At 61.9% G+C, this 56978-nt stretch carries 59 protein-coding genes and 2 pseudogenes (1 of these 61 running past the window's edge); 26 read left to right on the top strand and 35 right to left on the bottom strand.

Features of this window, described 5'->3' with window-relative positions; all coding sequences use genetic code 11:
* Positions 1-83 carry the beginning of a branched-chain amino acid ABC transporter substrate-binding protein gene (locus tag P3T22_RS29535; RefSeq protein ID WP_429326875.1) on the bottom strand. 1240 nt of this gene lie to the left of the window's left edge, so only the first 83 of its 1323 coding nucleotides appear in the window; its start codon is at positions 81-83; its stop codon lies off the left edge, out of view.
* 184 nt (positions 84-267) lie between these two features.
* Here P3T22_RS29535 and P3T22_RS29530 point away from each other — a divergent pair, with 184 nt between their 5' ends.
* Positions 268-831, top strand: coding sequence for a hypothetical protein (locus P3T22_RS29530; protein ID WP_063495287.1), 564 nt, complete (start codon positions 268-270; stop codon positions 829-831).
* A 114-nt stretch (positions 832-945) separates the two neighbouring features.
* On the opposite strand, the gene P3T22_RS29525 is transcribed toward P3T22_RS29530, so the two are convergent.
* From P3T22_RS29525 to P3T22_RS29500, 6 genes are all read right to left on the bottom strand, one after another.
* Entirely contained in the window at positions 946-2493 is a 1548-nt protein-coding gene (locus P3T22_RS29525) for a 2-isopropylmalate synthase (RefSeq protein WP_063495286.1), read from the bottom strand.
* A gap of 364 nt (positions 2494-2857) precedes the next feature.
* Positions 2858-3727 (bottom strand): CDP-diacylglycerol--serine O-phosphatidyltransferase, encoded by an 870-nt coding sequence (pssA, locus tag P3T22_RS29520; protein WP_063495285.1) that lies wholly within the window; start codon positions 3725-3727, stop codon positions 2858-2860.
* A gap of 24 nt (positions 3728-3751) precedes the next feature.
* Positions 3752-4390, bottom strand: coding sequence for a phosphatidylserine decarboxylase (locus tag P3T22_RS29515; RefSeq protein WP_054034968.1), 639 nt, complete (start codon positions 4388-4390; stop codon positions 3752-3754).
* Positions 4391-4524: 134 nt separating this feature from the next.
* Positions 4525-5541, bottom strand: coding sequence for a ketol-acid reductoisomerase (gene ilvC, locus P3T22_RS29510; RefSeq protein WP_063495284.1), 1017 nt, complete (start codon positions 5539-5541; stop codon positions 4525-4527).
* Positions 5542-5706: 165 nt separating this feature from the next.
* Entirely contained in the window at positions 5707-6198 is a 492-nt protein-coding gene (gene ilvN / locus P3T22_RS29505) for an acetolactate synthase small subunit (protein ID WP_011487482.1), read from the bottom strand.
* Positions 6199-6309: 111 nt separating this feature from the next.
* On the bottom strand, positions 6310-8073 hold the full coding sequence (locus P3T22_RS29500; RefSeq protein WP_063495283.1) for an acetolactate synthase 3 catalytic subunit: 1764 nt from the start codon (positions 8071-8073) through the stop codon (positions 6310-6312).
* Between the two features lie 352 nt (positions 8074-8425).
* Between P3T22_RS29500 and P3T22_RS29495 the strand changes: the two genes are divergently transcribed.
* The 11 genes and pseudogenes from P3T22_RS29495 to P3T22_RS29445 form a co-directional block, all read left to right on the top strand.
* Positions 8426-8989 carry an RNA polymerase sigma factor gene (locus P3T22_RS29495; RefSeq protein ID WP_063495282.1) on the top strand — a complete coding sequence of 188 codons (564 nt, stop codon included), beginning with the start codon at positions 8426-8428 and terminating at the stop codon, positions 8987-8989.
* Complete coding sequence (locus P3T22_RS29490) at positions 8986-9414, top strand: DUF3619 family protein (RefSeq protein ID WP_429326874.1); 429 nt, start codon at positions 8986-8988, stop codon at positions 9412-9414. The genes P3T22_RS29495 and P3T22_RS29490 overlap by 4 nt, the downstream gene beginning before the upstream one ends.
* A gap of 16 nt (positions 9415-9430) precedes the next feature.
* Positions 9431-10189, top strand: a complete 759-nt coding sequence (locus P3T22_RS29485; protein WP_063495280.1) for a DUF3106 domain-containing protein — start codon at positions 9431-9433, stop codon at positions 10187-10189.
* Between the two features lie 13 nt (positions 10190-10202).
* The gene (locus P3T22_RS29480; protein WP_429326873.1) at positions 10203-10724 is read left to right on the top strand and encodes an RDD family protein; all 522 of its coding nucleotides are present in this window, start codon (positions 10203-10205) and stop codon (positions 10722-10724) included.
* Between the two features lie 234 nt (positions 10725-10958).
* A complete protein-coding gene (locus tag P3T22_RS29475; protein ID WP_429326872.1) occupies positions 10959-11900 on the top strand; it encodes a UDP-2,3-diacylglucosamine diphosphatase in 942 nt (313 codons plus the stop codon).
* A gap of 30 nt (positions 11901-11930) precedes the next feature.
* A complete protein-coding gene (locus tag P3T22_RS29470) occupies positions 11931-12962 on the top strand; it encodes a glycosyltransferase family 4 protein (protein WP_429326871.1) in 1032 nt (343 codons plus the stop codon).
* 20 nt (positions 12963-12982) lie between these two features.
* Positions 12983-13636 carry a diacylglycerol kinase gene (locus P3T22_RS29465; RefSeq protein ID WP_082855149.1) on the top strand — a complete coding sequence of 218 codons (654 nt, stop codon included), beginning with the start codon at positions 12983-12985 and terminating at the stop codon, positions 13634-13636.
* 287 nt (positions 13637-13923) lie between these two features.
* A complete protein-coding gene (locus tag P3T22_RS29460; protein WP_063495276.1) occupies positions 13924-14649 on the top strand; it encodes a TetR/AcrR family transcriptional regulator in 726 nt (241 codons plus the stop codon).
* Positions 14650-14651: 2 nt separating this feature from the next.
* Positions 14652-15236 carry a TIGR00730 family Rossman fold protein gene (locus P3T22_RS29455; RefSeq protein WP_429326870.1) on the top strand — a complete coding sequence of 195 codons (585 nt, stop codon included), beginning with the start codon at positions 14652-14654 and terminating at the stop codon, positions 15234-15236.
* 84 nt (positions 15237-15320) lie between these two features.
* Positions 15321-16067 carry an SDR family oxidoreductase gene (locus P3T22_RS29450; protein ID WP_063495274.1) on the top strand — a complete coding sequence of 249 codons (747 nt, stop codon included), beginning with the start codon at positions 15321-15323 and terminating at the stop codon, positions 16065-16067.
* Positions 16068-16301 (top strand): annotated as a pseudogene (locus P3T22_RS29445) (glycosyl transferase); the annotation flags it as partial. It abuts the gene before it with no gap.
* Between the two features lie 2 nt (positions 16302-16303).
* Here the strand turns inward: P3T22_RS29445 and P3T22_RS29440 are convergent.
* From P3T22_RS29440 to P3T22_RS29370, 15 genes are all read right to left on the bottom strand, one after another.
* Positions 16304-16909 carry a DUF924 family protein gene (locus P3T22_RS29440; protein WP_429326869.1) on the bottom strand — a complete coding sequence of 202 codons (606 nt, stop codon included), beginning with the start codon at positions 16907-16909 and terminating at the stop codon, positions 16304-16306.
* A complete protein-coding gene (locus P3T22_RS29435) occupies positions 16902-17315 on the bottom strand; it encodes a group II truncated hemoglobin (RefSeq protein WP_063495271.1) in 414 nt (137 codons plus the stop codon). Before P3T22_RS29435 ends, P3T22_RS29440 begins: the two co-directional genes overlap by 8 nt.
* Before the next feature lie 29 nt (positions 17316-17344).
* A complete protein-coding gene (locus tag P3T22_RS29430; RefSeq protein ID WP_429326868.1) occupies positions 17345-19927 on the bottom strand; it encodes an ABC transporter permease in 2583 nt (860 codons plus the stop codon).
* Positions 19924-20535 carry a DUF4126 domain-containing protein gene (locus tag P3T22_RS29425; RefSeq protein WP_429326867.1) on the bottom strand — a complete coding sequence of 204 codons (612 nt, stop codon included), beginning with the start codon at positions 20533-20535 and terminating at the stop codon, positions 19924-19926. The genes P3T22_RS29430 and P3T22_RS29425 overlap by 4 nt, the downstream gene beginning before the upstream one ends.
* 260 nt (positions 20536-20795) lie before the next feature.
* Positions 20796-21116: a quaternary ammonium compound efflux SMR transporter SugE gene (gene sugE / locus P3T22_RS29420; RefSeq protein ID WP_063495268.1), complete on the bottom strand. Its 321-nt coding sequence runs from the start codon at positions 21114-21116 to the stop codon at positions 20796-20798.
* Between the two features lie 153 nt (positions 21117-21269).
* The gene (kdpE, locus tag P3T22_RS29415; RefSeq protein ID WP_120298170.1) at positions 21270-21968 is read right to left on the bottom strand and encodes a two-component system response regulator KdpE; all 699 of its coding nucleotides are present in this window, start codon (positions 21966-21968) and stop codon (positions 21270-21272) included.
* A complete protein-coding gene (locus P3T22_RS29410) occupies positions 21961-24795 on the bottom strand; it encodes a DUF4118 domain-containing protein (RefSeq protein ID WP_429326866.1) in 2835 nt (944 codons plus the stop codon). The genes kdpE and P3T22_RS29410 overlap by 8 nt, the downstream gene beginning before the upstream one ends.
* A gap of 186 nt (positions 24796-24981) precedes the next feature.
* The gene (gene kdpC / locus P3T22_RS29405) at positions 24982-25560 is read right to left on the bottom strand and encodes a potassium-transporting ATPase subunit KdpC (RefSeq protein WP_148662223.1); all 579 of its coding nucleotides are present in this window, start codon (positions 25558-25560) and stop codon (positions 24982-24984) included.
* Positions 25561-25611: 51 nt separating this feature from the next.
* The gene (kdpB, locus tag P3T22_RS29400) at positions 25612-27723 is read right to left on the bottom strand and encodes a potassium-transporting ATPase subunit KdpB (protein ID WP_063495264.1); all 2112 of its coding nucleotides are present in this window, start codon (positions 27721-27723) and stop codon (positions 25612-25614) included.
* 44 nt (positions 27724-27767) lie between these two features.
* A complete protein-coding gene (kdpA, locus tag P3T22_RS29395; protein WP_429326865.1) occupies positions 27768-29573 on the bottom strand; it encodes a potassium-transporting ATPase subunit KdpA in 1806 nt (601 codons plus the stop codon).
* Positions 29570-29662 carry a K(+)-transporting ATPase subunit F gene (kdpF, locus tag P3T22_RS29390; RefSeq protein ID WP_063495262.1) on the bottom strand — a complete coding sequence of 31 codons (93 nt, stop codon included), beginning with the start codon at positions 29660-29662 and terminating at the stop codon, positions 29570-29572. Before kdpF ends, kdpA begins: the two co-directional genes overlap by 4 nt.
* A complete protein-coding gene (locus P3T22_RS29385; RefSeq protein ID WP_063495261.1) occupies positions 29659-29772 on the bottom strand; it encodes a hypothetical protein in 114 nt (37 codons plus the stop codon). Before P3T22_RS29385 ends, kdpF begins: the two co-directional genes overlap by 4 nt.
* A gap of 333 nt (positions 29773-30105) precedes the next feature.
* Complete coding sequence (locus tag P3T22_RS29380; RefSeq protein WP_429326864.1) at positions 30106-31080, bottom strand: quinone oxidoreductase family protein; 975 nt, start codon at positions 31078-31080, stop codon at positions 30106-30108.
* A gap of 53 nt (positions 31081-31133) precedes the next feature.
* Positions 31134-31523: a methylglyoxal synthase gene (locus P3T22_RS29375; protein WP_429326863.1), complete on the bottom strand. Its 390-nt coding sequence runs from the start codon at positions 31521-31523 to the stop codon at positions 31134-31136.
* A gap of 76 nt (positions 31524-31599) precedes the next feature.
* On the bottom strand, positions 31600-32382 hold the full coding sequence (locus P3T22_RS29370) for an SDR family oxidoreductase (protein WP_063495259.1): 783 nt from the start codon (positions 32380-32382) through the stop codon (positions 31600-31602).
* A 236-nt stretch (positions 32383-32618) separates the two neighbouring features.
* On the opposite strand from P3T22_RS29370, the gene upp reads away from it, so the two are divergent.
* From upp to P3T22_RS29315, 11 genes are all read left to right on the top strand, one after another.
* Positions 32619-33269, top strand: coding sequence for a uracil phosphoribosyltransferase (gene upp, locus P3T22_RS29365; protein ID WP_063495258.1), 651 nt, complete (start codon positions 32619-32621; stop codon positions 33267-33269).
* Positions 33270-33777: 508 nt separating this feature from the next.
* A complete protein-coding gene (locus tag P3T22_RS29360; RefSeq protein WP_063495257.1) occupies positions 33778-34506 on the top strand; it encodes a YebC/PmpR family DNA-binding transcriptional regulator in 729 nt (242 codons plus the stop codon).
* Positions 34507-34770: 264 nt separating this feature from the next.
* A complete protein-coding gene (gene purD / locus P3T22_RS29355; protein WP_063495256.1) occupies positions 34771-36069 on the top strand; it encodes a phosphoribosylamine--glycine ligase in 1299 nt (432 codons plus the stop codon).
* A gap of 237 nt (positions 36070-36306) precedes the next feature.
* Complete coding sequence (gene hemF, locus P3T22_RS29350) at positions 36307-37230, top strand: oxygen-dependent coproporphyrinogen oxidase (protein WP_063495255.1); 924 nt, start codon at positions 36307-36309, stop codon at positions 37228-37230.
* Between the two features lie 26 nt (positions 37231-37256).
* Positions 37257-38009, top strand: a complete 753-nt coding sequence (locus tag P3T22_RS29345; protein WP_429326862.1) for a nicotinate-nucleotide adenylyltransferase — start codon at positions 37257-37259, stop codon at positions 38007-38009.
* Positions 38010-38013: 4 nt separating this feature from the next.
* Positions 38014-38469: a ribosome silencing factor gene (gene rsfS, locus P3T22_RS29340; RefSeq protein ID WP_063495253.1), complete on the top strand. Its 456-nt coding sequence runs from the start codon at positions 38014-38016 to the stop codon at positions 38467-38469.
* Positions 38470-38538: 69 nt separating this feature from the next.
* On the top strand, positions 38539-39009 hold the full coding sequence (gene rlmH, locus P3T22_RS29335) for a 23S rRNA (pseudouridine(1915)-N(3))-methyltransferase RlmH (protein WP_063495252.1): 471 nt from the start codon (positions 38539-38541) through the stop codon (positions 39007-39009).
* Positions 39010-39087: 78 nt separating this feature from the next.
* On the top strand, positions 39088-39717 hold the full coding sequence (locus P3T22_RS29330; protein ID WP_063495251.1) for a Maf family protein: 630 nt from the start codon (positions 39088-39090) through the stop codon (positions 39715-39717).
* 9 nt (positions 39718-39726) lie between these two features.
* Positions 39727-41196, top strand: coding sequence for a ribonuclease G (gene rng, locus P3T22_RS29325; RefSeq protein ID WP_063495250.1), 1470 nt, complete (start codon positions 39727-39729; stop codon positions 41194-41196).
* A 156-nt stretch (positions 41197-41352) separates the two neighbouring features.
* On the top strand, positions 41353-42159 hold the full coding sequence (locus P3T22_RS29320) for a hypothetical protein (protein WP_429326861.1): 807 nt from the start codon (positions 41353-41355) through the stop codon (positions 42157-42159).
* A 548-nt stretch (positions 42160-42707) separates the two neighbouring features.
* On the top strand, positions 42708-45632 hold the full coding sequence (locus P3T22_RS29315) for an HD domain-containing protein (protein WP_429326860.1): 2925 nt from the start codon (positions 42708-42710) through the stop codon (positions 45630-45632).
* 568 nt (positions 45633-46200) lie between these two features.
* On the opposite strand, the pseudogene P3T22_RS29310 reads toward P3T22_RS29315, so the two are convergent.
* The 5 genes and pseudogenes from P3T22_RS29310 to P3T22_RS29290 all read right to left on the bottom strand — a co-directional run.
* Positions 46201-46401: pseudogene (locus tag P3T22_RS29310) on the bottom strand (DUF4087 domain-containing protein); the annotation flags it as partial.
* 15 nt (positions 46402-46416) lie between these two features.
* Complete coding sequence (locus P3T22_RS29305; RefSeq protein ID WP_429326859.1) at positions 46417-47019, bottom strand: hypothetical protein; 603 nt, start codon at positions 47017-47019, stop codon at positions 46417-46419.
* A 342-nt stretch (positions 47020-47361) separates the two neighbouring features.
* A complete protein-coding gene (locus P3T22_RS29300) occupies positions 47362-48102 on the bottom strand; it encodes a helix-turn-helix domain-containing protein (protein WP_429326858.1) in 741 nt (246 codons plus the stop codon).
* Positions 48095-48292 carry a hypothetical protein gene (locus P3T22_RS29295; protein ID WP_429326857.1) on the bottom strand — a complete coding sequence of 66 codons (198 nt, stop codon included), beginning with the start codon at positions 48290-48292 and terminating at the stop codon, positions 48095-48097. The genes P3T22_RS29300 and P3T22_RS29295 overlap by 8 nt, the downstream gene beginning before the upstream one ends.
* The gene (locus P3T22_RS29290; RefSeq protein ID WP_429326856.1) at positions 48289-49221 is read right to left on the bottom strand and encodes a hypothetical protein; all 933 of its coding nucleotides are present in this window, start codon (positions 49219-49221) and stop codon (positions 48289-48291) included. The genes P3T22_RS29295 and P3T22_RS29290 overlap by 4 nt, the downstream gene beginning before the upstream one ends.
* 209 nt (positions 49222-49430) lie before the next feature.
* Between P3T22_RS29290 and P3T22_RS29285 the strand changes: the two genes are divergently transcribed.
* Both P3T22_RS29285 and P3T22_RS29280 read left to right on the top strand, forming a co-directional pair.
* Positions 49431-49889 (top strand): hypothetical protein, encoded by a 459-nt coding sequence (locus tag P3T22_RS29285; RefSeq protein WP_429326855.1) that lies wholly within the window; start codon positions 49431-49433, stop codon positions 49887-49889.
* Positions 49890-50260: 371 nt separating this feature from the next.
* Positions 50261-50602, top strand: a complete 342-nt coding sequence (locus P3T22_RS29280) for a YggL family protein (protein WP_429326854.1) — start codon at positions 50261-50263, stop codon at positions 50600-50602.
* 52 nt (positions 50603-50654) lie between these two features.
* Here the strand turns inward: P3T22_RS29280 and P3T22_RS29275 are convergent, their stop codons facing one another.
* The 6 genes from P3T22_RS29275 to P3T22_RS29250 all read right to left on the bottom strand — a co-directional run bounded on the left by P3T22_RS29275 (position 50655) and on the right by P3T22_RS29250 (position 55484).
* Positions 50655-51059, bottom strand: coding sequence for an antitoxin MazE-like protein (locus P3T22_RS29275; protein ID WP_429326853.1), 405 nt, complete (start codon positions 51057-51059; stop codon positions 50655-50657).
* Complete coding sequence (locus tag P3T22_RS29270; RefSeq protein ID WP_429326852.1) at positions 51056-51223, bottom strand: BrnA antitoxin family protein; 168 nt, start codon at positions 51221-51223, stop codon at positions 51056-51058. The genes P3T22_RS29275 and P3T22_RS29270 overlap by 4 nt, the downstream gene beginning before the upstream one ends.
* A gap of 89 nt (positions 51224-51312) precedes the next feature.
* A complete protein-coding gene (locus tag P3T22_RS29265) occupies positions 51313-51690 on the bottom strand; it encodes a hypothetical protein (RefSeq protein ID WP_429326851.1) in 378 nt (125 codons plus the stop codon).
* 241 nt (positions 51691-51931) lie between these two features.
* Complete coding sequence (locus P3T22_RS29260) at positions 51932-52147, bottom strand: hypothetical protein (RefSeq protein WP_429326850.1); 216 nt, start codon at positions 52145-52147, stop codon at positions 51932-51934.
* A gap of 188 nt (positions 52148-52335) precedes the next feature.
* A complete protein-coding gene (locus P3T22_RS29255) occupies positions 52336-52683 on the bottom strand; it encodes a hypothetical protein (RefSeq protein ID WP_429326849.1) in 348 nt (115 codons plus the stop codon).
* Positions 52680-55484, bottom strand: coding sequence for a DUF927 domain-containing protein (locus P3T22_RS29250; protein WP_429326848.1), 2805 nt, complete (start codon positions 55482-55484; stop codon positions 52680-52682). Before P3T22_RS29250 ends, P3T22_RS29255 begins: the two co-directional genes overlap by 4 nt.
* A 50-nt stretch (positions 55485-55534) precedes the next feature.
* On the opposite strand from P3T22_RS29250, the gene P3T22_RS29245 reads away from it, so the two are divergent.
* On the top strand, positions 55535-55783 hold the full coding sequence (locus P3T22_RS29245) for a hypothetical protein (protein ID WP_429326847.1): 249 nt from the start codon (positions 55535-55537) through the stop codon (positions 55781-55783).
* A 10-nt stretch (positions 55784-55793) separates the two neighbouring features.
* On the opposite strand, the gene P3T22_RS29240 is transcribed toward P3T22_RS29245, so the two are convergent.
* Positions 55794-56285: a hypothetical protein gene (locus tag P3T22_RS29240; RefSeq protein ID WP_429326846.1), complete on the bottom strand. Its 492-nt coding sequence runs from the start codon at positions 56283-56285 to the stop codon at positions 55794-55796.
* Positions 56282-56978 (bottom strand): phage antirepressor KilAC domain-containing protein (locus P3T22_RS29235; RefSeq protein ID WP_429326845.1); only part of this gene is annotated, 697 nt, incomplete at its 5' end. The genes P3T22_RS29235 and P3T22_RS29240, both read right to left, overlap by 4 nt.

The following is a 56978-nucleotide window of genomic DNA, read 5'->3' as shown; positions in this document are numbered from 1 at the left end:
GCGTGAGCCGCCGCGGTCACCGAAATCGCCGCCAGCGCGACGACTGCCGCTGCTGTCACCCGTTGCCAGTTAGCCATCGTCATTGCCCCGCTTGATTCGTCGAAGCGCGGATCATAGGGCGTTCCAGACGGAATAAGCAAGCCGGCGAATTCGTTACTGTGCCCCCCCAGGGACGCCTCGCACATGGCGCAAATTTTTTGCTGCCGCCCGTGTCAAAATATTGTGTCTCGATGAAAAAACGCTACTCAAACACCATCGGAGGAATTCATGCGCACCCGCCACCCATCCACGGCGGCCTTGATCGAAGCGCCGCCCGCAGCACGCCTGCGCCGCGCCGCGCTCGTCTGCCTGAGCGTGCTCACAGTCACGGTTACGCTCGCCGGTTGCGTGCAGCCATGGCAGCAGTACAGCCAAGGCGCGGACGAATCGACCATCGTCGCCCGCCTCGGCGCGCCGCGTGAAAGCTACGACCTCCCCAACGGCGGCAAGCGGCTGATGTGGCCGACCCAGCCAATGGGTGAAACCACAACTGCGGCCGACATCGACGCATCCGGCAAGATCGTCACCGTGCGCCAGGTGCTTCAGCCCAACGAGTTCTACCGGGCGGAAATCGGCAAGTGGACGAAGAGCGACGTGCTGGTGAACTTCGGCCGTCCAGTGGAAACGTCGTACTTCCCATTGATGAAGCGCGAGGTCTGGACGTATCGCTATCTGGAAGACAACGTCTGGTACATGATGTACAGCTTTTATTTCGACGATCAGGGTATTGTGCGGCTCACGCAGAAAACGCCTGATCCGCTACACGATCCGGATCGCCGCAGCCTGTTCTGAGCGCACACAGTGCGTAAAACGTGCGCCGCATCAACACGAAGCCCCGTGCTTTTCAGGGCACGGGGCTTCGACGCATACGGCTAGCAGGCACGCCAGCGGCGCCCTGCGCCTCCACTACTCCGAACGTTGCGGATTCAGCTTGTCGGCGTTCGAATACAGCTTGTTGAGCGCCGAGATATACGCCTTCGCGGACGCCGCAACGATATCCGGATCGGTGCCCACACCGTTGACGATACGGCCGCTCTTCGACAGCCGCACGGTCACTTCGCCCTGCGCCTGCGTACCGGTTGTGATGGCGTTCACCGAATACAGCAGCAGTTCCGACCCGCTTCCCACTTCCGTTTCGATCGCATTGAGCGTGGCATCCACCGGACCGTTGCCGCGTGCTTCCCCGGTCACTTCCTTGCCTTCGACCGAGAACACGATCTTCGCGTGCGGCTGCTCGCCGGTTTCCGAATGCTGCGACAGCGACAGGAACTTGTAGTGCTCCCTCTCCTGCGCCTCAGCCGATTCTTCGGTGACGATCGCGATGATGTCTTCGTCGAAGATTTCCGACTTGCGGTCGGCCAATTCCTTGAAGCGTGCGAACGCGGTGTTCAGTTCGCCTTCGCTATCGAGCGCGATACCCAGTTCCTGCAGACGCTGCTTGAATGCATTCCGGCCCGACAACTTGCCAAGCACGATCTTGTTCGCGCTCCAGCCCACATCTTCGGCACGCATGATTTCGTACGTGTCGCGCGCTTTCAGCACCCCGTCCTGGTGAATGCCGGATGCGTGTGCAAATGCGTTCGCGCCGACCACCGCCTTGTTCGGCTGCACGACGAAACCGGTGATCTGCGACACCAGTTTCGAAGCCGGCACGATCTGCGTCGTATCGAGACCGATTTCGAGGCCGAAGTAATCCTTGCGGGTCTTCACCGCCATCACGATTTCTTCGAGCGACGTGTTCCCCGCGCGCTCGCCGAGACCGTTGATCGTGCACTCGACCTGACGCGCGCCGCCAATCTGCACACCGGCCAGCGAGTTCGCCACCGCCATGCCGAGATCGTTATGGCAATGCACCGAGAACACTGCCTTATGCGAATTCGGAATCCGCTCACGCAGCGTTTTCACCAGCTGACCGTACAACTCCGGCACACCGTAGCCGACCGTATCCGCGATGTTGATGGTGGTCGCGCCTTCGGCGATCACCGCTTCCAGCACACGGCACAGGAAATCCATGTCCGAGCGGCTGCCGTCTTCCGGCGAAAACTCGACGTCGTCCGTGAATTTGCGGGCGAAACGCACTGCCAGCTTCGCCTGTTCGAACACCTGATCCGGCGTCATGCGCAGCTTCTTTTCCATATGCAGCGGCGACGTTGCGATGAACGTGTGGATGCGGAAATGATCGGCCGGCTTGAGTGCGTCGGCAGCGCGTTGAATGTCTTTGTCGTTTGCACGGGCCAGCGAGCAGATCGTGCTGTCCTTGATCAGGCCCGCGATGGTGTGGATCGAATCGAAGTCGCCATTCGAGCTGGCCGCGAAGCCCGCCTCGATCACGTCCACCTTCATCCGTTCGAGTTGCTTCGCGATACGGATTTTTTCTTCCTTCGTCATCGATGCACCAGGCGATTGCTCGCCGTCTCGCAACGTGGTGTCGAATATGATCAGTTTGTCGGCCATGTCGGGTCTCCTGGGGAGTCGTTCAATTGCGGGGATTGGATATTGGAATTCGGGCGTTTGCGCCACCGCTGGCGACGCTAAACCATAGACGAGGCAGACGGAGGGCGGAAACCGTAAGCGATCAGCGCGGTAGACGCGCCAGCACTAGCGCGTCTAGCGGCGCACCGGCTTGTTGAGGCTCGTGCTGCAGCTCAAATGGGAACGTGAACGCATTCATCGAACGACTATAGCGGCATTCCCGCCATCGTGCAATTGGCGTCAGACCTGCCTCCTGCCCGCCGCCGGACGGGCCTGCAAGCGAAAAACGGCAGCCCGGGAAGGCTGCCGTTTTCTCACGTCACTTGCACGCAACGGAGGTGCGCCGTTACCTGTCCCGCGCCACGGACCGAGCCGGGTTCGCCCTGCCCCGCACCGCCTGATAGGCCCAGAACACATAGCCCGACAAACCGTACAGCACGAACAGGCCGAACAGCATCAGCGGCGGATCGGACGACACCAGCACGAACGCCACCACCACCAGCAGAATCACGCCGAACGGCACGCGGTGCCGTACGTCGAGCGCCTTGCCGCTGTAGAACGGCGCGTTCGACACCATCGTCACACCGGCATAGATGGTCAGCACGAAGGCGACCCACGGCAGCCATACCAGCTTGAGCGGCACGCGGTTATCGGTGGCGAGCCACACGAAACCGGCGATCAGCGCCGCGGCCGCCGGACTCGGCATGCCCTGGAAGAAGCGCTTGTCGACCACGCCGATGTTCGTGTTGAAGCGCGCGAGGCGCAATGCCGCACCCGAACAGTAGACAAACGCAGCGAGCCAGCCCCAGCGGCCGAGATCCTTCAGAATCCACTCGTACATCACGAGCGCCGGCGCCACCCCGAACGACACCATGTCCGACAGGCTGTCGAACTGTTCGCCGAACGCACTTTGCGTATGGGTCATCCGGGCGACCCGGCCGTCCATGCCATCCAGCACCATCGCTACGAAGATCGCGATCGCCGCGACTTCGAAGCGCACGTTCATCGCCTGCACCACGGCAAAGAAGCCGCAAAAAAGCGCTGCGGTGGTGAACGCGTTCGGCAGCAGATAAATGCCGCGCTTTCTCAGGAACTGCTGGCGCTGCGCGCGCCGGCTCTCGACAGCCACCGTCTCCGCCACGATCGGCTTGTTGCGGCGGAACGGACGCGGGAGCTGCCCGCTGTTGCGGGGTCGACGCGATTTGAATGCGGCCATTCGGAAAACCTCCTTGGTGCCGCTTTATAGTTCAGCGAGGATCGTGGACGACGCGGAGACCTTCTCGCCGATCGACACACGCGGACGGCTGCCAACCGGCAGATACACGTCGACGCGCGAGCCAAACCGGATAAACCCATAACGTTGACCACGCGTGAGCGGCTCGCCTGACCGTACGTAGCAAAGAATACGCCGCGCAATCAGACCGGCGATCTGCACCGAGGTCACCGTCTGGCCGCCGGCCATTTCGATCACCACCGCGTTGCGCTCGTTTTCGAGCGACGCCTTATCCACGGCGGCATTCAGATACGCGCCCGGGAAATATTCGACCTTGGAGATCGCGCCATCCACCGGCGAGCGTTGCGAGTGGACGTTGAAGACGTTCATGAACACGCTGATCTTCAGCGCTTCACGATTGGCATACGGGTCATGCGCTGTTTCGACTGCGACGATGCGGCCGTCGGCTGGGCACAGTACGGCGTTCGCCTGAGTCGGAATCGGGCGCGCCGGATCGCGGAAGAACTGGACGACGAAGATCAGGATCAGCCAGAACAGCCATGCAAAACCGAATCCCGCGAAGGCATGAACCAGTAATGCAACGACGGCCGCGATGGCGATGAACGGCCAGCCTTCTCGCGCGATGATCGGATGAGGGTAATTCATGGATGGCTTCTGTATTTTTGTAAAACCGTAGGATAGCAAAAGCCGCCCAGGGTTCAGCACCCTTGGACGGCTTTTTGCATTACCGGCTGCCGCGACGATGCGCCGCGCCGGTCAGAGGCGGTAAAGCTGGCCTCTTAGTTCTTCGACTGGTCGACCAGCTTGTTCGCAGCGATCCACGGCATCATCGAACGCAGCTTGGCACCCACCGTTTCGATCTGGTGCTCGGCCGTCAGACGGCGGCGCGATTGCAGCGTCGGTGCGCCAGCCTTGTTTTCGATGATGAAGCTCTTGGCGTACTCGCCGGTCTGAATGTCGGTCAGCACGGCCTTCATCGCCTTCTTCGTTTCAGCCGTCACGATACGCGGACCCGTCACGTACTCGCCGTATTCGGCGTTGTTCGAGATCGAGTAGTTCATGTTCGCGATGCCGCCCTCGTAGATCAGGTCGACGATCAGCTTCAGTTCGTGCAGGCACTCGAAGTACGCCATTTCCGGCGCGTAGCCCGCCTCCACCAGCGTTTCGAAGCCGGCCTTGATCAGGTCGACCGTACCGCCGCACAGCACGGCTTGTTCGCCGAACAGGTCGGTTTCCGTTTCTTCGCGGAAGTTCGTTTCGATGATACCGGCACGGCCGCCGCCGTTCGCAGCTGCGTACGACAGCGCGATGTCACGCGCTGCACCCGACTTGTCTTGCGCAACGGCGATCAGGTGGGGCACGCCGCCACCTTGCGAGTACGTACCGCGAACCGTGTGGCCCGGCGCCTTCGGCGCGATCATGATCACGTCGAGGTCGGCACGCGGGATCACTTGACCGTAGTGCACGTTGAAGCCGTGCGCGAAGGCCAGTGCTGCGCCTTGCTTGATGTTGGCGTGCACTTCCTTTGCGTAGACTTCAGCGATCTGCTCGTCCGGCAGCAGCATCATGACGACGTCCGCGCCCTTGACGGCTTCCGCCACTTCCTTGACCTGCAGACCGGCGTTCTCAGCCTTGCTCCACGATGCGCCGCCCTTGCGCAGACCGACCGTGACCTTTACGCCGCTTTCGCTCAGGTTCAGTGCGTGCGCATGGCCCTGCGAGCCATAGCCGATGATGGTGACTTGCTTGCCCTTGATGAGGGAGAGGTCGGCGTCCTTGTCGTAGAAAACTTTCATGTCGGTTCCTTGGCTAAATTCGGTGAAATCAGTGAAATACAAATACTGCGAATGGTGTGTTTTTTGTGTTGCTGGCCGGACAGGTGCAGATTCAGACACTAGCACGGCCCGGCTTCGATCGAGACGGTTGATAGCGCAACTTCGAATCGCAACTCAGCTCGCGCGTCAAACCTTCAGAATGCGCTCGCCGCGGCCAATACCCGAACTGCCCGTACGGACGGTTTCGAGAATCGCAGTCGCGTCGATTCCTTCGATGAAGGCATCGAGCTTGTCGCTCGCGCCCGTCAGTTCGATCGTGTAGGTCTTTTCGGTGACGTCGATGATCCGTCCGCGGAAAATATCCGACATCCGTTTCATCTCCTCACGCTCCTTGCCAACCGCCCTCACCTTGATCAACATCAGCTCGCGCTCGATGTGGGCGCCCTCGGTAAGGTCGACCACTTTCACCACCTCGATCAGGCGGTTCAGATGCTTCGTGATCTGTTCGATCACGTCGTCCGAGCCAATGGAAACGATGGTCATGCGCGACAGCGAACGGTCTTCGGTCGGAGCCACCGTCAAGGTTTCAATGTTGTAGCCGCGTGCCGAGAAGAGACCGACCACGCGTGACAACGCGCCCGGTTCGTTTTCCAGCAGGACTGAAATGATGTGTCTCATGTTTCGCTTCTTCCAGATGTTTTGTCGATGTATGCGAGCGGGGTCGCGCCGCTTCGTCCGCCTTCGCCCTTTGTGGAGGCGCGCATGACGAAGCCAACGCTAAAACCGTCGTTATAGATCTTCCGAACCCATGAGCATCTCAGTGATGCCCTTGCCGGCCTGAACCATCGGCCAGACGTTTTCGGTCGGATCGGTCTGGAAATCGAGAAACACCGTGCGATCTTTCAGGCGCAGCGCTTCCTTCAGCGCCGGCTCCACATCGGCCGTGCGTTCGATACGCATGCCGACGTGACCGTACGCTTCGGCGAGCTTCACGAAGTCCGGCAGCGCATCCATGTACGAATGCGAATAGCGCTTGCTGTATTCGATCTGCTGCCACTGGCGCACCATGCCCAGATAGCGGTTGTTCAGCGAAATGATCTTGATGGGCGTCTCGTACTGCTTGCAGGTCGAGAGTTCCTGGATACACATCTGGATCGAGCCTTCGCCCGTGATACAGAGCACGTCGTCGTCCGGGTGCGCCATCTTCACGCCCATCGCCGCCGGCAGGCCGAAGCCCATCGTACCGAGGCCACCGGAGTTGATCCAGCGGCGCGGCTTGTTGAAGCGATAGAACTGCGCCGCCCACATCTGGTGCTGGCCGACGTCGGAACATACGAAGGCATTGCCGTCGGTCAATTCCCACGCCTTTTCCACCACGTACTGCGGCTTGATGATGTCGCTCTTGCGGTCGAACTTCAGGCAGTCTTTGGCGCGCCAGGCTTCGATGTCCTTCCACCAGTCGGCGAGCGCCGCGGTGTCCGGGCCATGCTCGGCCGTTTGCAACTGCTCGATCAGCTCCTTCAGCACTTCCTTCACGTCGCCGACGATCGGAATGTCGACCTTGACGCGCTTGGAGATGGAGGAAGGATCGATGTCGATATGGATGATCTTGCGCGGGCGCGACGCGAAGTGCGCCGGGTCGCCGATCACACGGTCGTCGAAGCGCGCGCCGATCGCGATCAGCACGTCGCAGTGCTGCATCGCCATGTTGGCTTCGTACGTGCCGTGCATGCCGAGCATGCCGAGGAATTTCTTGTCGCTCGCGCGGTAGCCGCCCAGACCCATCAACGTATTGGTGACGGGATAGCCGAGCAGATCGGCGAACTGATTCAGCTCACGCGACGCATCCGCGAGGATGATGCCGCCGCCGGTATAGATGTACGGGCGCTTGGCCGACAGCAGCAAGGCCACGGCCTTGCGAATCTGGCCGGAGTGACCTTTCGTGACCGGATTATACGAACGCAGCGAAACCGTCTTCAGCGGTTCGTACTGGCACGGCATCTTCGACACGTCTTTCGGAATATCGATCAGCACCGGGCCGGGACGGCCGGTACGGGCGATATAGAAAGCTTTCTTGACGGTAGCGGCGAGATCGCGCACGTCCTTCACGAGGAAGTTGTGCTTCACGCACGGACGCGTGATGCCGACCGTATCGCACTCCTGGAACGCATCCTGACCGATCGCAGCAGTCGGCACCTGGCCGCTGATGATCACCATCGGGATTGAATCCATGTAGGCCGTGGCGATACCGGTCACCGCATTGGTAACGCCGGGGCCGGAGGTCACGAGGCACACCCCCACTTTGCCGGTGGAACGCGCATAGGCGTCGGCGGCGTGGACTGCGGCTTGTTCGTGGCGCACGAGGATGTGCTGGAATTTGTCCTGCTTGTACAGCTCGTCGTAAATGTAGAGTACCGAGCCGCCGGGATAGCCCCACACAAACTCGACGTCTTCGTCGGCCAAAGCGCGCATGAGCACGGTGGCGCCGATAGAGTCAGCTTCAGGATGGGGGGTCGTATCCGACGTGGAGAATTCCGCGCTGGGCATATTCATTTATTCACCTTTCGAATTTTCGGCAAAAAATTGATCGGGTGCTCTCTGCCGGGCTTGTGGCTCGGGTTCAAGCGGCGCGTCCAGTTGACAGGCGAGCTTCTTGGGCCACACCTCAATTGAGACAAGTCACTTATGTTGCGAACCAGCGACGATATCTGCAGAAACCCGCGAGGTCAAGCAAATATTGCCGTGGCGCCCTGTCCCTCAATCTCATTATTGACCGAAAGCGTGATATTGAGACGAAGGGCGAATTACGTTTCGCCCCAGCGGAGCGAAAGTTTGTTAGCATCCGCGAGTTTTACGACATTTTTCGACCGATTACGCGCACGCACGCTGCGCCGACCCCCAACGGATGGCATCAGACAAGGAACTCGCCGATTTTTTGGCGGGCGTCGAAAGGCGCGCATTCAAGCAGACGGTCTACGCCGTGCGGGACGACGACGCCTCGCTCGATATCGTGCAGGACGCGATGATCAAGCTCGCCGAAAAATACGGCGACCGTCCGCCCGCCGAACTTCCGCTTCTGTTTCAACGTATTCTCCAGAATGCGATGCACGACTATTTTCGTCGTGCCAAAGTGCGTAATACTTGGGTTAGTCTGTTTTCTTCGCTCGGCAACGCCGACGACGACGAATTCGACCCACTCGAAACATTCGAGGCGCAACAAGGTTCAGCGGGCTCAGAAAGCAACGAACAGAAACTCGAACGCGAACAGGTCTTACAGTTAATCGACGACGAGATCCAAAAGTTACCGGCACGTCAACGGGAGGCGTTTCTCATGCGTTATTGGGAAGATATGGATGTCGCCGAGACTGCCGCCGCGATGGGCTGCTCCGAAGGCAGTGTGAAAACACACTGCTCGCGGGCCACCCACACGCTGGCGCAAGCGCTCAAGGCCAAAGGAATCACGCTATGAGCTCCCTAGAAACCAGAGAACTCGAGTTCGCCCGCCAGGTGCGGCGCGCGCTCGACGAAAACGCCGCCAATATTCCGTCCGCCACCGTCGACCGGCTCGCGGTGGCGCGCCGCGCCGCACTTGCTCGCAAGAAGCCCGAAACCGTGAGCGCGCCGGTGTTCGTGCCCGCCTTCGCCGGTGCCGGCATGCCGGGCGGCATGCCGCAAGCCGACATGGCGCAGCGCCGCCGTTCGCCGCTGCGCCGCTTTGCGCTCGCCTGGCCGCTCGTCGCGCTGGTCGTCAGCCTCGTGGGCATCGCCTACTGGGAAGACCAGCAACGCATCGCCGAACTCGCCGATATCGATGCAGCCATGCTAAGCGACGACCTGCCGCTCAATGCCTATCTCGACCACGGTTTCAACGCGTACCTATCACGCGCCCACTGAGCGGGAGAGTCTTCGGGTGAGTTACAAGCGCGGCTTGGCCGTTGTTTTCGGATGCGCGATCGCGGCTCTGGTGTCGTTCGCTGCGACGTATCCGCGCTTTTATCCGAGCCCGTCGACCGTCAGCGCGCCTGCCGCAGGCGGCAATGCGACCGCCAGGGCGCCCGCACCTACCTTCGCCGGCGATCTGCCGAGCCTGTCCGACAACAATAGCCCGATGGCATGGTCGCGCCTGAGCGCGGCCGAGCACGTTGCGCTCGCACCGTTCGCCAGCGAATGGGATTCCTTTAGCGACGAACGCAAACGCAAATGGATCAAAATCGCGTCGCGTTACCCGAAGTTGCCGCCTGACGCGCAAAAACGCCTGCATGACCGAATGACTGAATGGGTGCGTATGACCCCCGATCAGCGGCGCGTTGCACGCGAAAACTACCAGGTGTCGAAGGAGTTGCCGCGCGAAACCCGCCAGAATGCATGGAAGGCTTATCAGCAATTGCCGGAAGAGCAGAAGGAGCGGCTCGCCGCGAGCGAGCATAAGCGGCGGCCGAGCGTGGTGAGTGCGCCGCCGTCCGGCAAGACCGAGATCAAGGGCCTGGACCGCCTGGTCAGAGCCCGGGAGCACGGCGCGAGCGCAGCCGCAGCGGCGAGCGCCGCGGCTGCCGCGCCATTGCCAAGCCCGGCCGTTACGCCGGCGATTCCGGCGGCGGGCAGCTTCGTGCCCGCCACGCCGCTGCCGGTTTCGCCGTCCGAGGCACCGTCGCTCTTCAACGGCTCCTGATCGGCACCCGACCGTGTCCCAACCGCTCTCCACCTCGACACTGCCCGCCGATTCATCGGGCACCGCACCCACCGTTCGCCGGCGCCTGGCCACGCTGCTCTACGAAGCCGTGATCCTGTTCGGCGTCGTGTTTATCGCGGGCTATCTGTTCAGCACGTTGACGCAGCAGCGCAACGGTCTCACCCATCACAACCTGCTCGCAGCGTGGATCGGGCTCGTCGTCGGTCTGTATTTCGTCTGGTTCTGGACCCACAGCGGCCAGACGCTGCCGATGAAAACGTGGCGCCTGCGCGTCATTGCCGCCAATGGCGCGCCGCTGTCCACACCCCGCGCGATCGTTCGTTACGTGCTGGCGTGGCTGTGGTTTTTGCCGCCGCTTGCGCTGCATCCGCTGCTGGGCCTCGCCGTGCCGCAGACGCTGGTGATCGCCGCGATCTGGTTCGTGCTGTGGGCCGCCACCGGCCGCTTCGATTCGCAGCGTCAATTCCTGCATGACCGGCTCGCCGGTACCCGTGTCGTTAGCGTCGCACGCTGAGCAAACCGGCCGCCCCGCAATTCACGCCGCTGCGTCCACGGTTCGCGTTCGCTTGATGTTCGCTTGATGTCCGCTTGATGTCCGCTTGACCACAGTTGCCTGTCGCCACAACCCTTCTCCGCACCCCGCCGCCGTGTCCCTCTTCCGACACAGTAATAAGAACTTCTTGTGACTGTCACGGCAGGGTCACGCGCGGCTGGCGCAATACGGGCACCGCAACTCGACGCGTGAGCCATGGACCCCAAAACGTCCGCGACTTCCCTGTTCCGCCAGACCGGCCCGAGCGTCGACCCTGTCGCGTTCCGCCCGGAACCCAACCCTAGCCACGGCATGCCGTTGCCTGTGCCGTCGCTGCCGCTCGACGCGCACGCCGCTCATCACGACGACGACCACGCCGAGCCACACCGCTATCGCACCATCTGGCTGTCCGACATCCACCTCGGCTCGAGCGGTTGTCAGGCGCCGTATCTGCTCGACTTCCTGCGTCACAACGAGTCGGAATACCTGTACCTCGTGGGCGACATCATCGACGGCTGGCAGTTGAAAAAAGGCTGGTACTGGCCGCAGGCGCACAACGACGTCGTGCAGAAGGTGCTGCGCAAAGCGCGCAAAGGCACCCAGGTCATCTACGTGCCGGGCAATCACGACGAAGCCGCGCGCCAGTTCTGCGACCTCGCGTTCGGCGACATCCACGTGCGCGGCGAAGCGTTCCACACGACGCTCGCCGGCAAGCGCCTATGGATCGTGCACGGCGATCTGTTCGATGGCGTGATCCAGCACGCGAAGTGGCTCGCCTATCTCGGCGACACGCTCTACACGATGATCCTGATCCTGAACCGCTGGTTCAACCGGATCCGCAGCCGGCTCGGCTTTCCGTACTGGTCGCTGTCGCAATACCTGAAGCATCAGGTGAAGAACGCGGTGAATTTCATCTCGTCGTTCGAGCGCGTGATGACTGACGAAGCACGCCGCCGCGGCTGCGACGGCGTGGTCTGCGGGCACATTCACAAAGCAGAAATCCGCGACATCGACGGTGTGCTGTATTGCAACGACGGCGATTGGGTCGAAAGCCTGTCGGCACTCGTCGAGACGTTTGAAGGCGAACTCAAAGTGATCTACTGGACCGTGATGCGCGCACCGGAAGTCGGCGTGCAAAAGGCCCGGGCGACCGCGTAGTCCCTCTCCACTTCTATTGGGCCGAAACCGATGAAGATCATGATCGTCACCGACGCATGGGAACCGCAGGTCAATGGCGTCGTGCGCACGCTGAAAAACACCACGCGCGAACTCACCGAACTAGGCCACCACGTCGACTTGCTGACGCCGCTCGAATTCAAGACGATTCCGTGCCCGACCTATCCTGAGATTCGCCTGTCGCTGATGCCGCGCCGCAAACTGCGTCAGCGCATCGACGAGTTCGCGCCCGACGCGCTGCACATCGCCACCGAAGGCCCGCTCGGCATGGCCGCACGCGCCTATGCGATCCAGCACAAGCTGCCGTTCACGACCGCTTATCACACGCGCTTTCCCGAATACGTGCAGGCGCGTTTCGGCATTCCGATCGCGCTGACCTACAAGTTTCTGCACTGGTTCCACAAAGCGTCGCTGGCAGTGATGGCGCCCACGCCGGTGGTTAAGGCCGATCTCGAAAAATTCGGCTTCACCAACGTGGTGTTGTGGACCCGCGGCGTCGATCTCGAGATCTTTCGCCAGATGGACTCGAAGGTCCTCGACACCGCACGGCCGATCTTTCTGTACGTGGGACGGGTGGCCGTCGAGAAGAACGTCGAGGCGTTTCTCAAGCTCGATCTGCCCGGCTCGAAGTGGGTCGCGGGCGAAGGCCCGGCACTCGCGGAACTGAAGTCGCGCTATCCGCAAGCGAATTACCTGGGCGTGCTGACGCAAGGCGAACTGGCCAAGGTCTATGCCGCCGCCGACGTATTCGTGTTCCCGAGCCGCACCGATACCTTCGGGCTAGTGCTGCTCGAAGCACTGGCCTGCGGCACGCCAGTCGCAGCGTATCCGGTGACCGGCCCGATCGACGTGCTGGGCGATGGCGGCGCGGGCGCCATGCACGAAGACTTGCGCGAGGCCTGCCTCGAAGCGCTGAAAATCGATCGCAGCCATGCACGCGCGTGGGCCGAACGCTTCTCCTGGGCAGCAGCGTCCGAGCAGTTCGCGGCACATCTGAAGCCGCTGCCGCGCACCTCGTACAGCGAGGAAAGCGCCGCCGCATGATGCGGCGCGCCGAGCCGCCCATGCGAGAGAGAAACGCTACCGTGGCACGCACGGCGAACGGCGCGCTGCGCGCCGTCAACGCCGTCGCTGCCGACGACGCCAGCAGCGCCGAACCGTTCGACGATGTGAACGAGACCGGTTCGCCTAATCATGCAAATCACGCACAGGGTTCAAACGGCACGAGCGGCATGAACGGCATGAGCGGCGCGCGTGTTCCAGGCGATGCCGACGAGACCCACGAACCGCTCAGCCCCGACGATCCGCTCGCACCGCTCCCCTTCAACCCATACAAGGGCAATCGCGGACTGACCCGCGCGTGGCACGCGATGAAAAATTCGCTCGCCGGGTTTCGCGTGGCGATCCGCGAGGAAAGCGCGTTTCGCCAGGAGCTCACGCTCGCCGCGATCCTGATTCCGTGCGGCGTGCTGGTGCCGGTCGAGCCCGTGTCGCGCGTATTGCTGCTCGGCTCGGTGTTGCTGGTGCTGATCGTCGAATTGCTGAATTCGAGCCTCGAGGCGGCCATCGACCGGATTTCGCTCGAACGCCATGAGTTGTCGCGCCGTGCCAAGGATCTCGGCAGCGCCGCGGTCATGGTCGCGCTCGGCATGTGTCTGATGACGTGGGGGCTGATCGTCGGGCCGCTCGTCGCGCGTTGGCTCAAAGCGTGGCTATGAACCCCACGCAGCGCGCCCCGTCGCCCCCTGAGAAATGAAAACCCCGAGTATCGCCTTGGTATAAGAACGGTCGGTTTATAATCGTTCGATAGTCTCACAGGAAAACGCTGGGCCGCCCCCATGTTTTCCGCCCCGAAGGAAGTCCCCCTGGGGGATTGCCCCTTCGGCGGGCCTGTCGCGCAGCGGCAGGTTTGGAGGCGCTCCACTATACCAACCGCGTCCGGATGGATCACGCGAAAGCGGCATGCCGCCACGCGCCCAGCCCGGCGTAACCAGGGCCGGACTACATGGAAGCCAAACCTCCCCGCCGCACCCGCGAACGGATCCTCGAACTGTCGTTGAAGCTGTTCAACGAGATCGGCGAGCCGAACGTCACGACAACGACGATCGCCGAGGAAATGGAAATCAGTCCAGGCAACCTGTACTACCACTTCCGCAACAAAGACGACATCATCAACAGCATCTTCAGCCAGTTCGAGCAGGAGATCGAAAAGCGTCTGCGTTTCCCCGACGACCACCGCGCGACCATCGACGAAATGTGGTCGTATCTGCAGTACATGGTCGATTTCACCTGGCGCTATCGCTTCCTGTATCGCGATCTGAACGATCTGCTGGCACGCAATCGCACGCTCGAAACGCACTTCAAACAGATCATCAGCCACAAGGTGCGCTTTGCGAGCCAGTTCTGCGAGCAACTCGTGGCGGACGGCGAAATGGTTGCAACGCCCGAAGAACTGCAGGTGATCGCGACCAACATCGGCGTGATCGCGACGTACTGGTTGTCGTACCAGTTCGTGATGAACCCGCGCAAGTACAACGAGCAGGAAACCATTCGCGCTGAACTGCATCAGGTAAGCGTGCAGATCGTGTCGCTGATGGCGCCTTATCTGCGCGGCCGCTCGCGGCAGCTTTTCGACGACCTCGTCTCAGGCAAGCTGCCCAAGCGCGAGTTCTACGACTACCTGCCGCCGAAGGAAGGCGCCGCGCCCCGCAACGAACCGAAGGACGTCTGAGCATGAAGTCGGTGTGTGTGTATTGCGGCTCCTCCGACGGAGCCAGACCGTTGTACGCCGAAGCCGCACGCGCTTTCGGCCGCGCGCTGGTGCAGGCCGATCTCGCGCTGGTCTATGGCGGCGGCAAGGTGGGCCTGATGGGCGTGATCGCCGATACGGTGATGGCCGAAGGCGGCCGCGCAGTCGGTGTGATCCCCGAGTTGCTGGTCAACAAGGAAGTCGGCCATAACGGCTTGACCGAGTTGCATGTGGTGCCTGATATGCACCATCGCAAGAAGATGATGGCCGACCTGTCCGATGCGTTCGTCGCGATGCCAGGCGGTGCGGGCACGCTCGAAGAGCTGTTCGAGGTCTATACGTGGGCGCAACTCGGCTATCACCAGAAGCCGGTGGCACTGCTGAATATCGACGGCTTCTACGATCCGCTGATCGCGCTGCTCAAGCACACGGTAGACGAAGGCTTCATGCGGCAGACCTATTTCGACATCCTGCAAAGGGATGCCGATCCCGTCGCGCTGATCGACAAGCTGCAACGCTATAAGCCGCCTGCCAGCGACAAATGGGCGATCAAACGCGACGCCGTTTGAGCGCTGCCTGCTGCGCTTCCTCGCCCCGCTCCACGAACACCGGCTGCACGCGCCTGCTGCCCCCACCCGAACGATGAGGTTGTGATGACGAAAGCCGTTCTGATCACCGGTGGCAGCCGCGGCATTGGCCGCGCAACCGCGCGTTTGCTGGGCGCGCGCGGCTGGTCGGTCGGCGTGAACTACGTGCGGAACCTCGCGGCCGCGCAGGAAACCGTTGCTGAGGTGGAACGCAACGGCGGCCACGCGTTGCCGATTGCCGGCGACGTCGCCAGCGAAGCCGACGTGATCGCGATGTTCGACGCGCTCCAGCAGAAGTTCGGCCGGCTCGATGCGCTCGTCAACAACGCCGGGATCGTCGCGCCGTCGAGCCAGCTTGCGGATATGGACCTCGCGCGTCTGAAGCGCATGTTCGACGTCAACGTGCTCGGCGCCTACCTGTGCGCCCGCGAAGCCGCACGCCGCATGTCCACAACCCGTGGCGGCGCGGGGGGCGTAATCGTGAACATCTCGTCGGCGGCTGCGCGTTTGGGTTCGCCGAACGAATACGTCGACTATGCCGGCTCGAAAGGCGCCGTCGACACCATGACGCTCGGCCTCGCCAAGGAACTCGGCCCGCAGGGCGTGCGCGTGAACGCGGTGCGTCCCGGTCTGATCGATACCGACATCCACGCCAGCGGTGGCAAGCCCGAGCGCGCCGCCCAGCTCGGCGCAACCACGCCGCTCGGCCGCCCCGGCAGCGCCGACGAAGTCGCCGAATCGATCGTCTGGTTGTTGAGCGACGCCGCCTCGTACGTGACGGGCGCGCTGCTCGACGTCACCGGCGGACGCTGAGCGGTGGCCGCGGCGAGCTGGTTCGATATCCGCGTGATCGGCACGCTGGCGCTGTTCGCGAGCACGCTCGTCGTCATCAAGCACGTGCACGACATGATGACCGACGTCGCGCTGACGGCCGGCGCCGCGCTCGGTTTCTGCGGACTGTTCGAACTGGTGCTGGTGCATGTGCGCGACGAAGCGCGCCTGCTGCCGGTCGACGCCCACCGCCGGCGCCACGCGATGCCGAGCGGCGTCTAGAACGACGAGCCGGGTTCTTTCAGGAAAGCCGTTTCTTCATCCGTCGACTGGCGCCCGAGCAGCGCATTGCGATGGGGAAAGCGTCCGAAACGCTCGATGATTCTGGCGTGCCTGACCGCGGACGAGTAGTAGGACGCACCACCCGGCTCGGCCTTCAGCTGTTTGAACAGGCGCAACGATTCGTGCTGGCTGGCAAGCGTTTCGCCGTGTTCGAACGGCAAATACGCGAATGCGCGGTGATGCACGGTCGGCAGCAAGAGATCGGCGCCGCTTGCGATTATCTGCTGCGCAATGCGCAGCGCTTGATGATCGGCAGCGAAAGCACGCGGTGTATTGCGGTGGCAATTGCGGGAAAACTGATCCAGCACGATGACCAGGGCTAGCGCGCCGAGCGGTGTTTCCGTCCAGCTGCCGAGAGCCCCTTCGCGCGCCGCGTCGATGAGTGTCCCGAAGCGTTCCAGCAACATCGCATCGAAGGCCTTGTCGCGCGAGAACCAGAGCTTGCGGGCATGGCCGAAGGTGGGCGCATTCGGAGCGCCGAACCAGCAATCGAGGACTGCGCGCGCCTCTGCTGCTTCCGGCTCCGCTGCCCTCTCAACCATTGCGATTACGCATCCAGTCCGCAGTCTCGAAGAACGACGTCAGCAACCGTTCCCTCAACGGCTCGGAAAGCCCAACGTCTTCCATCGCCCACGCCATGCAGCGAAGCCACTGATCCCGTTCGCTGGATGCGATCGGAAACGGCATGTGCCTCGCCCTCAACCTCGGATGGCCGAAGCGGCTGATGTAATGATCGGGGCCGCCCAGCCACCCGCACAAGAACCAGAAAAACTTGTCGCGCGAGCCGTCGAGCGACTCCGGATGCAAAGCCCGGATCCCGGCGAACGCCGTTTCGAGATCCATCAAGTCATAAAACCGGTCGACCAGTTCGCGCACGCGCGCTTCACCGCCCACCAGTTCGAAGGCCGTCGGCTGTGCGGCGGACACTTCGTCGTTAAGATCGCTCATAGCCAATCACAAAAACCAAAAGAGAAAAATCATGCGTCCCGCAGCGATTGCAACGCGGGCCGCGTCAGCACATGCCGCAAGCTGAGCCAACCGCCCACGCCCGCGCAGGCGATCCCGGCTGCGATACCCGCGGGCAACAGCCACGGATCGAAGGTCAGATAAAACTCGAACACGTGCGTCGCCAGCACCCAGCCGATCACTTGCGCGCCGATCGCGGCCATCAAACCCGCCAGCGCGCCCACCGCTACAAACTCGGCGATCTGCACTGCCCGCACCTGGCGATGCGACGCGCCCAGCGCGCGCAGCAGCGCGGATTCTCGCATGCGCTCATCGCGCGTGCCGGCAAGCGCCGCGTAGAGCACCAATACGCCGGCCGCGAGCGTGAACGCGAACAGGAACTGCACCGCGCCGATTACCTGCTGCAAGACACGCTGCACCTGCGCCAGAATCGGCCCGGTGTCGATGGCCGTGAGGTTCGGATAGGCGGCGATCAGCCCGTCGATGGTCGACTGTCTTTCCGGCGGCAAATGGAAACTGGTGATGAACGTCGCCGGGAAATCCTGCAAGGCGGCCGGCGGCATCAGCACGAAAAAGTTGACCTTGAACGAGCCCCAGTCGAGCTTGCGCACACTCGTCACCGGCGCGTCGATCTGCAAACCCGTCACGTCGAAGCGCAGCGTATCGCCGGGTTTCACGTTGATCAGCTTCGCGAGCCCCTGCTCGATCGAAATCTGCGGCGTCTTCGTGTCGCCATACCATGTGCCCGCGGAGAGACGGTTGTCGTCGGGCAGCTCGGTCGTGTAGGACAGGTTGAATTCGCGATCGACGAGTCGTTTGGCATCGTCGCCCTTGAACGAATCCGGATTGACCGGCTTGCCGTTGATCGCAAGCAGCCGGCCGCGCACCATCGGCGCGAGCACCGTGCCGGGCACACCGTGCGTGCTCAGATACTGCGTGACGGCGTCGCGCTGGTCGGGCTGGATGTCGATGATGAATTCGTTCGGCGCATCGGGCGGCGTCGATTTGCGCCAGCCGGCCACGAGGTCGTTACGCGTCATCGCGATCAGCAACAGGCACATCAGACCGATGCCGAGCGCGGTGATCTGCAACGCGCTCGCGCCGCCGCGCCGCTCCAGCGACGCCAGCGCGTAACGCCAGCCGATTCCCGCATTCACGCGCTCGCTGCGCACGACGCGCGACGCGCCCCACAACGCCAGCCGCGCGATGCACGCGAACACCAGCAGTCCGCCGGCAAAGCCGCCCGCGACGATGCCGCCGAGCTTCAGCTCGCCCGCTGCGACGATCAGGAGCGCGGCGAACAACACGATGCCGAGCGCATAGGCGGCCCACGCGGTGCGTCCCGCTTCGCCCCATTCGCGACGCAGCACGCGTACCGGCGGCACGCGCGTCAGCGGCAACAGCGGCGGCAGCGCGAAGCCGAGCAACAGGACGAGACCGGCCGCGATACCTTCGAGCGCCGGCCACGCGGTCGGGTACGGCAAAGCGACGTCGATCAGACTGCCGAGCCACGTCAGCAGCGCCAGATGCCCCAGGTAACCGAGCGCCACGCCAAGCGCGCCGCCGATCAAACCCAGCCCGACGAATTCAAGCGTGAACAGCGCACGCAGCGTGGCCTGGCTGACGCCGAGACAGCGCATCGCCGCGCAGCCGTCCAGATGCCGGCGCATATACCGATGCGCGGCCATCGCGATCGCCACCGCCGCGAGCAACGCGGTGAGCAGCGAGACGAGTGTGAGGAAGTGACCCGCGCGGTCGAGCGTCTGACGCACTTGCGGCTGGCCTTCCTGCAACGATTCGAGCGCGACGCCGCGCATCTTGCCGCCGTCGACCTTGTCATGCGCGAACTGCGCAAAGCGCGCCACGGATGCATCGGAGCCCGCCACCAGCAACCGATAGGTCACGCGGCTGCCGAAGGTGATGAGGCCAGTCGATTGGACATCGTCGGCACGCAGCATCAAACGCGGCGAAAAATTGACGAACGAGAAACCACGGTCGAGTTCGCGGGTAATCACCGCGCCGATCGTGAAGCTGCGAGACCCGACCTTCACGGTGTCGCCGACATGCAGCTTCAATGCCTCGAGCAGTGCCTGATCGACCCATACCGTACCCGGCGCCGGAATCGATTGGGTAGGATGGTCCGCCGCACCCGGCGCCGCAGCGATCCGCAACGCGCCGCGCAACGGATAACCCGGCGACACCGCCTTGACGGCGGCCAGCCGCGAGACCGGCTGTGCGCCGGCCGAATTGACCATGCTGGGGAAGATCGCCGTGCTGGCGGTATTCAGACCGAGCGCGCTCGCTTGCTGCGCGAACTGCGGATCGACCGGATGATCGGCCCGGACGATGAAATCGGCCGCGATCATGCGCCGCGCATCCCGCTCGAGCCCCTGATGCAAGCGGTCAGCCAGAAAGCCGACACTCGACAACGCCGCGACGGCCAGCACCAGCGCCAGCAGCAGCATCGTCAGTTCGCCCGCGCGCCAGTCGCGCGCCGTCATGCGAATAGCCTGGCGCAGCACGTCCGCGCCGCCCAGCCGGCGCGTTGGCCGTGAGGCCGCCCGCACCGCAGCACCCCTTACCGTATCGCTCAATCGTGCCGACTCCTGGCAAACCGCGACACCATGTGCGTCGCCATCCCGCGAAAACCGCCCTGCACGCCGCGCCACAGCCGCGGCAACGCCCAGCCGGCCAGCACCAGGAAGCCCACCATCAATACCAGGAACAGAAGCGGCACGAACAGCGCGAGCAGCATGCCGCCGAACACGAGACCGTCTTCCGCGGTCGAGGTCACGACATTCGACACCGGTTCCGGCGACAGATTGATCAGCGCGCGCGTGCCCGCTTTCGCCAGATGCGCGGTGCCCGCCAGCGTGCCGCCCGCGAGCGCCGCGACCGTCAGCAGCGCGGGATCGGCATGGCCGAGCGCGCCGGCCGCGAGTACCGCGCCGGCGGGAATCCGGATAAAGGTATGGACCGCGTCCCACAAGGAATCGAACGCGGGGATTTTGTCGGCGAGAAATTCAGTGACCGTCAGCACGCCGGCGACGCCGATGACCCACGGCGACGACAGGGCGGACAGCGTATCGGGGAGATGGATGAAGCCAAGACGTGCGAACACGCCGGCCAGCAGGACTGTCAGATAGAGGCGCAGACCGCTGCCCCATGAAAGGCCCGCAGCGAGCGAAAGTGATTCAAGCATGGCCGCCTCCAGGCGCGCTGTGCGTGCCGGGCGCTTCGACGGGCAAAGGAAAGGGAACCGCCGCACCGAAGTCGTCAGACCCGCGCCAAGCCGGCCGCGCCAAATGGGCCGCGGACAATTTCAGGTTGGATTCAGTCTCATTATAGCCACGTTAATTCGCAGAACGCAGAGCGGCGAACAAATGGCAGGCTCGAATGGCCAGTCGTTAGCGGCCGGTTCGCGCGCACGCGGACACGATAATCCGGCTGGACAACAGGGGCTCAATGCCCCGACGACAGCTTCAACCCGATCAAGCCGATCACGATCAGCGCCGCGCTCGCCACCCGCGCGGCCGTCAGCGCCTCGCCCATCATGACGATGCCGAAGATGAACGCGCCGACCGCGCCGATCCCCGTCCACACGGCGTAGGCCGTGCCGAGCGGCAACTGGCGCATTGCCATCGCGAGCAGGACAAAGCTGCCGAGCGCTGTCACCACCGTGAATACGGAGGGCCAGAGCCGGGTGAAACCTTCGGAGGTTTTGAGACCGGCCGCCCATGCGACTTCGAGCAAACCGGCAATCAGCAGAAGAATCCAGGACATGAGACAGCTCCATGGTCAGATGGGGCCGTCCCCGTTTGTAGCAGTGCGCAAGGCCGTCCTTACGAACTGTAATTATATCAAAATAGCTCGCCGCCCTGCTGCGGCGACAAGCCGCAAAGGCGCGCAAGAGCGTGGCGGACGCCTCGGGCAGGCTTAAACCGCGCCCACCAGCCGGTATCCCACGCCCGTTTCCGTGACGATATGCTCCGGTTGCGCCGGGTCGCGCTCCAGTTTCCCGCGCAGATGCGCCATATAAATACGCAGATAATGGTGGCTCTCGACATGCGACGGCCCCCACACGTCGCGCAGCAATTGCCGGTGCGTCAGCACGCGGCCGGCGTGGCGGACCAGTGTCGCAAGCAGGCGATACTCGATCGGCGTGAGATGGACGGCGGCGCCGTCGCGGCTCACCTGACGCAAGGCCAGATCGACCGTCACCGCGCCGAAGCGAACCAGTGGCGATTCATTCGCGCCGCCCTGATTGCGGCGCCGCATATGCGCGCGGATCCGCGCCAGCAGTTCCGAAACGCCGAACGGCTTGGTGAGGTAATCGTCCGCACCAGCATCGAGCGCGGCGACTTTCTCGGTTTCCTGGGTGCGCGCCGACAGCACGATGACCGGCAACTCGCTCCAGCCACGCAGCTCGCGAATCACGTCGAGACCGTCGGTGTCGGGCAGGCCGAGATCGACGATGACGAGATCGGGTTTGCGCGTCGCGGCTTCGACGAGACCTTGCTTGCCGGTCTCGGCGTCGTGCACGACGATGCCCTCACCTTCCAGCGCGGTTCGCACGAAGCGGCGAATCTGCTTTTCGTCTTCAATCAGGACGACTGTGATGCTCGGGTCACTCATGGCTAGGCTTGGAACGCGGGTTAAGAGTTAAATCGTGGTCCGGCAAGGCATCGGCGCCTTCGTCTTCCAGCGCATCCGGCGCTTCGGGCGGCGTTTCCACCGGCAGCGTGAACCAGAAGCGCGCGCCTTCGACACGGCCGTCCGCGGACATCCGATTGAGCGCGCCGATTGTACCGCCGTGCGCTTCCACGATTGCGCGGCAGATCGCGAGCCCGAGGCCGATGCCCGGCTTGGCCGACTCTTTCTCGCCGCGCGTGAATTTCTCGAACACACGCGCTTCCATGCCGGCCGGCAGACCCGGTCCGTTATCGTCGACGGCGACGCGTACGAACGACTTGCCGTCCGCGTCGAGACGTTGCGCGCCAATCGTCAAGGACGTGTCCGGCGGGGTGTATTTGGCTGCGTTCTCGAACAGGTTCGAGAAGAGCCGCTCCATCAGCACCGCATCGAGATGCAGCAGCGGCAAATCCGCAGGCAGCTTCACCTGTACCGGATGATTCGCCAGCACACGCTTGCAGGCCCGCAACGCGGCACCCACCGTTTCTTCGAGGAGCGTCCACTGCTGATTCAATTGCAGGCTGCCGGCTTGCAAGCGCGCCATGTCGAGCAGATTGGTGACGATGCCCGTCATGCGTAGTGCTTCTTCGTGAATCGCTTCGACGAGATCGTCGCCGGGCTGCGCACCGGGATGCGCCCCGCGCGATTGCGCCAGCATCGACGAAAAGCCGACGATCGTCGTCAACGGCGTACGCAGGTCGTGCGAAATCGCCGAGAGAAGCGAATTGCGCAAGCGCTCGGATTCCATATTGACAAGCGCATCGCGTGCGATGTCGACGTAGTGCACCCGCTCAAGGGCCAGTGCGATTTGCGCGGCGAACGCGTCAAGCATGCGCTGCTGCTCGGGCACATCGAGCTCGCGCTCGTCGCGCATCACAACCGCGAGCACGCCACGGGTGCGCATCGGCGCTTTCAGCGGCAGATACAGCGCGGCGGCGGCCGGCAGCGTATCGGTGCCTTGCCCAGCGGGCTTCTGCTGATCGTAGACCCATTGGCCGACGTCGATATCGAGCATCTCGCCTTCGAGCGTGATCGTCGCGTCGGGGTCCTCGATCTTCTGCTTCACCTGATCGGCACTGTCCGGCAGCAGAATCGCGACGCGCGCGCCGAACACTTCGCTCACATGCCGGCTGCCGATGCCGACGATCTGCTCCATGGTGAGCGCTGCCGCCAGTTCACGCGCCATTGCATACATCGCGCCGGTGCGTTGCTCCCGACGCCGCGCAACACTCGCCTCGCGGCGCAAGCTCGACGTGAGATGGCTGATGACGAGCGACGTCAGCAGCATGCCGAAGAAGGTCAGCAGATACTGCGTATCGGACACCGACAACGACATGCGCGGCGGCACGAAAAAGAAATCGAATGCCGCCACGCTCATGAACGACAGCACGACACCCGGCCCGCGCCCGAGCTTCACCGCCGTGAAGATCACGCCGAGCAGGTACAGCATGACGAGGTTGGTCAGATCGATATGGTCGATCAGTTGGCTCGACAGCAACGTAATGGCCGCGCAAATCGCCAACGCGAAACCGTAGGCGCGCGGCGGCGAACGGCGTTCGCGCGCCGCGCTCAACGCCTCGCGCCAAGCATTCGCCGTGGTATTCAGCAAGTGGCGATGCTCGCCGCCATCGCGTTCCGACGACGCGCGAATCAGCGTGAGATCGAGATCGCCCGCGCGTTCGGCGATGCGCTCACCGAGCGGCCGGCGCAGCCAGCGCCTGAAACCGGTGCGGGCCGAGGCGCCGGCCACCAGCTTCGAGACGTTGCGAGCCTGCGCGTAGCCGATCAGCGCGGCGACCGCATCGGTGCCTGCCAGTGTCGCGGTTTCGGCGCCGAGTTCGGCGGCGAGCTTCAAGGCATTCAGCGTGCGTTCGCGGCGCGCATCGGGCAAGCGCTGCAGCGCGGGCGTTTCCACATAGACGGCAATCCAGTCGGCCTTCAGGCTGGCGGCGAGACGTGCCGCCGCGCGCACCAGCATCGGTGCTTCCGGGCCGGGGCCGACGCACACCAGCAAGCGCTCACGTGCCTGCCAGATCCGCTGGATCGACCGATCGGCGCGATATTCCCGCATCTGCGCATCGACACGGTCCGCGGTGCGGCGCAATGCCAGCTCGCGCAACGCGATCAGGTTGCCCTTGCGAAAGAAGTTGCGCACCGCACGCTCGGCCTGCTGCGGCAAATACACCTTGCCGTCGCGCATCCGGTCGAGCAGTTCTTCGGCGGGCAGATCGACCAGCGTGACTTCGTCGGCGCGATCGAACACGCGGTCGGGGACCGTCTCCCAGACGCGAATGCCGGTGATCTGGCCGACCACGTCGTTCAGGCTTTCGAGGTGTTGGACATTGACCGTGGTGTAGACGTCGATGCCCGCGTCGAGCAGTTCGTAGACGTCCTGCCAGCGCTTCAGATGCCGCGCGCCCTGCACATTCGAATGCGCGAGTTCGTCGACGAGAATCAACTGCGGCTTGCGGGCGAGCGCGGCGTCGAGATCGAACTCGCCAAGCTTGCGGCCGCGATACTCGATAAACGCGAGCGGCAGCACGTCGAGGCCTTCTAGCAGCGCAGCGGTCTCGCTGCGGCCATGCGTTTCGGCGATGCCGACCACCACGTCCGCGCCCTCATCGGCACGGCGCCGGGCGGCCTGCAACATCGCATAGGTCTTGCCGACGCCCGCCGACGCGCCGAAAAAAATCTTCAGCCGGCCCCGCTGACGCTTTTCTTCGTCCCGTTGCAGCTTGTCGAGCAATTCGTCAGGATCGGGTCGGTTCATGCTTTCTGTTTATGGGTCTGTTCGATGACAGCCTGTGTGGGTCCACGGGGCTGCATCAGGTAGATGGTGGCACGGTAGCCGCTTCACCGCAAACGCCGGCCGCCGGAGCGCCAGCCGCCGGGACGCCGCGCCACAAAAGGCCAAGACGGCGCCACACCGGGCGCCGTCTTTGTCAGCCCCACCCGCTTAGCCTTGATGCGCAGCGTCGAGTGCGAGATTCAACTGCAGCACGTTGACGCGTGCTTCACCGAGCACGCCGAACTGGCGGCCGCTAGTGTAGCGGTCAACCAGCGCCTGCACGTCGTTCGGCGACATCTTGCGCGCCTTCGCGACACGGTCGATCTGGTAAGCCGCCGCAGCCGGGCTGATTTCCGGATCGAGGCCACTACCCGAAGACGTCACGAGGTCGATCGGCACCGGCTTCGACATGTCGGTACCCGCCGCCTTCAACGCGTCGAGGCGGCCTTTGATTTCATCCGACAACGCCGGGTTGGTCGGCCCGAGGTTCGAGCCACCCGAGCTCGTTGGGTCGTACGGTTTCGGGCTGATGGCCGACAGACGGCCCCAGAAGTACTGCGGCGCATCGAACTGCTGGCCGATCAGCTTCGAGCCGACCACCTTGCCGTTCTGTTCGATCATGCTGCCGTTGACCTGATCGTGGAACGCGGCCTGGCCGATGGCGGTCATCACAGCCGGATAAGCGAGTCCCGTGATCGCCGACAGTACGACAAAGATCACGATAAGCGGACGAAAAAGTTTCATGATTGGCAATCCTTTTAGACGCGTCCGGCAGCCAACGCCGCCGGACACAGCCTGTTAAACCCAGCCGAGCGCGGCCAGTACCATGTCGATCAGCTTGATGCCGATAAACGGCACGATGATCCCGCCGAGGCCATACACCAGCAGATTGCGGCGCAGCAGGATCGCGGCGCCGAGCGGCCGGTACTTCACGCCCTTCAGCGCCAGCGGAATCAGCAGCACGATGATCAGTGCGTTGAAGATCACCGCCGACATGATCGCCGAGGCCGGGGTGGCCAGATGCATCACGTTCAGCCTGTTCAGTGCCGGATAGGTGCTCGCAAACGCTGCCGGGATAATGGCGAAGTACTTGGAGACGTCGTTGGCAATCGAGAACGTCGTCAGCGAGCCGCGCGTCATCAGCATCTGCTTGCCGATCTCGACGATCTCGATCAGCTTGGTCGGGTTCGAATCGAGGTCGACCATGTTGCCGGCTTCTTTCGCTGCCTGCGTGCCGGTATTCATCGCCACTGCGACGTCGGCTTGCGCCAGCGCCGGAGCGTCGTTGGTACCGTCACCGGTCATCGCCACCAGCTTGCCTTCGGCCTGGTGCGCGCGGATCGTCGACAGCTTGGCCTCCGGCGTGGCTTCCGCGAGGAAGTCGTCCACGCCTGCTTCGGCTGCAATCGCGGCTGCCGTCAGACGGTTGTCGCCGGTCACCATGATGGTCTTGATACCCATCTTGCGCAGTTCGGCGAAACGCTCCTTGATGCCGCCCTTGACGATGTCCTTCAGTTCGATCACGCCGAGCACGCGTGCGCCATGCTCGCCCTTCTCGGCCACCACCAGCGGTGTGCTGCCGCGACGCGCCACTTCAGCCACGGCGTTGCTCACTTCAGTCGGATAACGGCCGCCGTTCGCTTCGACGTAGTTCTTGACGGCATCGGCTGCGCCTTTGCGGATCTCGCGGCCCAGCGCCCCGGAGGAAGTCCCCGTGGGGGACAGGTCCACACCGCTCATCCGCGTTTGCGCGGTGAAGGCGAGAAAGACTGCATGCAGCGACGCCATGTCGCGAGCGCGGATGTTGAAGCGCTGCTTGGCGAGCACGACGATACTGCGGCCCTCCGGCGTTTCGTCCGACAGCGACGACAGTTGCGCCGCATCGGCGAGCATTTCTTCGGTCACGCCCGGCGCCGGCACAAAGGTCGAAGCCTGACGGTTACCGAGCGTGATCGTGCCGGTCTTGTCGAGCAGCAGCACGTCGACGTCACCTGCAGCCTCCACAGCACGGCCTGACGTTGCAATCACGTTGGCTTGCATCATGCGGCTCATACCGGCCACACCAATGGCGGACAGCAGGCCGCCGATCGTGGTCGGAATCAGACACACCAGCAGTGCTACGAGCGCGGTGATGCTCACCACATGGCCAGCCTTGACGGCTTCGACGGAGAACATCGAGAACGGCAGCAGCGTGGCGGTTGCGAGCAGCATCACGATCGTCAGCGCGACCAGCAGAATCGTCAACGCGATTTCGTTCGGCGTCTTTTGACGCTTCGCGCCTTCGACCATCGCAATCATGCGGTCGAGGAAGGCTTCGCCCGGATTGGCCGTGACGCGCACGACGATCCAGTCCGACAGCACGCGCGTGCCGCCCGTCACCGACGTAAAGTCGCCGCCCGACTCGCGGATCACCGGTGCGGATTCGCCGGTAATCGCCGATTCGTCGACCGACGCGACACCGTCGATCACTTCGCCGTCGGCCGGAATCACGTCGCCGGTTTCGACCAGCACCACGTCGCCTTTACGCAGATCGGACGCCGTCAGAATGCGAATCGGCGACTTCGGATGCGGCTCGTTGAGCTTCTTGGCCATCACGTCTTTCTTCGCACTGCGCAGCGACGCGGCTTGGGCTTTGGAGCGGCCTTCAGCAAGCGCTTCTGCGAAGTTGGCGAACAGCACCGTGAACCACAGCCACAGCGTAACCGCGAGGATGAACCCCGCAGGCGCTTCGGCCTGGCCGCCCAGCGCGGCGATCCAGAGGATCGTCGTCAGGATGCTGCCGACGTACACGCAGAACATCACCGGGTTACGGAACTGCGTGCGTGGCGTGAGTTTCTTGAATGAGTCCACGATCGCCGGACGCACTAGCGCCGGATCGAACATGGACCGCGTTGCATTATGTTCAGTCATTGAATCCTCGTTTTTCCCGAATCGCCCGTCTCAGTTGCCAGGCATCAATGGCCGGCGATCATCATCAGATGCTCGACGCCGGGGCCGAGAGCGAGCGCAGGCACATAAGTCAGTGCGCCGACGAGCAGCACGGTGCCAAGCAGCAACACCACGAACAGCGGACCATGCGTAGGCAGCGTGCCGCCGGTGACAGCCAGGCGTTTCTTCGCCGCCAGCGAGCCGGCAATCGCCAGCACCGGAATCAGCGAGCCGAAGCGGCCAAACCACATCGCGATCGCGGTCAACCAGTTGTAGAACGGCGTGCTCACCGTCAGGCCAGCAAACGCGCTACCGTTGTTGTTCGCAGCCGAGCTGAACGCGTAGAGAATTTCCGAGAAGCCGTGTGCACCGGGGTTGGCGATACCCGCCTTGCCCGCATCGCTCAGCACCGCGATCGAGGTACCCACGAGCACCAGCAGCGGCGTGAGCAGCACGACGATCGACACCATCTTCATCTCGTACGCTTCAATCTTCTTGCCGACATATTCAGGCGTGCGACCGATCATCAGGCCTGCGACGAACACCGCGAGCATGGCGAACACGAGCATCCCGTACATACCGGAGCCCACGCCGCCGAAGATCACTTCGCCCAACTGGATCAGCAGCATCGGGTAGAGGCCGCCGAGCGGGGTCAGCGAGTCGTGCGTGTTGTCGATTGCACCGCACGATGCCGCCGTCGTGGCGACGGTGAAGATGCCCGACTGCGCGATACCGAAGCGCGTTTCCTTGCCTTCCATGTTGCCGCCCGACTGCAACGCATTGGCGGACTGGTCGACGTTCAGCGAGGTCAGGGTCGGGTTGCCGGCCTGCTCCGCGCTGATTTCACCCACCACGCAAGCAGCGAATGCGATCGTCATCACGGCAAGGACAGCAATACCCTGCTTGCGGTCCGAGATCATCCGGCCGAACACCAGGGCCAGCGCCGCCGGGATGATCAGCATCGAAAAGATCTGCAGGAAGTTGCTGAACGGCGTCGGGTTTTCGTACGGGTGTGCCGAGTTCGCGTTGAAGAAGCCACCACCGTTGGTGCCGAGCATCTTGATCGCTTCCTGCGACGCCACCGGGCCCATTGCGATGGTCTGGGTCGTCACCTTGGTGTCGACCGTCACTGCGTTACCCTTCGCATCCTTCACCGGGTTGCCTTGCGCATCGAGCTTCGGTGCGGCATAGGTGGTGGTCTGCAGGGTCGGCACGTCCTGATACGCCTTGAAGTTCTGGATCACGCCCTGGCTCATCAGCAAACCAGCGACGATCACCGACATCGGCAGCAGCACGTACAGCGTCACCCGCGTGATGTCGACCCAGAAGTTACCGATGGTCTTCGCCGTATGACGTGCGAAACCGCGGATCAGCGCGATCACCACGACGATGCCGGTGGAGGCGGACAGGAAGTTCTGCACCGTCAGGCCAAGCATCTGCGTCAGATAGCCAGCGGTCTGCTCAGGCGTGTAGTCCTGCCAGTTGGTGTTGGTGACGAAGCTGACAGCCGTATTGAAGGCACCGTCCACCGACATCGGACCGAAGGCTTGCGGGTTGCCCGGCAGCCAGCCTTGAACACGCAACAGGAGGTACAGGACCAGCACGCCGAGCACGTTGAACGCGACCGTGGCGATGGCGTAATGCTTCCAGCTCATTTCCGTCGACGAGTCGACTCCCGCGATACGGTACAGCACACGCTCGAGCGGACCGCCGAAGCGGACCACGCGAGAGGTGCCGTCCATCACGCGCGTCAGATAGCCGGCAACGGGCACTGCGGCCGCGAGCAGCACGACCAGAAAAATGACCGTTTGCAGGACATTGTTGGAGTTCATTCAATGTCCTCCGCGCGCAGCAGCGCATAGACGAGGTAAGCGAACAGCAGCGCAGTAGCAGCGCCTGATAGCCACAGAATCCAGGTCATGAGCGTGCTCCCTGGCCGCGCCGGAACTGCATCAACTTCTCGCAACCGGCAATCAAAGCAAAGGTCAGCGCTGCAAACAGCACCATCCCCCCGACGTACAGCACATCCATTTGTGTTCTCCATTAGCGGACTTTGGATGGGTAGAACGTTATGCCGATCCGCGTAAAGGCCTGGTCAAAGATGGCAGGGGCGGTATAAAAAGCGCGTAAACAAAACAGGCCGCTCCACTGGGCATGGAACGGTCTGAGGCCCATGAGGCCTGGCTTTGCAGGGAAAGGCAACGCTCGCGCGGGCTGCGGTGCGGTGCGGCGCGGAATTTTTATGGCGTCGCTATTGCGCCTTGATGGCAGCAGGCAGCGCGCCGGCGACTTGCCGGGCGCTGCCTGCCGGGTGCTGCCTGCTCCCGCGTGGCGATGTGGCCACGCGCCCAGGCATTGACGCGCTTACGGCAGCAGAATCGTCGAGCCCGTGGTGCGGCGTCCTTCGAGATCGGCGTGAGCCCTGCCCACATCCGCCAACGCGTAGCGCTGATTGATGCTCGTCTTCACCTTGCCCGACACCAGCACGTCGAACAACTCCGAGGACATCGCCTCGTAGTCGCTGCGTTTGGCGATATAGGTAAAGAGTGTGGGGCGCGTGAAGAACAGCGAACCGCGTCCGGCGAACTCCGACGAATCGATCGGCGGCAACGGTCCCGACGCATTGCCGAAGCTCACGAACATGCCGAGCGGAGCGAGGCAGTCGAGCGAGCCCGTAAACGTGTCTTTACCGATCGAGTCGTACACCACCGGCACACCCGCGCCATTGGTGATCTCGCGCACGCGCCTGGTGAAGTTTTCGCGCGTATAAACGATCGGATGGTCGCAGCCGTGGGCTTTGGCGATTTCGGCTTTCTCGTCTGAGCCAACCGTGCCGATCACCGTTGCGCCGAGCGCCTTCGCCCATTGGCAAGCCAGCAGACCGACGCCGCCGGCTGCGGCCTGAATCAGAATCGTCTCGCCGGCCTTCACGGGATAGGTACGGCGCAGCAGGTACTGCGCGGTCAGCCCTTGCAGCATGACGGAGGCCGCCTGCTCGTCGCTCAGCGCGTCCGGCACCTTGATCACCTGGGCCGCCGGCAACACACGCTCCTGGATGTATGCCCCAGGCGGACGCGCCACGTATGCCACGCGATCGCCCACTTTGAAAGCGGTCACACCCGCGCCGACCGCGGTGACTTCACCCGCCGCCTCCATACCGATGCCACCCGGCAACGGCAGCGGGTACAAGCCCGTGCGGAAATACACGTCGATATAGTTCAGCCCAACCGCGTTCTGTTTGATGCGGATCTCGCCCGCACCCGGCTCGCCCACATCGACGTCGACCCATTTCATCACCTCCGGGCCGCCGGTTTTGTCGAATCGGATTGCTTTGACCATCATGTCTCCCTGGTGGGTGGTTTCGTTCGATCGTAAAGCACCACGGCGTTGCTCTAGATCTGCTGCGTGAGACGCAAGGTCAGCACGTCGAGAATCATTCGCGCGGTCGAAATGTTGGTGGCGCACGGGATGTTGTGAACGTCGCAGGCGCGCACCAGCGCGTTGATGTCCGGTTCGTGCGGCTGCGACGTCATCGGGTCGCGCAGGAAAATCACCATGTCCACCCGCCCTTCCGCGAGTTGCGCGCCGATCTGCAGGTCGCCGCCATGCGGGCCTGACAACATGCGCTCGACCGTGAGGCCATGCGTGTCGCCGATGCGCGTGCCAGTCGTGCCGGTCGCGACAATCTCGCAGCGCCTGAGCGTGTCGACGTATTCACCGGCCAGTTTGACGATGTCGTCTTTCTTGTGATCGTGCGCGATCAGCGCAATGCGGGTGGTCATGACGTAAGACTCCTGAAACCGCTGTGATTGTCGTTGTTGTAGTGATGATGATGCCGGTGCTTCGACACGTGCCCGCTCAGAACGTACCGGGGTAAGCGCCGCCGTCGACCAGCCAGTTCTGGCCGGTGATGTAGCCGGCATGCACGCTGCACAGGAACGCACAGGCGCGGCCGAATTCATCGCGATTGCCGAAACGGCCGGCGGGGATCGTCTTCATGCGCTGCGCGCGCGCATCGTCGACGGAAATGTTTTGCGCCTTGGCTTGCGCCGCGAAGGTGGTGGCGATGCGGTCGGTGTCGAACAGCCCCGGCAACAGGTTGTTGATCGTCACGCCCGTGGCGGCCACCTTGCTGCGTGCAAGTCCCGCGACGAAGCCGGTCAGCCCCGAGCGCGCACCGTTGGACAGGCCAAGCACGTCGATCGGCGCCTTGACCGCCGAGCTCGTGATGTTGACGATGCGCCCATAGCCGCGCTCGCTCATCCCGTCGATGGTCGCGCGGATTAGCTCGATCGGCGTCAGCATGTTGCTCTCCAGCGCGCGAATCCAGTCTTCGTGCGTGAAATTGCGAAAATCGCCCGGCGGCGGCCCGCCGGCGTTGTTGACCAGAATGTCCGGCTGCGGACAGGCGGCGAGCGCCGCGGCGCGCCCTTCGGGCGTAGTGATGTCGCATGCCACTGTTTTCACTTCGACGCCGCTCTGCTTGCGAATCTCGGCGGCGGTCGCCTCCAGCGTTTCCGCCGTACGGGCGACGATCGTCAGGTTGACGCCTTCGGCTGCCAGCGCTTCCGCGCAGCCGCGCCCCAGTCCCTTGCTAGCCGCGCAAACCAGCGCGGTGCGTCCTGCGATTCCCATGTCCATGTGTGTGTCCTCGTGACGTAGTCGTGGCGCGGGGGTGGCCCCGCGGTTGTCCAATCGTTGCAAAGTCTCCCCCGATTCTAGAAGAATCGGTGCCCGACTGCGCCGGGCCACTGCAATCTCCGGTATCTTCCGGCGCCACTCTTTCGGTAAACTTGCGCCGTGGCGCGTCCGCCAGCCCGTTTCAGGCCTTGCGGACCGCCGAACCGATCCCTTTAGCCGCCGCTTGCGCCCCCGCCATGACTCAGGACAGCCGTTTTCCCAATCTTTTCATCCTCGATCACCCGTTGATCCAGCACAAGCTGTCGCATATGCGCGACCGGGACACCTCGACCCGCACGTTCCGCGAACTGCTGCGCGAGATCACCCTGCTGATGGGCTACGAAATCACCCGCAACCTGCCGATGACCACGCGCCGCCTCACCACGCCGCTGGTGGAAATCGACGCGCCGGTGATCGCCGGCAAGAAACTGGCGATCGTGCCGGTGCTGCGGGCCGGCATCGGCATGTCGGACGGCCTGCTGGAGCTGGTGCCGTCGGCGCGTGTGGGCCACATCGGCGTGTATCGTGCCGAGGACCATCGCCCGGTCGAGTATCTGGTGCGCCTGCCGGATCTGGAAGACCGTGTGTTCATTCTGTGCGATCCGATGGTCGCGACCGGTTATTCGGCCGTGCACGCGGTGGACGTGCTCAAGCGCCGCAACGTGGCCGCCGAGAACATCATGTTCCTCGCGCTGGTGGCGGCCCCGGAAGGCGTGCAGGTGTTCCAGGACGCGCATCCGGACGTCAAGCTGTATGTGGCGTCGCTCGATTCGCACCTGAACGAGCACGCGTACATCGTGCCGGGTCTCGGCGACGCCGGCGACCGCCTGTTCGGCACGAAAAACTGACAGCCGGCTGAGGAAACCGGCGGCGGCGCGCGCAACACGCCGCCAGCCGGTTTCGCACTACGCCGGTACAATCGATGTCCGCCTGAGAGACTGGGCATGCCATGCGTGGCCGGACACGGCACACTGCGCCCACTTTCGCTTCAATCCCCCGCTGCCGCGCCTGCGCGCCGTGATAAAATTCGAATCCGCTCAAAGAGCGGCTCGACTTGCACTGCCACGCGGTGCATCACGCCTTCACGCCGGATCTGCCGGGACCGGCGCACCTGGGGCGCCGCTGAGCCGCCCGCTGACCGTCCTGCCCCGCCCCAACCGCGCTGCCGACCTTTGGTCCCGCTAGCCGGGTCTGGCCGGGCGCGATCAAGCTGAGGAAAGCCTGACACCGGGCGGTCCGGCGCCGAGCGGTTTGACATCGAGGCGCAAGGTCGCAATCAGCAGCGCCGCGCGCCCGACATCGCAACGACAATTGCACTATGCGTGCGCCCCAATGGCGCGCGCGATGGAGAAAAGTATGGCGGGTCATTCGAAATGGGCCAACATCAAGCATAAGAAGGCAGCGGCAGACGCCAAGCGCGGCAAGGTCTGGACGCGGCTCATCAAGGAAATTCAGGTGGCAGCCCGCATGGGCGGCGGTGACATCGACTCGAACCCCCGTCTGCGGCTCGCCGTCGAAAAGGCGTACGACGCCAACATGCCGAAAGATAACGTCAACCGTGCGATCCAGCGCGGTGTGGGCGGTGTCGATGGCGCAAACTACGAAGAAATCCGCTACGAAGGCTACGGCATCGGCGGCGCGGCGGTGATCGTCGACACGATGACCGACAACCGCACCCGTACGGTGGCGGACGTGCGTCACGCGTTCTCGAAGAACGGCGGCAACATGGGCACGGACGGCTCGGTGTCGTTCATGTTCGATCACGTCGGCCAGTTCCTGTTCGCGCCCGGCACGCCTGAAGACAAGCTGATGGAAGCCGCGCTCGAAGCCGGCGCTGACGACGTCGTCACGAACGAAGACGGAAGTATCGAAGTGCTGTGCCCGCCGAACGATTTCCCGAAGGTGAAGGCCGCGCTTGAAGCTGCGGGCTTCAAGGCCGAAGTGGCCGAGGTGACGATGAAACCTCAGACGGAAGTCGAATTCACGGGCGACGACGCCGTGAAAATGCAGAAGCTGCTCGACGCGCTGGAAAATCTGGACGACGTGCAGGAAGTCTATACAAACGCCGCGATCGCCGACGAATGAGCGTGCCCCGGCGGCGCCTCGCGCGTGGATCGGCATCGAACCACGCGCCCGCGCCGCCGGCTGGCCCTTTGGGTTGGCCCTCGCGTTGCTGCTGAACGGGCGTTGGTCGGATATTGGTTTGGACCCTTGCGCACCGTCTCCACCCGGGTTCGCTATGTGCCCTGCGCCGCTGTCTGGCTGCGGGCCCATTGCAAACCTCGCTGTTATTCCACGGCTGAGCGTGCCGCTTCAGCCGTTTATGGTTTTTAAGTCTCGGGGATTCACATGAAGTTACTCGTCGTCGGTTCCGGCGGTCGCGAACATGCGCTCGCATGGAAGCTCGCGCAATCGCCGCGGGTCCAACTCGTCTACGTTGCTCCCGGCAACGGCGGCACCGCCCAGGACGAGCGTCTGCGCAACATCGACATCACCGATGCGGCCGAACTTGCCGATTTCGTCGAAAAAGAGCAGATCGCCTTCACGCTGGTCGGACCGGAAGGGCCGCTCGCCGCCGGTATCGTCAATCTGTTCCGCTCGCGCGGCCTGAAGATTTTCGGACCGAGCAAGGAAGCCGCGCAGCTCGAAAGCTCGAAAGATTTTGCCAAGGCGTTCATGAAGCGCCACGCGATCCCGACCGCCGAATACGAAACCTTCGCCGACGTCGCCGCCGCGCATGCGTATCTGGACGCGAAGGGCGCGCCGATCGTGATCAAGGCCGACGGCCTCGCCGCCGGCAAGGGCGTGGTCGTTGCGCAAACGCTGGAAGAAGCGCACGCCGCGGTCGACATGATGCTGTCGGACAACAAGCTGGGCGATGCCGGCGCGCGTGTCGTGATCGAGGAATTCCTCGCCGGCGAAGAAGCCAGCTTCATCGTAATGGTGGACGGCAAGCATGTATTGGCGCTCGCCTCGAGCCAGGACCACAAGCGTCTGCTCGACGGCGATCAGGGTCCGAACACCGGTGGCATGGGCGCCTACTCGCCCGCGCCGATCGTCACGCCGCAACTGCATGCACGCGTGATGCGCGAAATCATCCAGCCGACCGTGCGTGGCATGGAGAAAGAAGGCATCCGCTTCACCGGTTTTCTGTACGCCGGCCTGATGATCGACGCGCAAGGCAACCCGAAGACGCTCGAATTCAACTGCCGCATGGGCGACCCGGAGACGCAGCCGATCATGGCGCGTCTGAAAGGCGACTTTTCGAAGGTAGTCGAGCAGGCAATCGCCGGTACGCTCGATACAGTCGAACTCGAATGGGACCGCCGTACCGCACTTGGTGTCGTGCTCGCCGCGTACAACTATCCGGACACGCCTCGCAAGGGTGACCGGATCGGCGATATCCCGGCCGAAGCCGCGGACTCGGTCACCTTCCACGCCGGCACCACGTTGACTGACGGCAAGCTGACCACCTCGGGCGGCCGCGTGTTGTGTGTGGTTGGTCTGGCGGATTCGGTGCGCAGCGCGCAATCGGTCGCGTACGAGACGATCAACCAGATCTCGTTCGACGGCATGCAATATCGCCGCGACATCGGCTACCGTGCATTGAACCGCAAGCACGACGTCAAGACCGAAGGCAAGCACTAAGCCCGCCCCACTCGCCCGCGTGCAGCGCCAACGGCGCTACACTGCGGGTTTTCGCGGCCGTTGCAGCGCCCACCGTCTCAGGTGGGCTCATCCGGGTTTCATTAACATTTCACCCGGCGCGAGCGACCGTACTGCCGCGCCTTCGCAGGAGTAGAACCACCCTGACGAAGGCCCGGCCGTCGCCCTTCACGAAGAACCCGCGGCACGGTGAGCGTGCCGCCCTCAGCATCTGCATTCATGACCGATTCGAGCTATGACGCACAGGCCGTGCGCAGCTGGCTGCAAGGCCTGCAAACGCAAATCGCGGACACGCTCGGCGCGTTCGACGGTAAGCCGTTCGCGACCGACGCATGGCAGCGCGCTCCCGGCGAAAAGCTGCGCGGCGGCGGTTGCACGCGGATTCTGGAAGGCGGCAACTTCTTCGAACGGGCCGGCATCGGCTTTTCGGACGTAGCGGGCGACGCGTTGCCGGGTTCGGCGAGCGCCGCGCGCCCGCAACTGGCCGGACGTGGTTTCGAGGCAATGGGCGTCTCGCTCGTGCTGCACCCGCACAATCCGCACTGCCCGACCGTGCATATGAACGTGCGTCTGCTGATCGCGACCAAGGCCGGCGAAGAGCCGGTGTTCTGGTTCGGCGGCGGCATGGATCTGACGCCGTATTACGGTTACGAGGAAGACGCGCAGCATTTCCATCGTGTGTGCCGCGACGCACTGCAGCCTTACGGCGCGGACCTCTACCCGAGTTTCAAGCGCTGGTGCGACGAGTATTTCTTCCTCAAGCACCGCAACGAACCGCGCGGCATTGGCGGGATTTTCTTCGACGATTTCTCGGCGCCCGGCTTCGATCAATCGTTCGCGATGCTGAAAAGCGTCGGCGAAGGATTCCTCAAAGCGTATATGCCGATCATCGAAAAGCGCCGCAACATTCCGTACGGCGAAGCCGAGCGGGACTTTCAGGCATACCGGCGCGGCCGCTACGTCGAGTTCAATCTGGTCTTCGACCGTGGCACACTGTTTGGGCTGCAGAGCGGCGGACGTACCGAATCGATTCTGATGTCGATGCCGCCTGTGGTGAACTGGCGCTACAACTGGCAGCCCGAACCGGGCACGCCGGAAGCGCGTCTTTATAGCGATTTTCTCGTGCCGCGCGAATGGGTGTGAGGCGTTAAGCCCGCACCACACTGCACGTGACCACGACAAAGGATCTTCACCTGAAGCCGAACGCTCATCCTGTCGCCCTGCCTCGCCGAATCGGACTGCTCGGCGGCACTTTCGATCCGATCCACAACGGCCACCTCGCGCTCGCGCGGCGTTTCGCCGAGGTGCTGAACCTGACCGAACTGGTGCTGCTGCCAGCCGGCCAGCCATGGCAGAAAACGGACGTGTCAGCCGCTGAACACCGGTTGGCCATGACCCGCGCCGCCGCCGGCGCGTTGGTGCTGCCGGGCGTAACCGTGCGGGTGGCGACCGACGAAATCGAGCACGAGGGTCCGACCTACACCGTCAACACGCTGCAGGTGTGGCGAGAACGCGAAGGTCAGGATGCGTCGATTGCGCTTCTGATCGGCGCGGATCAACTGGTGCATCTCGACACATGGCGCGACTGGCGGCGCCTGTTCGACTTCGCTCACATCTGCGCGGCCACGCGCCCCGGTTTCGACCTTGCGTCGATTCCGCCCGTGGTCGCGAAAGAAATCGACGCGCGCCGTGCCCGCGCCGACGTTCTGCAAGCTACGCCCTGCGGCCACTTGCTGATCGACACGACGCTTGCGTTCAACGTCGCGGCCACCGACATTCGCGCGCATCTGCGCGAACAGGTGACCCAACGGCTTGCCCTCGCGGGCGGCGAACAGCAAGACAAGAGCCAGGCCCGGGCCGCAAGCCATGTCCCCACTGCGGTGTGGGACTATATTCTTCAACATCATCTGTACCACCGGTAACCCCATGGATATTCGCAAACTGCAACGCGTGATCGTCGACGCCCTCGAAGACGTCAAAGCGCAAGACATCAAGGTGTTCAACACCAGCCACCTGACCGCGCTGTTCGATCGCGTGATCGTCGCCTCCGGCACCTCGAACCGCCAGACCAAGGCGCTCGCTTCGAGCGTGCGCGAGAGCGTCAAGGAAAACGGCGGCGACATCATCAGCACCGAAGGCGAGGACATCGGCGAATGGGTGCTGGTCGATTGCGGCGACGCGATCGTGCACATCCTGCAACCGGCGCTGCGCCAGTACTACAACCTCGAAGAAATCTGGGGCGACAAGCCGGTGCGCATCAAGCTCTCGACGCCGGATCCGTTCGGCGGCGCGCGCTCGAGCGAACCCGACGACGAGGACGAAGAAGACGAAGCGCCGGCTGCCAAAAAGCCGGCACGCAAGACGCCGGCACGCCGCAAGTAAACACCTGGCCGGCAAACCGCTTACGTCTGCAACGCATCGCCCGCGCTTAGATCCGCGATACCACTCTTGATGAAACTGCACATCCTCGCCGTCGGCCACAAGATGCCTGACTGGATCGCCACCGGCTTCGACGAGTACGCGAAACGCATGCCGCCCGAGCTGCGCATCGAGTTGCGCGAAATCAAGCCCGAGCAGCGTTCGTCGGGGCGGCCGGCCGAAAGCGTGATGGCGGCCGAGCGGCAGAAAATCGAAGCCGCGTTGCCGAAGAACGCGCGCATTGTCGCGCTCGATGAACGCGGCAAGGATTGGACCACGATGCAGCTCGCCGGCGCCCTGCCCGGCTGGCAGCAGGACGGCCGCGACGTGGCGTTTCTGATTGGCGGCGCCGACGGGCTCGATCCCGATCTGAAAGCGCGCGCCGATATGTTGTTGCGTGTTTCCAGCCTGACGCTGCCGCATGCCATGGTCCGCGTGCTGCTCGCCGAACAGCTTTACCGCGCGTGGACCATCACGCAAAATCACCCCTATCACCGCGCGTGAGCGGACGAGGCTGCGAACAGATCGCGTGTTTTGGGTCTCGTTGCGCATTGCCGCCACCTGCCTCATCGAGACCTGTTCATGCCAACGCCCGCCGCTTCGCTGCATCCGTTCGTCTACCTCGCTTCCCAGAGTCCACGCCGTCAAGAACTGTTGCAACAACTCGGCGTGCGTTTCGAATTGCTCCTGCCGCGTCCCGATGAAGATGCCGAAGCGCTCGAAGCCGAGTTGCCCGGCGAGCGCGCGCGCGACTACGTGCAGCGCGTGTGCATCGCCAAGGCGCACGCTGCGCGCGCGCGTCTCGTGGCAGGTGGGCATGCCGCACGGCCGATCCTGGTTGCCGACACAACCGTCACGATCGACGATGCGATCCTCGGCAAGCCCGTCGACGCCGACGATGCCGTCGCGATGCTCACGCGCCTCGCGGGCCGCGATCACGAAGTGCTGACGGCCGTCGTGGTGGTCGACCCGGAAGGCACGCTGCTGCCCGCTGCGCTATCGGTATCGAAGGTGCGTTTTGCTGCACTGCAAGCGGACGCCGTGCGCCGCTACGCTGCAAGCGGCGAACCGCTCGGCAAGGCGGGTGCATATGGTGTGCAGGGACGCGCCGCGGAGTTTATCGAGCATATCGACGGGTCCTATTCAGGTATCATGGGTTTGCCGCTTTTTGAAACCGCTGCCCTTCTGCGCGCAGCGCGCATCGACTTCTAAAATAACATCATGAATGAAGAAATCCTGATCAATGTCACGCCGCAGGAAACGCGCGTCGCGCTCGTCCAGCAAGGCGCCGTCCAGGAACTTCACGTCGAACGAACGCTGTCGCGGGGACGCGTCGGCAATGTCTATCTCGGCAAAGTCGTCCGCGTGTTGCCGGGCATGCAATCCGCCTTCATCGACATCGGCCTGGAACGCGCCGCATTCCTGCACGTAGCGGATATCTGGCATCCGCGCATTGCGGGCGAACCGCAGCATCAGACGCCGCATCAGCCGATCGAGAAGATCGTCTTCGAAGGTCAGACGCTGATGGTGCAGGTCGTGAAGGATCCGATCGGCACCAAGGGCGCAAGGCTGTCCACGCAAGTGAGTATCGCCGGGCGCACGCTCGTGTATCTGCCACAGGAGCCGCACATCGGCATCTCGCAGAAGATCGAAAGCGAAGCCGAACGCGAAGCCGTGCGTGCGCGTTTGACCGCCGTGCTGCCCGCCGATGAAAAAGGCGGCTACATCGTACGCACCATCGCTGAAGATGCGACCAGCGAAGAGTTGGCCGGAGACGTCGCGTATCTGCGCAAGACATGGGCGACGATCATCTCGCAAGGTCAGCGCATGCCGCCTACCAGCCTGCTGTATCAGGACCTGAATCTCTCGCAACGTGTGCTGCGCGATTTCGTGAATGACGAAACCTCGCGCATCCAGGTCGACTCGCGCGAGACCTATCAGATGCTCGCCGACTTCGCGGCCGAGTTCACGCCGGCGGTGTCGTCGAAGCTGCATCACTACACCGGCGAGCGGCCGCTCTTCGATCTGTACAACATCGAGGCGGAGATTCAGCGCGCATTGTCGCGTCGCGTGGATCTGAAGTCGGGCGGGTATCTGGTGATCGACCAGACCGAGGCGATGACGACGATCGACGTGAACACCGGCGGCTACGTTGGCGCGCGCAACTTCGACGATACGATCTTCAAGACCAACCTCGAAGCCGCGCACACGATCGCGCGGCAATTGCGGCTGCGCAATCTGGGCGGCGTGATCATCATCGACTTCATCGATATGGAGAATGTCGAGCATCGCGATCAGGTGCTCGGCGAGTTGAAGAAGGCGCTGTCGCGCGATCGCACGCGCGTGACCGTCAATGGTTTCTCGCAGCTTGGACTCGTGGAGATGACGCGCAAGCGCACGCGCGAGTCGTTGGCGCATGTGTTGTGCGAGCCTTGCCCGGTGTGCCTGGGCAAGGGGCAGGTCAAGACGCCGCGTACGGTATGTTATGACGTGCTGCGCGAGATTCTGCGCGAGTCGCGGCAGTTCAATCCGCGCGAGTTCCGCGTGGTGGCGTCGCAGCAGGTGATCGATCTGTTTCTTGAGGAAGAGTCGCAGCATCTGGCGATGCTGATGGATTTCATCGGCAAGCCGGTGTCGTTGCAGGTGGAGTCGAATTTGAGCCAGGAGCAGTACGATATCGTGTTGATGTGAAGATAAACACAATTACAAATCAACAACTTATTTTCAATACATTCGAATCCATCATCTCCAGCTACCCATCCAGCTACCAATTTGAGGCGCGCGCGTCGCCCGTCTCGACACGCAAAATCGTAGGGAAATGAATCGAGATGGCCCGTTTTGGGTCTTATGCACACCTCGTCGGTGGACGGCGTCGGCCAAAAATGGGACAGCCAACCCAGTGCTCTAGATCGTCAACAATCAACCGTATCGGGCCTTCTAAAGGCATTCGGTTTTGCGCGTGTCGCTATGAGATCCAGAAATTCACCAAATTGGCAGGTCGTGCCCGAAGATGAATGGACGATCGATGCGTCGATCGGATCGTCCCGGAGGATCGCACTCCTGGATGGTCGCGGGTTCGATCGGATATTGTCGGACGTTCTCGGGTCGCTGGAGATTGTTAGCATCAGGTACAAGCCAATGGAGAACGGCGAGCCCGAAAAGCGCGCCGTTGTCACAATTCGCACCTGCCCAGAGGCTGTAGACCAGTTTCACAACTCATCGAGTGGCTATCGTGCGCAATTCTATGTAGCGCCTGCGCTAGGCGAAAATGCAAACCGTAACGCCGTCGAGGCTTTGTCCGAGCGAGTCCTCGTGCTCGCCAGAAACAGTGAGCTGCTTTCCAAAGCCTTAAAGAATCCCGTAGCGACTTCGCTGTCACAACCCCAGGCAAAGGTATGGATTCACCAAGGCAGTTGGTTTCGCCAGCGACGTCGAGTGGACCGTGTCTTACGCGTCTATCGCTGGCAGCTCAATCTGACTTCGCCATGCAAACATGTCAGCAACCTTGCACTCTGGGCATCCCTTGCTCCTTCCACTGAAACACAAATTGTGCTGAAGGGTGGCTTTCTTTCGCCGAGTGGTGAGCCGATCCCCGAGAAAGGCAAGCCTCAAAACGACCGCTCGAACCAGCTTCATTCAACTGGGTTCACCTAAGAGCCCGTTTATCCGCGGTTCCCGCTGAGCCGAGCAAACCGCATAGTTTTTTGGAAACAGCTAGCCAATGGACGTCCGCTTTTCGATAATGTGCTGGTCGGTTACGGTCCGACGCTCGATGCGCGGTCTCCGAGTTACGAGCCCGGGACATCGAGCGGGGTACGGCCAGTTTCTGCCGCTCGCCTGAGCCATGCAGTGGTCACTCGGACGGCTGGTCCACCCCGGTATCCGCTGGATGCGACGCGCACTTGTCGGCCATCACTTGCGTTGAGTTGCGATCGTAGTGCCGGAATAGCTCAACCAACGAATGGCAATCTCTTCCAAATTAGGTTTATCGAAACCTGTGATCTTGCACATCGTAACGATCCGGTAGGACGCCGTGCCACGCTATAATGTAAGATCATTTGTTTCCCGGCGTTTACTAGGCGCATTCATCCCTTATCTCGGCCATAGAATTCTAACGGCTTGATCGGCTTGCCCGAAACGGCGCATTTCGATCGAGGAACGCCTTGCATATGTTGCGGGCTTCTACCAGGTAAAAATAAAAAATGATTCCGTTACCCGTTTTGTTTGAAGATACTCTCGGTAAATCGCCCGAGCTTCATGCGGCGGTACATAAGAATCTCGGGCTATTTGAACCTTGGCTAGAGCAGAGCGGAATGCCTTTCTTCCCAGGCTTCACTGATCACAGTCCACGTCACATCAGGGATGTGCTAGAGACTGCCGCGTCTCTTGTATCTGATCAAAGCCGCGATCTACTCAGCCCGGAGGATGTCGCCGTCCTTTGTATGTCGATACTACTTCATGATTGTGGTATGCACTTGACACAGGATGGTTTTCGCGCGCTCGTGGCTCGGACGGAGCCGGCGCTAATATCGGGCCTGCAAGATAGACCTTGGCAGCAGATCTGGAATGATTTTCTCGCTGAAGCGGGCCGGTTTGGGCAAGAAAAACTCGTCGCCATTTTTGGCGATGCTGATCCGCTCAATTTAGCCGAGTTTCGGATCGATGACTTATCCGAACGCGATTGTCTATTGGTTGGAGAATTTGTTCGTCGACACCATGCAAGGCTTGCTCACGAGATTGCGTTGCAAGGTGTCCCGAGGCAAAGCGGCGCACCACTCGAATTGGTAGGCCTTGACTCAGAAATGAGAGATCTTGCAGGTTTAATTGCTCGTAGTCACGGAATGTCGATCAGATCGACTTTTCCGTATATTGAAGGGCGATACAGCCTCGTCCCTGAATTTCGAAAGATTAAGACTCCGTATTTAATGGCAGTTCTTAGAATCGCCGATTATGTTCAGGTTCAGAGTGAGCGTGCGTTAAAGAGCTTATTGAGTGTTAAAGAACTCAGGAGTCCAGTATCTCGCCAAGAGTGGCGAAACCATTTCGCGGTACGCGACGTTTCTGCGATGCACGCCGACCCCGAGGTTCTGCATGTACATGCAGCACCGACTGATGTGCGAACCTATCTTAAGTTGGCCGCCCTTTTCAAGGACATTCAAAGAGAGCTCGACGAGTCATGGGCAACGATCGGCGAAGTTTACGGACGCCGCGGAAATCTGAGTGCCTTAGGCCTGAGTTGGCGGCGCATCCGGTCAAATCTGGACAAGCACGATCAGTTCGCCAAGACAGTGTCGTACATTCCGATTAAAGCCGGCTTTGAAGCATCAGGGCCGGATCTATTGAAGCTTTTGGTTGGTCCTCTCTACGACTACTCCTCCACGGTGGGAATTCGCGAGTTGGTTCAGAACGCCGTCGACGCATGCAGAGAACTCGCTGATCTCTCGGAGAAGGAGTCGAGAAACTTGCAAACTACGAGCGACTATGAAGTTCTGGTCGACTTTCAAGAATCCGACGACGGTACTGGTTGGATCACAGTGAGCGACCGAGGCGTTGGCATGACGCTAGAGACGGTCACAAAATACTTCCTTGTTGCAGGTGCTTCCTTTCGGAACAGCGATGTTTGGAAGCGGCAGCATATGGACGAAAGCGGGCGCTCACGCGTCCACCGCGGGGGAAGGTTTGGCGTCGGAGCGTTGGCTGCGTTTCTTCTCGGCGATGAAATCAAAGTTGAAACGCGGCATATCGATCGACAAGACGGCGAAGGCCTGGAGTTTAATGCGCGCATGGACGAGCCAATTGTTGAACTCAGGCGTTGCTCGTTGCCGCATGGGACAAGCATACGAATCTTGGTGACCGATCGCCGTGTTTTCGATGCACTTCGACCGTACGTGCCAGAGAGCATGGTTCAGGAGTTACGTACTGAAGAAGTGATCAATCTAAACGATTGGTCTGCGGTCGATTGGTTCGCGCAGGCTCATCCGCGAGTGAAGTACGTATGGAGCGGATTCGACAGTGACGAAGATCACCACTACCGAAAAAAACAGCGAGTAAAAGCAGAATATGTGTCATCGTCAAAAGCGGTAGTCCCATCTTTCGACGGACCTATTGGAGACTGGCATGCGCTGCCCGTGCCGGCCCCGTACTCAGCCATATTGTGGAAGTACACATTCAAACAGGACGATCCGTCGATTGATAGCCGAATTTCAACCTCGGAAGTTACGGTTAATGGCATTCGAGTCGAGAAAATAGGCACCGACAAGAACTGGTACGTAGATATTGCGGATGAGAGTAAAAAATTCGGCCCGCGGTACATTGTTAAGCGCCCCTCGATGGCGATTTTTGATCCCGCAGGAATATGTCCCATCAACCTGCAGAGAAGTGCCATTGCTTTCGACAAAATGGGCGTCGATGATTACCTCGGCAAGGATATTATTCTTCACTATTTTCAACTGCTCGCTGTCGAAGCAAGAGAATGCAAGACTGTGCTGGATTTTCAGAGGCTGTGTGTAAAGTTGGCCAAGCAGGAAACTGTTACCTATCACGGTTTTGTATCGCCAATCTGCGCGACGTCGCGAGGAATTACCCTAAATTCGCTTCCGTTACTGTCCGAGCTGGAGATCGAAAACCTAATCTTCGTCGACTCGGTGGACGAAGCAGCCGTTGCCACGCTTTCTGGTGTCCTTGGTGACGAAGATGCTCTGTTTTTCCGTCAGAAAGGCGGGGGTGTTGCAAACGATTTATCTTGGTTTCGTGGCTTTTTCGGCCCGAGTGCCGACTACATGTGGTACTCGTCTCAAGCTGGCTTTCCTCTTGTCTCACATCGAGGGGCGGTTTCGGTAATGCCTACAAAGAAATGGAAAGCTGCAAGCGAAAAGGGGAAGGTCAATCGACAGATATTAGAATCCTTGGAAAGCAAGGCACATCGGAAGGATTTTCAGCTGGTGGTGTCTGGAAATGCCAAGCAAGCTGAGCATGTAATTCCGCGGATTGATCGGCTTTTGGATGTTTTCGGAAAAAACTCAGAGGTTTCGATTTGGACAATTAGAGAGGAACAACAGCTTCCGGCCGAGCCTCCTCTCTTGGAGAAACTTTGGCTGTCGTCGGTGGGAAACGTAGTATGTAAATGAGGTCCGTCCGTTGCGGTCAAGGGCGGTGGATCCCGCGTATTGCGCGCCGGGAAGTGCTTTCCCAAAATCGAGTTTCGTTTGAGCCGGTGGGCAAGCCGACTAATGCGCCCCTGGAGATACGCGGGGAGCAGGACGAAGGGCTAGATCTGACCTAATTTGCTGGAATATAGGACGCTTCCAAGGTAGCCGACTGGGCTTAGATAGAGGTCATTTGTGGGTGTCGACTCCGGCGCTCTTACTTGAGCGCGATCGCAACGGCCAGGATTGCGGCAAAGCGCCGCTGAACTAGCTCACAAGCGACGACGAGTCGACGCCAGTAAAGGCAGATTGTCCGTTCAACCGTGGAGAACGGACGTTTCTATCGCGAGGGCGCGAATGACTGCGCGGGGTCGACAACGGTCGCCGGCTGAATCGCCAGTTCGTTGTTCGTGAATGCCGGCCTCGGCGAGAGCGTTGCGGATCGGGTTGATCTGGCGCGGGGTTCCCGGCACCTGACACACAAAGCCGGGCTCTTCATATTGCCTGGTACAGAGGCTGATCCATACCCGGATGGATGCGTAGGTCCAGCTTAATCTGCGGACAGGCTTTTAATACTCTTATCGGCTTGGCATCTTGCGACGGGAATCAAGTTCCCACTTAGCACCTTCGTGACTCTCATGCTTCGGCGGTTTGTCTCAACGGTGAGGCACCCGCAAGAGTCACCCCTGTCGGTATTCGGCATGTGCTCAATGCCCTCCGCCTCCTCGGAAATACTCGCGACCATCCAGGTACCATCACGATCCGTTCATCCCAAACTGGACGGCATCGCGTTTGAAATCCAGCCGCAGCGTTTCACGGCAGGACCGTCGCTCGAAATAGCTTCTGCGGCTACCGGCTCGACGGTCGAATGTAGCTTAGGGCTTGCTGGCGACAGTACGCCAGCCGATACGTCTTGCCCCACCGATTTCTTCGTATTACCAAGACGCGTTACAGTCTCGTCAGCCACATAATTGACACGCGGCACCATATACGGATTGACCTGCTCCGGCAGGTTGAATACTCTCGCTCGTTCGAGGTTGAGTGTCGCACGCACTACAACGTTGTCCGACCGGAAATAGTTCGCGTCCGTCGGCGGTACGGCACCCGGTTTCCTGTTGATGATCGTCGCGGATGCGACCTCAAATGCGAAGCAGTATTCAGCCTTATCGGCAGGAGACGCATCCAGGGTTCCATTGACGCCATCGACACCAGAACTACAGATTTTTGCGCTCGACACGAGCGCATCGCTTCCGCCCTTCCGGTAGGTCGCAATCGCATCTTTTACTGCCCTGTCGAGGTTCTTCTGATCGGCGAGTGCGGGCGATGCGACAGCGGCGAGCAGTGAGCCAATCGCGAAAATTTTCAGCATATTGTTCCCCGTAGTGTGTTTTTCTCAAGTATGCCGCGTCAGGTGTCGGTTTCATAGGACGAGGCCGATATGCCATCCGCCGTGATCTCTGCCAGTCGGCGATTGCGCAAGGCCGCCTGCGGGCCGCTCGCGTCTGCGTCGGGATTGCGTTCCGTCGGACGGCGCAACGGCACTGCCATGGGTCCTTTTTGCAGCAGCGCGAGAACTGCGCCCGTGTCGCTTCTAATGCTTCTAGGCTCGTTACAACGTGGCCCGGACCGAGCGGCTTGTCGGCAATCAGAAAGCCGCGATGGTCGTGCGGCAAGGTCTGACTCATGGGGCCACCCCAAGGCCCTCCGGATATCATTTGCGCGGCTTTCGGTGGAGCGCACGCTTCGCCTCGTCGCGCTGCTGCTTGATAGGCGCATCAGGGCGTATTTCGTAAGGCGGCTGTTCATCGGAAAGAGCTTCCAGATGCTCTGGCACGACGGCGCGGCCAGTCTTAAGGTCGGCAAGCGCCGACTCAATCGTACAGAACTGGCGCAGTTTGGCACGCAGCGGTTCGGCAGCGACAGCCATTTCCTCCATTGCGCGAAGCAGCGGCGCACCGCCCTGCACATCATCGAATCCAAAACGCTCACGCATGACGGTTAGCGCGGCATCGGCGCGTTCGACCTTGGCAAGCAGGTTCTCATACTCTCGCGCTAGCGGATATGAGCGGTCCGCGTGCCGCATCATTGCGTCCGCCAACGTTGCCGCAATGCCATGCGCCACCGATGCCATTTCGCGAAGAACAGCGCGCTCGCGCAGCACTTTCCCATCCGGCTCCATGAGCGGCGAAAGGCCGATCAAGTAGTCAACCGAAACGCCATAGGCGCGCGCCGCGCTGGTTAAAAACACCGTACCGTCCGGGACTGGGCGCTTTCGGGTCTCGATTAAACTTAACTGCGTCGAGTTCGCATAGCCCATCGCCTCCGCAGCCTGCACGGCGGTAAGGCCAGCCGTGATGCGCGCCCGGATCAAGTTGACACGAATGGTCTCTTCCTGATCGCGCGTATGGCGTACCGGATGCGCCTTGCGCACGTTGCGTTTGATCTCACTCATGAAATCGCCCCTCGCTCGCAGTCGGTTGTTCGGCCGCGAGCGCCGCTTCACGCCAGCGCTCGCGGCTGCTCCGCCGATGAATGGTCGCCGCCGCAACCGGAAACCGCTTGGCCAAAGCCTTTGCAGAAAGGCCGGTGATGTATAGCTCACGGACCTCGCGCCACTTTTTGGGGGTCATCCGGTTAATCATGCATAAATCCTTTGAATGTCGCGGCGGTCGATCGCGGTCAGGGTAGCGACCGTCACATTCACGCTGCACGAAATCAGCACGCCGTCACTGCTGCGCGGCCCGGTAATGGGATCGGAGATGGATTCGATGACCAGCGGTTCATAAGTCATGTCGCCATAGCGCAGGCCGATGATTTGTGGTGCCATGGAGGGGAACACCGTTTCGACGATGTTTCCTTTAGAGCCGTTCTCAACAGCGTTCGCCGTGACGCCATCCGCGGCGAGGTATTGCGGCACTGCCCATTGCTTGAGCATCGAGATAGGCGCTTTGACCTCTGTCACCGGGTCAATCAGCGCGCGAAAATGCAGCGTCATCGAGAGCTTGATTGGTGGCATGCCCTGAAAGACCTGCGTCGAGTTCAGCTTGGTGATGCCTGCGCGACCTTCTGCCGACGCGAGTGCAGCGCTGATCGAATCAGCAGCAGAAGTCGCACCGGTTTTCTCGCCCGCCGCCTGCACGAACGGAGACAGCGTGCCCGATTGCAGCATTGTCGAGATAGTTGGCGCTTTCGATTCCACCCCTGCGCCCTCAAACGGCGAATGCCAGTTCAGCGACATTTCGCTTTGCCCATCTGTGATCGGGCACCAGACTTCATAGCCGTCGTCGACCGTGAAATTGTCGGTCGACGAAATGTTCCGCAGGTCCGCGCTCTGCGTCCATCCGTTTGACGTGCGCTTGAGGGGATAGAACTTCGCGAGCAGGACCGTATTCAGGCCGGTCCAGTCCGATTTCAGCACACGCGTGCCGATAAGCTGTTGCCGTTTCTGCGCAGCGCGGGTGAACGGATAGCCGCCACCCAATGAACTGGTCAGACTGGAGGCGATGGAGTCGAAGATCGACATCACGCGCCTGCACTTACAGGGTTGGCAATAAATGCCGCTGCTCCGCACCGCAGGAGCGCGGAAAGCTGACGCTCCTGCTCGCGGCTCGCTTCGAGTGCGACAACCCATTCCGCGCGGTCGGCATCGGTCGGGCGTACGTCAAGCCGGGCGATTTCGTCCTCACTGAGACCCGCGTCGCGAAGTCGCTCGACCCACGCCAGCCTAGCGCCGGGAAACGCGGCGATGAGCTCCTCAAACCTGCGAGCCTCCGTCTGAGCGTGCCACATCTGCTCGACGGCACGACGAATTGCCGGGCCAGCATTCGCCGAGAGGCGGGCAGCGTCGACGCGCTTCTCCCGCCGATCCGCGACGAGTTGTTCCCGGGTCGCACGCAGCTCGCGGGCGCGAGCTTCGAGTGCCTCCCGGACGCTCAGGCCTTCAGCTACAGAACGCCTCGCGGCAGACTCGATTTCGCCCTCGGGACCGAGTTCCCCAAGCAACGCAACGCGTTCGGCCTGAATGCGCTCAAGAATTCCGCCAATGCTACGGTCATTCGCAGCCATCCGCAGGGCGTTATCGAATGCAGCGGCGTCAACGCGGGCACGTTGGCTGAACGCCTCCAAGCGGGCGGCGTCTTGAAATTCCAAGGCTGGCGAACTAACACTCGCCGCGATGACCTTTTCACGCGCTGCGGGCGAAGCGTTGTGTTCGTTGCGCGGTTGGTGATGCGCTTTTGAGGCAGCGCGCGCCTTTCGGTTAAGAAGCATAGAAGCCTCGATGTGGAAAGGCTTCTATGCTGAACGAGCTTTACGAGCGGGCCGATTTTCGTTTTCCAATCGCGCCAGTCGCGCACGTTGTGCAAGTCTCGCTAGTCCCGCACTCTTGCTATGGGTGATGCATTCGAATATCCACGCGCGTGCGCGCGCACGTAGGCGTAAGAAAATTACCGTATGCTCTAATGCTAAAGTCCACCGGGAGAGCCGGTAGCCCCGTCGGCAGATGCCATTGACTTGTGGCTTGCGGACGTTCGCGGCAAGGATGCCGCTGAAGCCTCAGGTCGGCGGCGGTAACCGCCTCGCGCTCAGCCCTCTCTGGAATGGGGAAGCAGATGTCAAAAAGCCATAATCGGCGTCAACGAAAGAAGCTTCGCATCGGGGAGTTCCAAGAACTCGGATTCGAAGTGTCGGCGGCGATTCGCGCGCCGCTCGACGACCAGCAGTGCGATGCCTTCATCGATGCGCTCATTGAGGAGTGCATCGAGGCGAACGGCTTGGCATTCGGCGGAGGGGTCAATGCCCGCTTCAGCGGCTACATTACCTCAGCAGCTAAACGCAGTTCCGCCACCGAACGACATAGAGAGATCGTGAGTGAGTGGCTGAGAGGGAGACGCGAGGTCGCAGACGTGATCGTCGGCGGGCTGAACGACGCTTGGTACGGCCACGCGTCGTAGCACATCACATGTGGTCGCGGGCACGAAGGACCGGTCAGAAGCGGGTCACACCTTACTTCATGTCACCTTCGTCACGCAGGCTTTCGAAGATATCCATGATTTCCTTCTCGTGCGGATCGTCGCGCGTCATCAGCGACTGACGGCGGCACTCCTCGACAAAGCGTGGGCGGGCACGTTCAATCAGACGCAAATCGACCGCTAGCGCTTTCCAGATCGGGCCAGCATAGTCGACGTTCGAGCTCAGCGCGCTTAGTCGCGAAAGTGCGCGGAGGATGCCGCCGCTCTCAATCCACCCTTCAATCGCTTTTAAAGTGTTGGCGCGTGCTTGGGGGCTTGTGTCGCCTGCTGAGTGGCAACCGGGGCAATCAGGCACAGTTACGCGGTAAGACGTACCCCGCTGTTTGTCGATCGCAACAAAGTAACGAATTTGCGCTGGACGCGTCGCGGGCTTTCTCATAAGGGATGCTCCCTCATGTAAGCTCTCAGGGCGTCATTCATACGGGCCAACCAGCCCGGCCCGATGGCACGAAATGCATTCACGATATCGGCGTCCGTCGGTACACGACGGTTTGACGGCGGCACAACCGGCAGGTGCCGAATACGCGGGCGGATCCGTCGCATCCAAGGCGTTCGCAATCGATGGGCCTTTCGTGGAACGACATCCCGCGGACACCTCGGCGAACGTTTACTGTGGTCGCGCATAAGAACCTCTACTCATCATTGCTCGGATAGTACTTCGCGATTAGTGCATTGATATAAATGCGTATCGCCTCTTGCACTAGTCTCTGTTTCGACGTTTTGGGTCGGTTGTCGCATAGCCACTCCATCTTGAGATCGAGTTCTTCTGGAATCCCCGTCGAGAAAGGTGCTTTAATTTTGGGATTCGCGTTCGCCCATGGTGGGTCATCCGATGCGGTCCGCTCCACGTCCGGACTGGCTTTTGAAGCGGCCGGTCCATTTGTTATATGTTCGTTTTTCGGCATGGGTGCCGACTCGCCCAGAGTTGGGAACAAGGGTAGCGCCTCCGGGCCGACGCTGTCCTGCGAGCCAACCGAGTCTTTGCCTTTTTTCTTTCGCTTGCTAGCCATTTGACATACCGAAACAGAAAGGCGGTAGGTTAAAGAAGCAAATGAAAATTCGCAAGGCATTGTTTTTAATAGACATTTCCATATGCGATTCGTGACGCGGATAGAAGCGTCTATCGCCAGCCAATGCGGCAAGCGGTGACGCAAGTGCCGTCGCGCGCCGTCCCTAGCGGCGGGAAACGCGCCGCGAAATTGGTCCGGTCATTCGCGCGCGCGTGTGCGAAACAAAATTCTCGCCAGCGCATCAGCCGATAGGTTCGCCGTCCACGCTTTCGACCAGACGCCGCGCTAGTTCAGCGTGCCCGTGGGGGGTAAGCTGCACATATCGAATCGCCGCTGCGCCACGCGACACCGCGAAGCCCTGCGAGATGGCCCACGGCGTCGGTTGCCGTTTGCCGTTCGCGCCGCGAACCACCCAGCTTTGGCGCTCAAGCCATTCGAACAAGGCCGCGCTCTTCATTCCGATCGACGCGGCGACCGCTGTTACCGAGCGGCATCCATCGAACCGGTTGGCCGCTTCGCGTTCCGGCCTCCGATTCGCCTCGCGACTGCACGCGCTCTCAAGTGCGCGCTGTACTCGGCGGCGCACTTCCGCCTCTGGCTCCCCAGCCCGCCGAAGAGAGTCAGCAAGCAGTTCAGCCTGTCTTATCAGATCAGCGCGCATCGTTTTCCCCGTTCCAGATCTGCGAAATCGCGTATACGTACAGAATTCGCAACCAACGACACCAAACCACCAACTCGGCCCGCAAACCCAATGCTGGCCGGGGTTCTGATGTTGGTGGCGACATTGGTGGAGTGCGGATGCACAACCAACACGCGTCCCGTTTGCCGCCTCGTAGTCACCCCGTACCACCAATGCCACCAACCAACCACCAACAAGGAAAACCTTATTCCATAAGGGTTTGAGCGTTCTGTTGGTGGTTTAGTGGTGTTGGTGGCGCTTCCTTTGTGATATGCGGGTGAGCGCATGAACGGATATGCCCGATCGATCTTCATGGCGCCCCCCCCTCGCCCTTGCGCGCGCGCGCCCGGTACACCATCCCCGCGGGCTTCCCCGCGTTCACCGTGTACTGCCCGCGCTTCTCGTTACGGTCGAGCATCCCTGCCTCGTGAAGCACCCGACAGGCATGCCGCAGCTCGTAGCCCTTGATTACCTCGTCCTTGAACGCGCTCGGCAGCACCAGAAACACTGGATCGCCATCCACGTACCGTCGATATCCGAGAATGTCGTGAACATTCGGCTCGCTGGCTGGATCGATCGGAAGCAACACGAATCTCCCGTGCTCATTGGCTCGCAGGATGCCGTCTACCTGATCCAGCAACCTTTCGTTGTCCCGGTCGGCAGTGCCGAACGATTCGAGCCAGCGCGCCCAAGCGGACATCACCCATGTGCGCGCCTCGTCCCGCGTCCAGCCGGTCAATCCGCTCTCCGATGCCATCTCGGCTGCGGCCACCAGCACGCCCCATTTGCGTGTCGCGCGCCGGGCCGCAGGTGCCGCATCAGCGTGCTCCGCATCAATGGCGTCCAGCATTTCCCGTTGAGTGGCGCTCACCCATGTCCGAACCTCACCTTGATGGGCGGACAACCATTCGATAAAAGCAGGGCCAGCCGTGCCGTAGTTGCCCCGCGCGGCTTCGGTTAGCTCGGTTGAGAAGGCGTCGCCATCCTTCCGACCATGGATGCAATCGAAGGCGCGATATGCGCCCAAATCGGCGGGCACGTCGAGCAAGCGGATTTCCTGTCCGCCGCGTGGCGTCTGACCGCCTTCGGACAGGTATTGCGCCATGCCGACTTCGCCGGTCGAGACCATCGTTAGCCGCCATGAGCGCGACGCCACCACACCGCCATCCTTCGTGCCCTGAAGCCGCGAGACCCCGTTTAACATCTGGTAAATCTGTTGACCCATCTTGCGGGCATCACCCGCTCCGATCTCGTCCAGATACAGCAGGCCGTCATTGGCGTATTCCGCTGTCTTGGCGAGGCCGATGGACGTTCCATCCCACGTATGCATCACGTCGGTGGGGCAGCCCCACACGCTGGCAGCACAATCGCCTGCCGTGCTCTTGCCGCTAGATGTGCGCGCGTGAAGGTGAAGCCCGATGCCGTCGCGCGCGCCGATTAGCGAGAGCAACGGCCCCGCGAACGAGCAGGCAATTGCAGCCGCAACAAGCGGGTTTTCGCGAGCCATCGTCCCCACGGTGTTGCGCCACGTCTGAAGCGAACCGGCAGGCGTATAGGCCGATTCCTTCGGAGTGCCGCCGTTGTAGAAAATCTGGCGCGTCGGCGTGCCAATCAGGTCGCCGTTCGGCAGCACATAGGCTCCGTGTTGCCATCCTGCCATCGTGACGATCTCGTGCCAGACCGTGCCTCCTTCTTTTTGCAGGTAGTACGCGAGCCTGTGGCGGGCGGCAGGCTGGGTCGCGACGGCCAACCCGCGATTGCGCATAGCCGCCCAGCCTTCGCGCTCGCCAATGTCCGCGCTCGGCATTGCCAGCCGGATGGGCTCACCGTTGCCCTGCCGTCGCCATTCCAGCAAGCGGTATTGCCGCCCGGCATCATCGCGACCGCTACCCAGCACCGCCATTTCATCGCACAGCCACACGGGCGCGGTGTACGTGACTTCGCCGGTTTCCTTGTCGATCCGGGTATCTATGAAACACAGTCCGCCGTTGATGACCGCGTAGTGCGAATCCTTCGCCCCGCTCGCCAGAGTGTCATTGCTGGCTGGGTGCGTCACCGCATCGGTGGTCTGCCCCGACCCATCCGCCAGCGTCGCCTCTATTGCCTCCTTTACAGCGTCCGCGCCGCGCGCTACGTGCATGTCGTTGAAATCGGTTTGATTCGACTGGCGGTCCGCATCGAAGGCAGGTACGGCCAGCCGCACACCAAGCGCCCGCGCGGCCTGCACGGCGGTTTCGTGCGGCTCTCCGCTCTCCTTGTCGAGGTCGGCGAGCACCACCAGCCTGGCGTCTGGGTAACGCTCACGCATTGCCTTCACCGCCGCTTCCATCTGGCCCACTGAGAGTGATGCAGTGGCCGGATAACCCGTGCATTGCGTAGCGGATAGGGCGGTTGCGATGCCCTCGGCGACCAGCACTACGCCGGGGGCGTCTGGCATCTCCTGCGCGGCCCAATAGCCGCCAGCCTTCGCGCCGCCAGCAAGGGCGGACTTCCGCCCGTTGTCGTCAATCATTTCGAGCGTGGACCGCTTGCCGCTCACCTCTACGAGCGCAATCAGGATGCGCCCGGTCAGCAGATCACCGCCGCGCTTCGGCTGATACCTGATCAGCGCAGCCAGCTTGCGCGCGTCGATCTCGCGCAGCGTGTCCGAGGGCCGGACGCCCTTGCGCGCCAAGTACGGATGGTCCGCGCTGGTAGGTGATGCCGCGCGCCACACGGTTTCGGCAAGCCCCGCCGCCGCGAGAGCGCGCGTCTCGCGCTTCTGCGCATCCTTCGCGGCGCGCTGCTCGCGCTCGGCGAGGCGGCGTGCAAGCCGATGAGGATCGGTCGTGACTGCGCTTGTGCCGCGCGTATCGAAGCCGTACTGGTGCGCGATGTAGAACAGGGACGCGGCATGAACCGCATGCATCTTCTGCGCAGATTTCCATGTGCTGCGCGCCTCAGCCTCCCGGTAGCTCGTATCGCCCTTGCTCCATTCGGCGAACAGATCGAATCCGTCCTCGCCAAGGGCGTCGTAAAGCGATGCAGCGACCTTCACCCACTCTTCGCGCGGCAGATTGGCGGGAATGCAGGCAAGCGCCCCCTCGATGCGGCCTTCATCGATCTGCGCAGTCATGCATCACCTCTTGAGGACTGCTCAGCACTACAGATACGCCGAGACTCAGAGTGTTCATGCGTGTAATCGTGCTCGGCGATCGATTCGAGCCGGTCGCCGAGAAGCGCGGCGGCCGATTGCGCGAGGGCCAGCAAATGGTCTACGTCACCACTCGCAACGTTAGCGGGCTCACCAAGCTCACACTGAACCGCCGCCACGCGCGCGGCGCGTATCACTGCCTCAGTGCCGCGAGCGACGGAGTGTGTGTGCTCCAGCAAACTCACGACGTAAGGGGGCAGATCGTTCGCGTCGAGTTGTAAAACCAGCGAATCACGCATTGCTGACCTCGGTGCGGGCGATTTCGACTACGCGGCGCAGCGCGTCACCAGCCACATCGAGCGCATCCTGATAGGTCGGTGCGAGCGCGGCGGCTCGCAGGGCGTCGGCAGCGATGAATTGGATAGAGGTGGACTCGGTAGATATGGATGTGCGCGAACGCGCACTATGGGCGATGGTCGCCATAGCGGATGCTCCTACGTGAGACTGAAAAGCCACCGCCACTGTTTTCAAGCAATGGGGGTGGGCGGGGTGTTGAAAACGCGTACGTAGCCGCGCCGCCAGCCTTACGGACAAGCGCACCCCACCCATTGAGGGGAAATCTGGACGCAAAAAAACCGCGCTTTCGGGCACGGGAGAACCGCTACGTATGGTGTTTTCAAGCACCTGGCGAAAAGTATACGCCATGGCTGGGTTGGCGCAAGCCCTTTTCCGTTCGCCCGCCATCTTGTCGAGCGCGTAGGCTACTGTGCTGGCTTCGTTCATGCGACCTCCGACGAGTGGGCGTAACCGCCATACTCAACCCAGAGCCCCGCGATCCACTGGATGCCCTTCGACGTGAATCGCGCCTGAGTGTAAGCGTAGCCGCTGCCGTCGTTGCTCACGCCCGCCTTGACCTCCAAACGGCCCGCGTCGATATGGCTTGCGTAGGGCACCAAGCGGTTATCGCGGCGGAACATGATGTTGCGCTCGATCAGGAAAGCACGGAATTCAGGCTCCTTTGCGTGCAGCAGCTTGCACACGTCGCGGAATCCCTTCGATCCCGACGCGTCCACGTAGCGCTCCACGAACTGAACAGCGGGCTTCTGCTGCTCGACAGCCTGTTCGAGCACGAGCACCTTTTCGGTGTACTCCAGCAAGGCTGTGCGCAGGCTGGCCGCGTTGTTCAAGTCGATAGCGGCCACGCCGTACGCGCCGGTCTTCCGGATCGACGGCAAGACCTCCCCCACGACCCAACGTTTGAATCGCTTCGCCTCAGGCTTTGTGCTGCCGAAAATCAGTGCGTAGAGCCCCGATTCGTTGACGTGGTTGGTGTGTTGCGTACGACCGAGCGAATCGATGGTGTCCAGCTTCTGGACGTCATCTGTGGTGGTCAAGTTATTTCGGACAGGCAGATAGGTTCTTTCACTGTCGGTTTCTCCTCGTAGGCAGCGGGCGACAGATAGCCCAAAGTCGAAT

It is taken from the genome of Paraburkholderia sp. GAS348, assembly GCF_050434205.1.
Lineage (GTDB): Bacteria > Pseudomonadota > Gammaproteobacteria > Burkholderiales > Burkholderiaceae > Paraburkholderia.
The sequence above is the reverse complement of the archived record's forward strand: the minus strand, read 5'-3'. Positions and strand labels throughout refer to the sequence as shown.

Coding starts and splice junctions, on each gene's coding strand:
- P3T22_RS29530 (WP_063495287.1), top strand. CDS start 268: ATGCGCACCCGCCACCCATCCACGGCGGCCTTGATCGAAGCGCCGCCC.
- P3T22_RS29525 (WP_063495286.1), bottom strand. CDS start 2,493: ATGGCCGACAAACTGATCATATTCGACACCACGTTGCGAGACGGCGAG.
- pssA (WP_063495285.1), bottom strand. CDS start 3,727: ATGGCCGCATTCAAATCGCGTCGACCCCGCAACAGCGGGCAGCTCCCG.
- P3T22_RS29515 (WP_054034968.1), bottom strand. CDS start 4,390: ATGAATTACCCTCATCCGATCATCGCGCGAGAAGGCTGGCCGTTCATC.
- ilvC (WP_063495284.1), bottom strand. CDS start 5,541: ATGAAAGTTTTCTACGACAAGGACGCCGACCTCTCCCTCATCAAGGGC.
- ilvN (WP_011487482.1), bottom strand. CDS start 6,198: ATGAGACACATCATTTCAGTCCTGCTGGAAAACGAACCGGGCGCGTTG.
- P3T22_RS29500 (WP_063495283.1), bottom strand. CDS start 8,073: ATGAATATGCCCAGCGCGGAATTCTCCACGTCGGATACGACCCCCCAT.
- P3T22_RS29495 (WP_063495282.1), top strand. CDS start 8,426: ATGGCATCAGACAAGGAACTCGCCGATTTTTTGGCGGGCGTCGAAAGG.
- P3T22_RS29490 (WP_429326874.1), top strand. CDS start 8,986: ATGAGCTCCCTAGAAACCAGAGAACTCGAGTTCGCCCGCCAGGTGCGG.
- P3T22_RS29475 (WP_429326872.1), top strand. CDS start 10,959: ATGGACCCCAAAACGTCCGCGACTTCCCTGTTCCGCCAGACCGGCCCG.
- P3T22_RS29470 (WP_429326871.1), top strand. CDS start 11,931: ATGAAGATCATGATCGTCACCGACGCATGGGAACCGCAGGTCAATGGC.
- P3T22_RS29465 (WP_082855149.1), top strand. CDS start 12,983: ATGCGAGAGAGAAACGCTACCGTGGCACGCACGGCGAACGGCGCGCTG.
- P3T22_RS29460 (WP_063495276.1), top strand. CDS start 13,924: ATGGAAGCCAAACCTCCCCGCCGCACCCGCGAACGGATCCTCGAACTG.
- P3T22_RS29455 (WP_429326870.1), top strand. CDS start 14,652: ATGAAGTCGGTGTGTGTGTATTGCGGCTCCTCCGACGGAGCCAGACCG.
- P3T22_RS29450 (WP_063495274.1), top strand. CDS start 15,321: ATGACGAAAGCCGTTCTGATCACCGGTGGCAGCCGCGGCATTGGCCGC.
- P3T22_RS29440 (WP_429326869.1), bottom strand. CDS start 16,909: ATGGTTGAGAGGGCAGCGGAGCCGGAAGCAGCAGAGGCGCGCGCAGTC.
- P3T22_RS29435 (WP_063495271.1), bottom strand. CDS start 17,315: ATGAGCGATCTTAACGACGAAGTGTCCGCCGCACAGCCGACGGCCTTC.
- P3T22_RS29425 (WP_429326867.1), bottom strand. CDS start 20,535: ATGCTTGAATCACTTTCGCTCGCTGCGGGCCTTTCATGGGGCAGCGGT.
- sugE (WP_063495268.1), bottom strand. CDS start 21,116: ATGTCCTGGATTCTTCTGCTGATTGCCGGTTTGCTCGAAGTCGCATGG.
- kdpE (WP_120298170.1), bottom strand. CDS start 21,968: ATGAGTGACCCGAGCATCACAGTCGTCCTGATTGAAGACGAAAAGCAG.
- P3T22_RS29410 (WP_429326866.1), bottom strand. CDS start 24,795: ATGAACCGACCCGATCCTGACGAATTGCTCGACAAGCTGCAACGGGAC.
- kdpB (WP_063495264.1), bottom strand. CDS start 27,723: ATGACTGAACATAATGCAACGCGGTCCATGTTCGATCCGGCGCTAGTG.
- kdpA (WP_429326865.1), bottom strand. CDS start 29,573: ATGAACTCCAACAATGTCCTGCAAACGGTCATTTTTCTGGTCGTGCTG.
- kdpF (WP_063495262.1), bottom strand. CDS start 29,662: ATGACCTGGATTCTGTGGCTATCAGGCGCTGCTACTGCGCTGCTGTTC.
- P3T22_RS29385 (WP_063495261.1), bottom strand. CDS start 29,772: ATGGATGTGCTGTACGTCGGGGGGATGGTGCTGTTTGCAGCGCTGACC.
- P3T22_RS29380 (WP_429326864.1), bottom strand. CDS start 31,080: ATGGTCAAAGCAATCCGATTCGACAAAACCGGCGGCCCGGAGGTGATG.
- P3T22_RS29375 (WP_429326863.1), bottom strand. CDS start 31,523: ATGACCACCCGCATTGCGCTGATCGCGCACGATCACAAGAAAGACGAC.
- P3T22_RS29370 (WP_063495259.1), bottom strand. CDS start 32,382: ATGGACATGGGAATCGCAGGACGCACCGCGCTGGTTTGCGCGGCTAGC.
- upp (WP_063495258.1), top strand. CDS start 32,619: ATGACTCAGGACAGCCGTTTTCCCAATCTTTTCATCCTCGATCACCCG.
- P3T22_RS29360 (WP_063495257.1), top strand. CDS start 33,778: ATGGCGGGTCATTCGAAATGGGCCAACATCAAGCATAAGAAGGCAGCG.
- purD (WP_063495256.1), top strand. CDS start 34,771: ATGAAGTTACTCGTCGTCGGTTCCGGCGGTCGCGAACATGCGCTCGCA.
- hemF (WP_063495255.1), top strand. CDS start 36,307: ATGACCGATTCGAGCTATGACGCACAGGCCGTGCGCAGCTGGCTGCAA.
- rsfS (WP_063495253.1), top strand. CDS start 38,014: ATGGATATTCGCAAACTGCAACGCGTGATCGTCGACGCCCTCGAAGAC.
- rlmH (WP_063495252.1), top strand. CDS start 38,539: ATGAAACTGCACATCCTCGCCGTCGGCCACAAGATGCCTGACTGGATC.
- P3T22_RS29330 (WP_063495251.1), top strand. CDS start 39,088: ATGCCAACGCCCGCCGCTTCGCTGCATCCGTTCGTCTACCTCGCTTCC.
- rng (WP_063495250.1), top strand. CDS start 39,727: ATGAATGAAGAAATCCTGATCAATGTCACGCCGCAGGAAACGCGCGTC.
- P3T22_RS29320 (WP_429326861.1), top strand. CDS start 41,353: ATGCACACCTCGTCGGTGGACGGCGTCGGCCAAAAATGGGACAGCCAA.
- P3T22_RS29315 (WP_429326860.1), top strand. CDS start 42,708: ATGATTCCGTTACCCGTTTTGTTTGAAGATACTCTCGGTAAATCGCCC.
- P3T22_RS29305 (WP_429326859.1), bottom strand. CDS start 47,019: ATGCTGAAAATTTTCGCGATTGGCTCACTGCTCGCCGCTGTCGCATCG.
- P3T22_RS29300 (WP_429326858.1), bottom strand. CDS start 48,102: ATGAGTGAGATCAAACGCAACGTGCGCAAGGCGCATCCGGTACGCCAT.
- P3T22_RS29295 (WP_429326857.1), bottom strand. CDS start 48,292: ATGATTAACCGGATGACCCCCAAAAAGTGGCGCGAGGTCCGTGAGCTA.
- P3T22_RS29280 (WP_429326854.1), top strand. CDS start 50,261: ATGTCAAAAAGCCATAATCGGCGTCAACGAAAGAAGCTTCGCATCGGG.
- P3T22_RS29275 (WP_429326853.1), bottom strand. CDS start 51,059: ATGAGAAAGCCCGCGACGCGTCCAGCGCAAATTCGTTACTTTGTTGCG.
- P3T22_RS29270 (WP_429326852.1), bottom strand. CDS start 51,223: ATGCGACGGATCCGCCCGCGTATTCGGCACCTGCCGGTTGTGCCGCCG.
- P3T22_RS29265 (WP_429326851.1), bottom strand. CDS start 51,690: ATGGCTAGCAAGCGAAAGAAAAAAGGCAAAGACTCGGTTGGCTCGCAG.
- P3T22_RS29260 (WP_429326850.1), bottom strand. CDS start 52,147: ATGAAGAGCGCGGCCTTGTTCGAATGGCTTGAGCGCCAAAGCTGGGTG.
- P3T22_RS29255 (WP_429326849.1), bottom strand. CDS start 52,683: ATGAAGATCGATCGGGCATATCCGTTCATGCGCTCACCCGCATATCAC.
- P3T22_RS29250 (WP_429326848.1), bottom strand. CDS start 55,484: ATGACTGCGCAGATCGATGAAGGCCGCATCGAGGGGGCGCTTGCCTGC.
- P3T22_RS29240 (WP_429326846.1), bottom strand. CDS start 56,285: ATGAACGAAGCCAGCACAGTAGCCTACGCGCTCGACAAGATGGCGGGC.